The sequence below is a fragment of the Mesorhizobium sp. M0119 genome, from assembly GCF_040322615.1.
Classification (GTDB): Bacteria; Pseudomonadota; Alphaproteobacteria; order Rhizobiales; family Rhizobiaceae; genus Mesorhizobium.
In genome coordinates, this window is sequence record NZ_JAMYTU010000016.1 from 56,299 (window position 1) to 113,969 (window position 57,671).

47 protein-coding genes and 3 tRNA genes (1 of these 50 running past the window's edge) are annotated in these 57,671 nt (G+C 61.5%); 13 read left to right on the forward strand and 37 right to left on the reverse strand.

The window, feature by feature from the left end:
* The first annotated feature begins 225 nt into the window (after positions 1-225).
* Positions 226-310 (forward strand) — tRNA-Leu (locus tag NKJ40_RS16995).
* Between the two features lie 91 nt (positions 311-401).
* On the opposite strand, the gene NKJ40_RS17000 is transcribed toward NKJ40_RS16995, so the two are convergent.
* Positions 402-986 (reverse strand): GDYXXLXY domain-containing protein, encoded by a 585-nt coding sequence (locus NKJ40_RS17000; RefSeq protein ID WP_352466998.1) that lies wholly within the window; start codon positions 984-986, stop codon positions 402-404.
* Positions 983-2,101, reverse strand: coding sequence for a DUF2157 domain-containing protein (locus NKJ40_RS17005; RefSeq protein ID WP_352466999.1), 1,119 nt, complete (start codon positions 2,099-2,101; stop codon positions 983-985). The genes NKJ40_RS17000 and NKJ40_RS17005 overlap by 4 nt, the downstream gene beginning before the upstream one ends.
* A gap of 223 nt (positions 2,102-2,324) precedes the next feature.
* On the opposite strand from NKJ40_RS17005, the gene NKJ40_RS17010 reads away from it, so the two are divergent.
* Positions 2,325-2,465: a DUF1127 domain-containing protein gene (locus NKJ40_RS17010; protein WP_292659883.1), complete on the forward strand. Its 141-nt coding sequence runs from the start codon at positions 2,325-2,327 to the stop codon at positions 2,463-2,465.
* A 48-nt stretch (positions 2,466-2,513) separates the two neighbouring features.
* Positions 2,514-2,654 carry a DUF1127 domain-containing protein gene (locus tag NKJ40_RS17015; RefSeq protein ID WP_023678914.1) on the forward strand — a complete coding sequence of 47 codons (141 nt, stop codon included), beginning with the start codon at positions 2,514-2,516 and terminating at the stop codon, positions 2,652-2,654.
* Positions 2,655-3,013: 359 nt separating this feature from the next.
* On the opposite strand, the gene NKJ40_RS17020 is transcribed toward NKJ40_RS17015, so the two are convergent.
* Complete coding sequence (locus NKJ40_RS17020) at positions 3,014-3,670, reverse strand: hypothetical protein (protein WP_352467000.1); 657 nt, start codon at positions 3,668-3,670, stop codon at positions 3,014-3,016.
* Positions 3,671-3,714: 44 nt separating this feature from the next.
* Here NKJ40_RS17020 and trmFO point away from each other — a divergent pair, with 44 nt between their 5' ends.
* Positions 3,715-5,124 carry a methylenetetrahydrofolate--tRNA-(uracil(54)-C(5))-methyltransferase (FADH(2)-oxidizing) TrmFO gene (gene trmFO, locus NKJ40_RS17025; protein WP_352467001.1) on the forward strand — a complete coding sequence of 470 codons (1,410 nt, stop codon included), beginning with the start codon at positions 3,715-3,717 and terminating at the stop codon, positions 5,122-5,124.
* Positions 5,125-5,150: 26 nt separating this feature from the next.
* Here the strand turns inward: trmFO and NKJ40_RS17030 are convergent, their stop codons facing one another.
* The 5 genes from NKJ40_RS17030 to yajC form a co-directional block, all read right to left on the reverse strand.
* Positions 5,151-5,978: a phytoene/squalene synthase family protein gene (locus tag NKJ40_RS17030; protein ID WP_502903726.1), complete on the reverse strand. Its 828-nt coding sequence runs from the start codon at positions 5,976-5,978 to the stop codon at positions 5,151-5,153.
* Between the two features lie 25 nt (positions 5,979-6,003).
* The gene (locus NKJ40_RS17035) at positions 6,004-6,393 is read right to left on the reverse strand and encodes an Mth938-like domain-containing protein (protein ID WP_352467003.1); all 390 of its coding nucleotides are present in this window, start codon (positions 6,391-6,393) and stop codon (positions 6,004-6,006) included.
* A gap of 15 nt (positions 6,394-6,408) precedes the next feature.
* Complete coding sequence (secDF, locus tag NKJ40_RS17040) at positions 6,409-8,961, reverse strand: protein translocase subunit SecDF (protein ID WP_352467004.1); 2,553 nt, start codon at positions 8,959-8,961, stop codon at positions 6,409-6,411.
* An 88-nt stretch (positions 8,962-9,049) separates the two neighbouring features.
* Positions 9,050-10,093 (reverse strand): SecDF P1 head subdomain-containing protein, encoded by a 1,044-nt coding sequence (locus tag NKJ40_RS17045; RefSeq protein WP_352467005.1) that lies wholly within the window; start codon positions 10,091-10,093, stop codon positions 9,050-9,052.
* A gap of 76 nt (positions 10,094-10,169) precedes the next feature.
* Complete coding sequence (yajC, locus tag NKJ40_RS17050; protein WP_352467006.1) at positions 10,170-10,508, reverse strand: preprotein translocase subunit YajC; 339 nt, start codon at positions 10,506-10,508, stop codon at positions 10,170-10,172.
* A gap of 293 nt (positions 10,509-10,801) precedes the next feature.
* Between yajC and NKJ40_RS17055 the strand changes: the two genes are divergently transcribed.
* Positions 10,802-11,677 (forward strand): ATP-binding protein, encoded by an 876-nt coding sequence (locus NKJ40_RS17055; protein WP_352467007.1) that lies wholly within the window; start codon positions 10,802-10,804, stop codon positions 11,675-11,677.
* Positions 11,678-11,773: 96 nt separating this feature from the next.
* Here NKJ40_RS17055 and NKJ40_RS17060 read toward each other — a convergent pair whose 3' ends face one another.
* The 13 genes from NKJ40_RS17060 to NKJ40_RS17120 all read right to left on the reverse strand — a co-directional run bounded on the left by NKJ40_RS17060 (position 11,774) and on the right by NKJ40_RS17120 (position 28,376).
* A complete protein-coding gene (locus NKJ40_RS17060) occupies positions 11,774-13,306 on the reverse strand; it encodes a peptidoglycan DD-metalloendopeptidase family protein (protein ID WP_023678923.1) in 1,533 nt (510 codons plus the stop codon).
* A gap of 326 nt (positions 13,307-13,632) precedes the next feature.
* On the reverse strand, positions 13,633-14,298 hold the full coding sequence (locus tag NKJ40_RS17065; protein ID WP_023678924.1) for a protein-L-isoaspartate(D-aspartate) O-methyltransferase: 666 nt from the start codon (positions 14,296-14,298) through the stop codon (positions 13,633-13,635).
* Entirely contained in the window at positions 14,295-15,053 is a 759-nt protein-coding gene (surE, locus tag NKJ40_RS17070; RefSeq protein WP_352467008.1) for a 5'/3'-nucleotidase SurE, read from the reverse strand. The genes NKJ40_RS17065 and surE overlap by 4 nt, the downstream gene beginning before the upstream one ends.
* A gap of 244 nt (positions 15,054-15,297) precedes the next feature.
* A complete protein-coding gene (serS, locus tag NKJ40_RS17075; RefSeq protein WP_352467009.1) occupies positions 15,298-16,605 on the reverse strand; it encodes a serine--tRNA ligase in 1,308 nt (435 codons plus the stop codon).
* Between the two features lie 294 nt (positions 16,606-16,899).
* Positions 16,900-17,763 carry a twin-arginine translocase subunit TatC gene (gene tatC, locus NKJ40_RS17080; protein WP_023678927.1) on the reverse strand — a complete coding sequence of 288 codons (864 nt, stop codon included), beginning with the start codon at positions 17,761-17,763 and terminating at the stop codon, positions 16,900-16,902.
* A complete protein-coding gene (gene tatB / locus NKJ40_RS17085; protein ID WP_352467010.1) occupies positions 17,760-18,446 on the reverse strand; it encodes a Sec-independent protein translocase protein TatB in 687 nt (228 codons plus the stop codon). Before tatB ends, tatC begins: the two co-directional genes overlap by 4 nt.
* Positions 18,447-18,474: 28 nt before the next feature.
* Positions 18,475-18,696 carry a twin-arginine translocase TatA/TatE family subunit gene (locus tag NKJ40_RS17090; protein WP_352467011.1) on the reverse strand — a complete coding sequence of 74 codons (222 nt, stop codon included), beginning with the start codon at positions 18,694-18,696 and terminating at the stop codon, positions 18,475-18,477.
* Positions 18,697-18,874: 178 nt separating this feature from the next.
* Positions 18,875-19,654 carry an SMC-Scp complex subunit ScpB gene (gene scpB / locus NKJ40_RS17095; RefSeq protein WP_352467012.1) on the reverse strand — a complete coding sequence of 260 codons (780 nt, stop codon included), beginning with the start codon at positions 19,652-19,654 and terminating at the stop codon, positions 18,875-18,877.
* Positions 19,651-20,451: a segregation and condensation protein A gene (locus NKJ40_RS17100; protein WP_023678931.1), complete on the reverse strand. Its 801-nt coding sequence runs from the start codon at positions 20,449-20,451 to the stop codon at positions 19,651-19,653. Before NKJ40_RS17100 ends, scpB begins: the two co-directional genes overlap by 4 nt.
* A gap of 58 nt (positions 20,452-20,509) precedes the next feature.
* Positions 20,510-21,529 carry a beta-N-acetylhexosaminidase gene (gene nagZ / locus NKJ40_RS17105; RefSeq protein WP_254818318.1) on the reverse strand — a complete coding sequence of 340 codons (1,020 nt, stop codon included), beginning with the start codon at positions 21,527-21,529 and terminating at the stop codon, positions 20,510-20,512.
* A 116-nt stretch (positions 21,530-21,645) separates the two neighbouring features.
* Positions 21,646-25,239 carry an SPOR domain-containing protein gene (locus tag NKJ40_RS17110; RefSeq protein WP_352467013.1) on the reverse strand — a complete coding sequence of 1,198 codons (3,594 nt, stop codon included), beginning with the start codon at positions 25,237-25,239 and terminating at the stop codon, positions 21,646-21,648.
* A gap of 103 nt (positions 25,240-25,342) precedes the next feature.
* On the reverse strand, positions 25,343-27,100 hold the full coding sequence (argS, locus tag NKJ40_RS17115; protein WP_352467014.1) for an arginine--tRNA ligase: 1,758 nt from the start codon (positions 27,098-27,100) through the stop codon (positions 25,343-25,345).
* A 61-nt stretch (positions 27,101-27,161) separates the two neighbouring features.
* Positions 27,162-28,376 carry a deoxyguanosinetriphosphate triphosphohydrolase gene (locus NKJ40_RS17120; RefSeq protein ID WP_352467015.1) on the reverse strand — a complete coding sequence of 405 codons (1,215 nt, stop codon included), beginning with the start codon at positions 28,374-28,376 and terminating at the stop codon, positions 27,162-27,164.
* A 73-nt stretch (positions 28,377-28,449) separates the two neighbouring features.
* Between NKJ40_RS17120 and erpA the strand changes: the two genes are divergently transcribed.
* The 4 genes from erpA (at position 28,450) to NKJ40_RS17140 (ending at position 30,409) form a co-directional block, all read left to right on the forward strand.
* The gene (erpA, locus tag NKJ40_RS17125) at positions 28,450-28,797 is read left to right on the forward strand and encodes an iron-sulfur cluster insertion protein ErpA (RefSeq protein ID WP_352467016.1); all 348 of its coding nucleotides are present in this window, start codon (positions 28,450-28,452) and stop codon (positions 28,795-28,797) included.
* Positions 28,798-28,799: 2 nt separating this feature from the next.
* A complete protein-coding gene (locus NKJ40_RS17130; RefSeq protein ID WP_292663810.1) occupies positions 28,800-29,189 on the forward strand; it encodes a VOC family protein in 390 nt (129 codons plus the stop codon).
* A 30-nt stretch (positions 29,190-29,219) separates the two neighbouring features.
* Entirely contained in the window at positions 29,220-30,014 is a 795-nt protein-coding gene (gene xth, locus NKJ40_RS17135; protein WP_352467017.1) for an exodeoxyribonuclease III, read from the forward strand.
* A gap of 77 nt (positions 30,015-30,091) precedes the next feature.
* Positions 30,092-30,409, forward strand: coding sequence for a hypothetical protein (locus tag NKJ40_RS17140; RefSeq protein WP_352467018.1), 318 nt, complete (start codon positions 30,092-30,094; stop codon positions 30,407-30,409).
* Positions 30,410-30,432: 23 nt separating this feature from the next.
* On the opposite strand, the gene NKJ40_RS17145 is transcribed toward NKJ40_RS17140, so the two are convergent.
* From NKJ40_RS17145 to NKJ40_RS17155, 3 genes are all read right to left on the reverse strand, one after another.
* A complete protein-coding gene (locus tag NKJ40_RS17145) occupies positions 30,433-31,269 on the reverse strand; it encodes a tetratricopeptide repeat protein (RefSeq protein WP_352467019.1) in 837 nt (278 codons plus the stop codon).
* Positions 31,256-32,980, reverse strand: a complete 1,725-nt coding sequence (gene ilvD, locus NKJ40_RS17150; protein WP_352467020.1) for a dihydroxy-acid dehydratase — start codon at positions 32,978-32,980, stop codon at positions 31,256-31,258. The genes NKJ40_RS17145 and ilvD overlap by 14 nt, the downstream gene beginning before the upstream one ends.
* A gap of 279 nt (positions 32,981-33,259) precedes the next feature.
* A complete protein-coding gene (locus tag NKJ40_RS17155) occupies positions 33,260-34,480 on the reverse strand; it encodes an OmpP1/FadL family transporter (RefSeq protein WP_352467021.1) in 1,221 nt (406 codons plus the stop codon).
* A 75-nt stretch (positions 34,481-34,555) separates the two neighbouring features.
* Between NKJ40_RS17155 and NKJ40_RS17160 the strand changes: the two genes are divergently transcribed.
* Positions 34,556-34,861, forward strand: coding sequence for a hypothetical protein (locus NKJ40_RS17160; RefSeq protein ID WP_352467022.1), 306 nt, complete (start codon positions 34,556-34,558; stop codon positions 34,859-34,861).
* On the opposite strand, the gene NKJ40_RS17165 is transcribed toward NKJ40_RS17160, so the two are convergent.
* The 5 genes from NKJ40_RS17165 to NKJ40_RS17185 form a co-directional block, all read right to left on the reverse strand.
* Positions 34,862-37,645, reverse strand: a complete 2,784-nt coding sequence (locus NKJ40_RS17165) for a valine--tRNA ligase (RefSeq protein WP_352467023.1) — start codon at positions 37,643-37,645, stop codon at positions 34,862-34,864.
* 386 nt (positions 37,646-38,031) lie between these two features.
* Positions 38,032-38,901, reverse strand: a complete 870-nt coding sequence (locus NKJ40_RS17170) for a DUF2497 domain-containing protein (RefSeq protein ID WP_352467024.1) — start codon at positions 38,899-38,901, stop codon at positions 38,032-38,034.
* Between the two features lie 198 nt (positions 38,902-39,099).
* Positions 39,100-40,491, reverse strand: a complete 1,392-nt coding sequence (locus NKJ40_RS17175; RefSeq protein WP_352467025.1) for a TolC family outer membrane protein — start codon at positions 40,489-40,491, stop codon at positions 39,100-39,102.
* Positions 40,492-40,677: 186 nt separating this feature from the next.
* Positions 40,678-41,346, reverse strand: coding sequence for a protein-L-isoaspartate O-methyltransferase family protein (locus NKJ40_RS17180; RefSeq protein WP_352467026.1), 669 nt, complete (start codon positions 41,344-41,346; stop codon positions 40,678-40,680).
* Positions 41,347-41,435: 89 nt separating this feature from the next.
* Positions 41,436-41,509 (reverse strand) — tRNA-Cys (locus tag NKJ40_RS17185).
* A gap of 215 nt (positions 41,510-41,724) precedes the next feature.
* On the opposite strand from NKJ40_RS17185, the gene NKJ40_RS17190 reads away from it, so the two are divergent.
* On the forward strand, positions 41,725-41,925 hold the full coding sequence (locus NKJ40_RS17190; RefSeq protein WP_352467027.1) for a hypothetical protein: 201 nt from the start codon (positions 41,725-41,727) through the stop codon (positions 41,923-41,925).
* A 63-nt stretch (positions 41,926-41,988) separates the two neighbouring features.
* On the opposite strand, the gene NKJ40_RS17195 is transcribed toward NKJ40_RS17190, so the two are convergent.
* On the reverse strand, positions 41,989-42,249 hold the full coding sequence (locus NKJ40_RS17195) for a hypothetical protein (RefSeq protein ID WP_023676401.1): 261 nt from the start codon (positions 42,247-42,249) through the stop codon (positions 41,989-41,991).
* Positions 42,250-42,469: 220 nt separating this feature from the next.
* Here NKJ40_RS17195 and NKJ40_RS17200 point away from each other — a divergent pair.
* Both NKJ40_RS17200 and NKJ40_RS17205 read left to right on the forward strand, forming a co-directional pair.
* Positions 42,470-42,544 (forward strand) — tRNA-Asn (locus NKJ40_RS17200).
* 1,048 nt (positions 42,545-43,592) lie between these two features.
* Positions 43,593-43,856, forward strand: coding sequence for an ImmA/IrrE family metallo-endopeptidase (locus tag NKJ40_RS17205; protein WP_352467048.1), 264 nt, complete (start codon positions 43,593-43,595; stop codon positions 43,854-43,856).
* A 33-nt stretch (positions 43,857-43,889) separates the two neighbouring features.
* Here NKJ40_RS17205 and NKJ40_RS17210 read toward each other — a convergent pair whose 3' ends face one another.
* From NKJ40_RS17210 to hsdR, 7 genes are all read right to left on the reverse strand, one after another.
* A complete protein-coding gene (locus NKJ40_RS17210) occupies positions 43,890-47,084 on the reverse strand; it encodes a sacsin N-terminal ATP-binding-like domain-containing protein (protein ID WP_352467028.1) in 3,195 nt (1,064 codons plus the stop codon).
* Positions 47,081-49,840, reverse strand: coding sequence for an ATP-dependent helicase (locus NKJ40_RS17215; protein ID WP_352467029.1), 2,760 nt, complete (start codon positions 49,838-49,840; stop codon positions 47,081-47,083). The genes NKJ40_RS17210 and NKJ40_RS17215 overlap by 4 nt, the downstream gene beginning before the upstream one ends.
* A gap of 367 nt (positions 49,841-50,207) precedes the next feature.
* A complete protein-coding gene (locus tag NKJ40_RS17220) occupies positions 50,208-51,257 on the reverse strand; it encodes a hypothetical protein (protein ID WP_352467030.1) in 1,050 nt (349 codons plus the stop codon).
* 41 nt (positions 51,258-51,298) lie between these two features.
* The gene (locus tag NKJ40_RS17225) at positions 51,299-52,897 is read right to left on the reverse strand and encodes a restriction system-associated AAA family ATPase (protein WP_352467031.1); all 1,599 of its coding nucleotides are present in this window, start codon (positions 52,895-52,897) and stop codon (positions 51,299-51,301) included.
* Positions 52,894-54,462 (reverse strand): restriction endonuclease subunit S, encoded by a 1,569-nt coding sequence (locus NKJ40_RS17230; protein WP_352467032.1) that lies wholly within the window; start codon positions 54,460-54,462, stop codon positions 52,894-52,896. Before NKJ40_RS17230 ends, NKJ40_RS17225 begins: the two co-directional genes overlap by 4 nt.
* Positions 54,459-55,952 carry a class I SAM-dependent DNA methyltransferase gene (locus NKJ40_RS17235; protein ID WP_352467033.1) on the reverse strand — a complete coding sequence of 498 codons (1,494 nt, stop codon included), beginning with the start codon at positions 55,950-55,952 and terminating at the stop codon, positions 54,459-54,461. The genes NKJ40_RS17230 and NKJ40_RS17235 overlap by 4 nt, the downstream gene beginning before the upstream one ends.
* A gap of 13 nt (positions 55,953-55,965) precedes the next feature.
* Positions 55,966-57,671, reverse strand: partial view of a type I restriction-modification system endonuclease gene (hsdR, locus tag NKJ40_RS17240; protein WP_352467034.1) — the 3' portion only. 1,684 nt of this gene lie beyond the right edge of the window; only the last 1,706 of its 3,390 coding nucleotides appear in the window; the start codon falls outside the window, past its right edge; it ends in the stop codon at positions 55,966-55,968.

The following is a 57,671-nucleotide window of genomic DNA, read 5'->3' on the forward strand; positions in this document are numbered from 1 at the left end:
CGCGGCACAAATCCTCCAGAAATACGCTCCAAAATGTGAATAAGTCTTTGTTTTTCCTACTTCTTATCACATTCTGCAGAAGCGGATCGTCGCGTCCCGTCACATTCGACACGCCTTTTGTCACAGGCGACGCTGATTTTCAACCATCTTTGCATTCCGGCCAATGATGCCGATATCGGCCCTGACATTGACAGAATGATGGCTACATGGGATTGGCCGGGCAATGCGGATGTGGCGGAATTGGTAGACGCCCTGGATTTAGGTTCCAGTGCCGAAAGGCGTGGGGGTTCGAGTCCCTTCATCCGCACCACCCTTCGTTCTTCGAGCTTCGGGTGGCAGGCCACTCGAAGCTCCTCCGAAGCCTTGGCGAAGGAGGATCATTGCCAAGGCCGTAGCGCGATCTAGTAAAGCGGCTCCTCGAACAGTGTCTTGTCGCCGTCCACCAAGGCCTTGATTTGCGCCGTGCCGTTGGCCGCGATCGCCACGCGGATGCCGAACGGCCGCACCCGCATGTCGTTCTGGATCGCTATCCCCTCGCCTTCCGGCAGATAGAAGCGCTCGATGCCGTACTCCGGCGCGATCGTCGTTTCTCCCTGGCTGATATCCCAGCCCTCGGAGACGTGTCCGACGATATCGGCTTCACCGGATGCTGCCGGCGCCGGCGCTTGCCCGAACCAAGCCGCGGTCGGCCCCCAATAGCCATCGGCGCCCTGCTTCAGCCTGACCACGATCGACGTTTCAACGCTGGAAAGCTTGCCGGCCGGAATGTTGCCGATCAGCTTCACCGGTATGCGCGAAATGTCGTAGCCGAGCCGAATGTAGTCACCGCGCAAGAGATCGCGCGGATCGATCGGCTCGACCTTGAGCAGAACCTGCTTGCCGTCGCGCAGGATCGCCGCACGTCCGGCGATGATCCAGCTCAGGAAGCCGATCTGGACAAGCGCCAGCACTATCGCCGAGATGATCAGTCTCTTGCCGGTCATCATGCCGCCGCTCCTGTCATGTTCGGGGCGTTCATGCGCTTTTCTATGCGGATGATAATAAAAGCCAGAACGGCGAGAAGCACCGCCGCCGCAAGGAAGAAGCCTGCCGTGTCGAGCATTGATTGCAGCATCACCACATAGATGATGGCGAGTTCGAAGGCGAAGCCCGCATAGGCAACCCAGCGCAACCCCCGGCTCTCGCGGCCGCCCAGCACGATCGCCGCGACAATGCCGGCCAGCGCAACAGCCGAGGCAATGGCGAAGCCGCTATTGTAGCTGCTTTCATCCGCCAGTTCGAATTGGATCATCGCCAGGCCGGTGAGAAAGCCGATCAGCGCGTGCAAGGGCAGCCTGCCACCCAGTTGCAAGATCCTGTCGACCGGCCCGGCAGCAAAGATCGCAGCGGTAAAAAGCAGCACCGACGCGGCAACGAGCGGGATGGCAACTTGCAGCGTGTCGTATTGCATGACCAACAGCACGAGGTAGAAGAGGACCGACAGGATGATCAGGTGGCGCGCAGCCTGGCTGCGCGTCCAGAACGAAACGGCGAAGAGAACCAGCGCCATGACCACGAAGAGATGCGGAAATTCCGTGCGCCGGAAGTAGTCGAACCCTCTCAGGAACAGCCAGGCATCGGCGATGCCGACGGCAGCGACGGTCAGCGGGTTTGAGCGCAGCGCCACCGCCGCCAGCGCCGTGCCGACGCCCCAGGCGATCAAGGCCGAGGCCTCGTCGCCCGACAAATGATACATCTGGCCGATCAGCGCGATCGATCCGCCGAATGCCGCCGCCGCGACGATCCACAGCGCCTCGCCGATCGCCGCATGGTCGCGCATCTTCAGCACCGCGCCGCCGACATAGCCGGCAAGGATAACGGCAAAGAGTGTTGCGACCCGCACCAGCCTCGGAATGACTTCCCAGTTGGCGGCGATGAAGATCAGGATAGCCGCGCCGAACAACAGCGCCGCCATCATCGCCAGGATCGAGCCGAAGCTCAGCGATTTGCGTTCGCTGGCTTCTACGTCGCGCGTCAGCGCATTGGCTGTCGGCGCGTCGATCAGGCCAGCCTGCTGCCATCGCGCGATATCCGACCTGACCCGTGACGAATAGCTCGCCATTGCCCCTCCCCTTTCGCTTCGTCCTTTTAGCTCGTACGCCCAAGCGTTTGACCTAACGGCATTTTCCGATTTGGGCGGAAAGCCGGACGCGCGTTAATGTTGCATTGCACAATTTGCATTGCTGCCATGCACCAATAGCGCTTTTAAATCGATATGACCCCACCTATTTTCACGGTGCACGCAAAGACGGAATGATCCGAAAGAAAGACGAAACGAGAATACCATGAACCTGATCCGCAACTATCGCAACTGGCGCCGCTATAGGGACACCGTGTCCGAGCTGAGCCGCCTGAGCACCCGTGAACTGACCGACCTCGGCATCAGCCGCAGCGACATTCACCACGTCGCCCGCAAGGCGGTCTAACCCTTCGGGCCGCAAATGGTCCGAACTAGTTTTGAAAAGAGAACGACAATGAACCTGATCCGCAACTATCGTAACTGGCGCGTCTACCGCGAGACGGTTACCGAGCTGGGTCGCCTGTCCAACCGCCAGCTCAACGATCTCGGCATCGTCCGCGACGAGATCAAGATGGTCGCTCGCAGGGCGATCTAACCACAAGAATTTCGCCAGGGTCGACCTCCTCCCCGATCCTGACGGATACGGTCAGCCTTCACCTCCTCCCGAGGGTTGACCACAAAAACGGCGCCCGCCGGACCTCCTCCCTCGGCGGGCGCCGTTTCTAAGTTGTTTCTAAAAAGGGTTTCGCGCCCTTTCAAATGGCGAAAAGAATTTCGTCAAAGCCGACCTCCTCCCCGGCGATGACGAATACGGTCGATCTTCACCTCCTCCCGAGGATCGGCCAACAAAACGACACCCGCCGGACCTCCTCCCCCGGCGGGTGTTGTTGTTTTCAGGTCTAGGCACTCCGAAGCTGCTTTGGGGCGAGCCGTCTTTGCGGGACGGCCCTGTCGTCAGTCCAGCGCCCCGCTTTTCAGCACGCCCCGTTCCTTCCACTGGCTCAGCGGAAAAATATCCGGCGCGCCGCCCATCGGCGCATACCAGGAATCCACCACCCATTCCGTATCGCCGCGGTCGCTGATCACCGCCGTCCAATGCGGATAGCGCCCGTCGACAAACAGGCCTCGCGAGGCCCTGTCCTCGACCTTGTGAAACCTGAGCAGTTTTCGCTCGGCAAGATAGACCAGCAACGCATGCGTATTGGTCGATTCGTCGACACAATCCATTTGGCCCCTGATGCGCGATGCACCGAATTCTGACTTCGGCTGGTCACGAATGCCGATTGCCTGGAAAATGCGCTGCTCGAAATAGCGGACCGCCTTCGAAATAGCGGAACGCTCGGCCTGAGGTGAACCGGCGCCCGCACGCAGGATAGAGCGGAAACGCGCACCGTCACTGGGGCCGAGCGCCAGCATCGTGCGATAGTTGCAACCGTAGCCGTGGCATATGGGGATCCGCTTGGAAGCCGTCGCGGCCAGTTCGCCGGCGGCCGCTGATCCGCCTACCGCAATCACGACTGTCAGAAATGTCGCTCTGGCAAAGACCCCGAGACTTCCACCCATTCGCGATAGTAGACGATTGCAGCGCTTGGCGGCAACAGCGCGGCTCATTCGTGTAATTGCAATCCTCGCGCCAAGCGACTATTTCGGCGCTCATGAACAAAACTCCCATTCACGTCATCGGCGGCGGTCTCGCCGGCTCCGAAGCCGCCTGGCAGGTGGCCGAAGCGGGCGTTCCCGTTGTCCTGCATGAAATGCGTCCCGTCCGCGGTACCGACGCGCACAAGACCGACGGGCTGGCCGAGCTCGTCTGTTCCAATTCCTTCCGCTCCGACGATGCGCAAACCAATGCCGTCGGCCTTCTGCACGCCGAAATGCGGCTGGCCGGTTCGCTGATCATGAGCGCCGGCGATGCGCACCAGGTGCCGGCCGGCGGTGCGCTCGCCGTCGACCGCGACGGATTTTCCGAAGCGGTAACCCGGAAGCTCGAAGCCCACCCGCTCATCACCATTCGACGCGAGGAAGTGCCCGGCCTGCCGCCGGCGGACTGGGACCAGGCGATTATCGCCACCGGCCCGCTGACCGCGCCTTCGCTCGCCCAATCGATAGCCGAAGTGACCGGCGCCGACGCACTCGCCTTCTTCGATGCCATCGCGCCGATCGTCCATTTCGACACGATCGACATGGATATCTGCTGGTTCCAGTCGCGCTACGACAAGATCGGCCCCGGCGGCACCGGCAAGGACTACATCAATTGCCCGATGGACAAGGAGCAGTACCTTGCCTTCGTGCAGGCGCTGGTCGACGGCCAGAAAACCGAATTCAAGCAGTGGGAAGGCACGCCCTATTTCGACGGCTGCCTGCCGATCGAGGTGATGGCCGAGCGCGGCGTCGAGACATTGCGCTACGGGCCGATGAAGCCGATGGGGCTGACCAATGCGCACAATCCGTCCGTAAAGGCCTATGCCGTCGTCCAGCTTCGCCAGGACAATGCGCTGGGCACGCTCTACAACATGGTCGGCTTCCAGACCAAGCTGAAGCACGCCGAGCAGGTGCGCATTTTCCGCACCATCCCCGGGCTGGAGAATGCCGAGTTCGCCCGCCTCGGCGGCCTGCACCGCAACACCTACATCAATTCGCCGACGCTGCTCGACGCTTCGCTGCAGTTGAAGTCGCGGCCCGGCCTGCGTTTTGCCGGCCAGATCACCGGCTGCGAGGGCTATGTCGAGAGTGCCGCCATCGGCCTGCTTGCCGGGCGTTTCGCGGCCGCCGAAAGGCTTGGCCGTGCACCATCGCTGCCGCCCTTGACCACCGCCTTCGGCGCGCTGCTCAACCACATCACCGGTGGCCATATTGTCTCCGACGACGAGACGGGAAAGCGCTCCTTCCAGCCGATGAACGTCAATTTCGGCCTGTTCCCGCCCGTGGACGCGCCAAAGATCGAAGGCAAGCGGCTGCGCGGCAAGGACAAGACGGTCGCCAAGCGGCACGCGGTGACATCGCGCGCTCTGGCCGACTGCCGCGAATGGCTGGGGCTGCCTTCCCGGGCGGAGGCTGCGGAATAACGGTCGGGTTGGCTACGCGGCAGCCTCTATGCGACCGGCCAGCCTTGCGTCGCACGCCGGAACAAGAGCCAATGCCGGCGCAGGGCCGAGAGCCGCGCCGCGCCATCAAGCGGTGAATGGCGGGAGCCGTCCATCTTGCCGAGATAGACGCCCGTCAGAGCCAGCGGCAGAAAGGCCGGTCGCAGCGAAACCGGCAGAGCGGACGCCCCCTGCTCGAAAGCGGACAGATGCTCGCGTGCCAGAGCGATCATCGCGGCGACGGCGCGTTCCGCGCCCGGCCCGCCGTCGCCTGTAACGAATTCTTGCGGCGACGATCCCGCCGCCGCCAAAATGTCGGCCGGGACAAAGCACTGTCCCCGCTTGCGATGCAGCGGCAGCAGAAGCAGGAGACCGGTCATCGCCTGCGCACAACCTGCCCTGCCGGCAAGTTCGGCAAAGCGTGGCGCTTCGATCGGATCGAGCACCATCGCCGCAAGCTGGATGAGTGCTGCGGCAGTCTCGCCGCAATAGCCTTCGAGGTCGGTGCGCGACGGCATCGGGTCGTCATAGAGATCGAAGATGCGCGCTTCGAGCATATTGTCGAAAGCGGCCTTAGGCAGGCGGTGAGCGGAAATCGTCGCCCTCAGCGCGTCCGCCACGGGATGGCCGACCTTAGCCCGATCGTCTTCGGCTGCGATGACATCGCGCCACCATTGCAGCCGCACCTCGCCCGGCAGCGCCTCGTGGATGCGATCGCGTATGCCGGCGATTTCGGCGTTGAAGGCATAGAGCGAAAACAGCGGGTCGCGCTTGTTCTCGGGCGCATAGAGCACGCTGAGATAGCGGTCATGGTCGGCGGCACGCACCATCTCCATGACGACTTTGGTGTTTTCGGCCACGTCAGTCGACGGCGATGAGCGCTGCGGCCACGGCGCGGTCTTCCGCCAGCAGCACATTATAGGTCCGCACCGCCGCCCCGGTCGACATCGGATCGGCGGAAATGCCCGCTTCTTTCAGCGCCGTACGCAGCGCTCCAGGCAATGGCCTCAGATCCTTGCCGCTGCCGACCAGCAGGATTTCGACCCTGTCGGCCTCGTTGAGCAGCTTGGCGAAATCCGCTGCCGTCAGCGCCAGCGGATCGGCCGGCTCCCAGCCATAGATGCCAGAAGGCAGGCACAGCAGCGAGCCGCGATGCGACATGTCGGCAAAGCGGAAACCGCCATTGCCGTAAGCCTCGATCGGTGCGCGGCCGGGGAAATGCGCCTCGCGGATGACGATGCCCTTGGCCACTTTTGAGGCAGGCCGTCAGGTGGCTATGGCTTTGCCGCCGCCCACCGGCTTTTCCTCATCGGACGCTGTGGCCTGCGGCCGCAGCTTGAACAGGATAAGCAGTGGCGCAGCGATAAAGATCGACGAATAGGTGCCGAACACGACGCCGAACAGCATGGCCATGGTGAACGAGCGGATCACCTCGCCGCCGAACAGCACCAGCGCCAGCAGCGCCAGGATCGTCGTCACCGAGGTCAGCGTCGTTCTCGACAGCGTCTCGTTGATAGCGTTGTTCAGCAATTGCGGCAGCGGCATTCGTTTATATTTTCGCAGATCCTCGCGAACACGGTCATAGACGACGATCGTGTCGTTGAGCGAATAACCGATGATGGTGAGGATCGCCGCCAGCGACGACTGGTTGAATTCCAGCCCTGTGAGGACGAAGAAGCCGATCGTCATGACCACGTCGTGCACCGTCGCAACGATGGCGCCGACCGCGAATTGCCATTCGAAGCGGAACCAGACATAGATCAGGATGCCGAGCAGCGCGACAAGCATGGCGATGGTGCCTTGCTTGGCGAGCTCGCCCGAGACCGTCGGCCCGACCACTTCGACGCGGCGAAAATCATACTGGTCCTGCAGCTCGCCGCGCACCTTGTCGATGACGGTCTGCTCGGCATTCTCGCCGCCCTCCTGCGTACCGACGCGGATCAGCACGTCGTTCGGCTCGCCGAACTGCTGAACCTGCACCTCGCCGATATTGAGCTCCGTCAGCCTGCCGCGGATGTCAGCCAGATCGGCGTTGCCGGCCTTGGACTTCACCTCGATCAGTGAGCCGCCCTTGAAATCGATGCCATAATTGATGTCGATGGTCATGAAGCCGACGACCGACAGGATCGAAAGCACGCTCGACAACGCAAAGGTCCAACGGCGGATGCCCATGAACGGAATTCTGGTTCCGGGCGGAATGAAGGTCACCGGCGCCCGCGGCAACTCCTTCGGACGGGCACGGCGAAGCCAGATCGACACCAGCAGGCGGGTGAAGGTGAAGGCGGTGAAGACCGTGGTCAGGATACCGATGGCATAGGTGACGGCAAAGCCCTTCACCGGCCCTGTTCCGAGCCAGAACAGCACCACGGTCGCGATCAGCGAGGTGACGTTGGAATCGACGATGGTCGCCAGCGCCTTGCTGAAACCGGTATCGATCGCCTGGATGACCGAGCGCCCAGCACGCCGCTCTTCGCGGATGCGTTCGTAGATGAGAACGTTCGAGTCGACCGCCATGCCGATGGTCAGCACGATACCGGCGATACCGGGCAGGGTCAGCGTTGCTCCAAGCAGCGACAGCAGCCCGACGATCATCGCCACATGCACCGCCAGCGCGATGTTGGCGAGGAAGCCGAGGAAACCGTAGGCGACGAACATGAACGCCACGACGAGGATCGAGCCGATGATGCCGGCGACCTTTCCGGCGTGGATGGAATCCTGGCCAAGTCCAGGACCCACGGTGCGCTCTTCGATCACCGTCAGCGTCGCCGGCAAGGCGCCGGCACGCAGCAGCACGGCGAGGTCGTTGGCGCTCTCGGCGGTGAAATTCCCCGATATCTGGCCGCTGCCGCCGGGGATCGGTTCGTTGATCCGCGGTGCAGAAATCACCTGATTGTCGAGGATGATGGCAAACAGTTTGCCGACATTCTGTGACGTCGCCTGGCCGAACCGCTGCGCTCCTTTTGAATCGAAGCGGAACGAAACGACCGGCTCGTTGGTCTGGGAGTTGAACGTCGCCTGGGCATCGACGAGGTTTTCGCCCGAAACGATGACGCGGTTCTCGATCAGGTACGGAACCGGCGGGTCGTCCTGCGAATACAGCACCGAGGATCCCGGCGGCGGACGGCCGTTCAGCGCATCCTGCACCGGCATCGATTGGTCGACCATCTGGAAGGTCAGCTTTGCGGTCTGGCCAAGAATTTCCTTCAGCCGTTGCGGATCCTGCAGACCAGGCACCTGCACCAGGATTCGGTCGTCGCCTTGCCGCTGCACGATCGGCTCGGTGGTGCCGAGTTCGTTGACGCGACGCTCGACAACCTGGATCGCCTGCGTCAGCGCCGTCGAGGTGCGATATTTGATCCCCGCATCGGTGACGGCAAATTTGAGCAGGCCGGGCTCGGAATCATCCAGCGTCATCTCCTGGACGGAGCCGCCGCTGAACAGGCCGGCGGCCACCGGATTGGTCAATGGTTTCAAGGCTGTCTTGGCAGCGTCGATCCGTGCGGGATCGGTGATGCGGACCTGCACCGTGCGGCCCGTTCCGGAAAGGCCCGTATAGCCGATCTTGGCATCGCGCAGCAGCGTCCTGATTTCGTCGCGTGTCGTCTCCAGTCGATCCTTGATCAGATCGTTCGGATCCATCCTGAGCAGGATGTGCGAGCCGCCCTGCAGGTCGAGGCCGAGCGTCATCTGCCGCTTCGGCACCCAGTCGGGCAACTTGGCCAGCGTGCTGGCGGAAAAAAGATTGGGCGCAGCGAGGACCACCGTGGCGGCCACGGCCAGCCAGATCAGGATCATCTTGAAGCGCGAAAAATAAAGCATCAGTTCTTATCCGTTCAGGCGTACAAGCGGCAGCATTCCGCCATCGGTCGGTTTACGGGCATATTTCTAATTCTGACCACGGCCGGCCCTATCGTGCTTCCTCGGCGATTGTCAATCTTGCTGGCAAGGGGCCGGTGCGCAGCAGCAGGGCGAGGTCATTGGCGCTTTCAGCGGTGAAATTTCCCGATATCTGACCGGTGCCGCCTTCAATGGGCTCTCGGATAACAGGCGCCGAAATAACCTTATCGTCTAAAATAACTGCAAACGGCTTGCCAATATACTGCGTCGTAGCCCATTTGAAACGCGCCGTACCCCGGGAATCAAGCCGGAATGAGACGACAGGCTCATCGGTCGCCAAATTGCGGTTTGCTTGCGCATCCAGTACATTTTTACCTGAAAGGATAACCCGATTTTCGATCAAGTAGGGAACCGGAGGATCGTCCACCGAATAAAAAACCGCCGAGCCAACGGGCGGGCGGGCGCTGATTGCCTCGTCGACTGGCATCGATTGATCAACGAGTTGGAAGCTCAGGTGACCGGGCCGGGTGAGAATTTGTCCTAGCCTTTGCGGATCGGCAACGCCCGACGTGCGGACCAATATGCCGTCTTCATTCGTTGACCGAACCACCGGGTGGGCGCCCAGGTCGCGGATACGATCTTTGATGACCTCAACCGACTGTGCAAGCGCGGCCGAAGTTCGATACTTCAAACCTGCATCCGTTACGATGAATTTGAGCAGGCCGGGCCCACTGTCGTCCAGGGTCATTTCCTGGACACCGCTGTCCGCGACAGGATCGGTCACCGTTTTGAGTGTCGCCTTGGCGACATCGAGCTGAGCCGGATCTGTTATGTGCACCTGAACGGTTCGACCCGAACTGGCAAGGCCGGTATAGCCGATTCTGGCTTCGCGTAGCAGCAACCGGACCTCGTCGCGTGTTGCTTTCAGCCGGCCCTCGATCACGTCGGACACATCCAACCTGAGCAGGATGTGTGGACCATCTTGCTGGCTTGCTTCAACGGTTGACTGGCTTTCGGCAAGCCATTCTGGTCGCATGGTATGCAAACCGGCCGCGAAGATATTGGTCGTGTGGAAGATAACCGTGCTGGCTACGGCAAACCACGTCAGGATCATCTTCAGGCGCCAAAGGTGGAACATATGCCGTCGTTCGTCAGAGCCCTGCCCGCGGATCGTTCCGCCGACAATTCGGTTATTTCTTGGCGTTCTGGTTCGCCACCGGCTCGCCCTTGACGCGCACGTCGGCGATCGTCGAGCGCAGTGCCGTCACCTTGATGCCGCCAAGGTCGACTTCGAGCTCATTGTCATCGATCACCTTGGTCACCTTGCCGACGAAGCCGCCGCCGGTGACCACCGTATCGCCGCGGCGGATCGCCGAAAGCATCTCGCCGCGCTTCTTCAGCTGCGTGCGCTGCGGCCGGATGATCAGAAAATACATGATCACGAAAATCAGCGCAAACGGCACGATCTGGATAAACATTGCGGACGAGTCCCCGCCGATGCCTTGGGCGTATGCCGGTGTCACGAACATCGAGGTACTCCTGAATTTTGAAAAACAGCCGCCAAACCGTATCCTGTGAAGACGGCCCCGCCAAATTTGGCCGGAATATAGTCGGTAACGTTGCCAATGCAACTGCGCCGCCGGGCAAATCGGCTGCTTTTCCGGCCTGGTGAGCCGTGTTAGAGGGTGATCCCGAAAAGCGACGCTCGGTTTCAGCAAAAGATCATGCCCGAACAAATGCTTGGGACGAGTTTCGAAACCGCTGAAATCAGGCAGGTTGGCCTGCCGCACCGTCCTGAATGCGAAAACAAAAAAGACAAGAGATGACCGACAGCAGCATCGATATCCTGAGCCAGAAGCTCGACCGCCTGATCGAGGCGGTCGCCCGCCTCGCCCCGCCGCCGGTGCCGCAAACCAACCTCGGCGAGGCCGATTGCTTCGTCTGGCAGGCCGATCCCGGCTATCTGGAACCGGTGCGCAAGGTCAACCGCGTCGACATCGGCCTGATCCGCGGCGTCGACCGCGTCCGCGACATATTGGTCGACAACACCGAGCGCTTCGCCTCCGGCTACGCCGCCAACAACGTGCTGTTGTGGGGCGCGCGCGGCATGGGCAAATCGTCGCTGGTCAAGGCGGTGCACGCCGCGGTCAACGCTTCGGCCAAGCTCGACCTGCCGCTCAAGCTTATCGAGATCCATCGCGAAGACATCGACACGCTGCCGAAGCTGATGGGACTGCTGAAGGCGGCACCCTTCCGCTTCATCCTGTTTTGCGACGACCTGTCATTCGACCATGACGACACGTCCTATAAATCGCTGAAGGCAGCGCTTGAAGGCGGCGTCGAGGGCCGCCCGGCCAACGTCATCTTCTACGCCACCTCGAACCGGCGGCATCTGTTGCCGCGCGACATGATCGACAATGAGCGCTCGACGGCGATCAATCCGTCCGAAGCGGTCGAGGAAAAGGTTTCGCTGTCGGACCGTTTCGGCCTGTGGCTTGGCTTCCACAAATGTTCGCAGGACGAATATCTCGACATGATCGAAGGCTATGTCCGCCATCACGATCTCGCCATCGATCCCGAGACGCTGCGCGCCGAGGCGCTGGAATGGGCGACGACGCGCGGCAGCCGTTCGGGCCGCGTCGCCTGGCAGTTCACCCAGGATCTGGCAGGCCGGCTCGGCAAATCGCTGAAGGATTAGCCGCTCAAGGACTAACAGCAGAAGAAGCCCGCACCTTGCGGAGCGGACTTCCTCGGCGGGCTGAAGGTCAAGTGGCCCGCAAATCGCTTTCGTCTTCTATTCGAGATAGGTCGAAGGATCGACCGGCGCCGAGTTCTTGCGCACTTCGAAATGCAGTTTCGGCGAGTCGGTGGTGCCGCTCATGCCGGACAGGGCGATTTCCTGGCCGCGCTTGACCTTTTGGCCGCGCTGCACCTCGATCGAGCTGGCGTGGCCGTAGACAGTGACCAGACCGTTTTCGTGCCGCACCAGCACCGTGTTGCCGAATTCCTTGAGGCCGTCACCGGCATAGATGACGACGCCGTTTTCAGCTGCCTTGACCGGCGTCCCCTCGGGCACGGCAATGTCGACGCCGTCCTTGCCGCCGCCGAAGCTTGAGATCACGCGGCCGCGCACCGGCCAGCGCATCTTGCCGATGCCCGTTGCGTCCGGCGCCACCGCATCGTCGTCCTCGGCCTGCTGGATGACTTTCGCGTCCTTCTTTGGCGGCGTGTAGGAGGCGAGCGTCTGCGTCGGCGTGGCCTTGGCAGGCGGCTGGGTGGTGGCCGTCGTCACCGGATCGACCTTTGCCGGCTTCGCACTGGCGACGACAGCGGTTCCGCCTGCCGGCACTTTCAGGGTCTGGCCGATCTTGAGCAGTCCATCCTGCATGCCGTTCGCCTGCTTCAACGCGACGACGCCGACGCCGGTCTTTCTGGCGATGGCCGACAGCGTATCGCCTTGCTGAACCGTGTAGGTGCCGCCAGCACCGGCTGGCTTGGCCGTCGCCGAAGCCACTTTGGGCGCGGTCTTTCCATCCTTCGGCTGGCTTGCGGCAGCCGAGGCGTCCACCTGCGCGGCAGACTTGCCTTCCCTGAGCTTCGGCTGCTGCGGCAGCACGGCCACCTTCTCCGGCGCGTCGGCCGGCTGGTCGTGCCTGGTGCCGTTCGCGGGCTTGGCGTCGGCGACTTTCGGCGTGGCGCCGTTGCTCGAATACGCATAGGCCGGGATGACGAGCTTCTGGCCGGTCTTCAGCCCCTTGGTCGCGCTCAGCCCGTTTACTTTCATGATGGCATCGGCCGGCACGCCGTAGCGCCGTGACAGGCCGGAAATGGTCTCGCCGTCCTTGACGACGATCTCGGTTGCATGCGGTGCGCCGGCGGCCGTCGCCATGCGCGGCGCGTCGGGCTCGGCGTTCTTGAACGGCCTTGCCGCCGGAGCGACGGTGCCGGTTGCCGTCCTGTCGACACGAGGAGCGGCAGGCGCCAGGGTCGGCGCGGCAGCGGTACGCACCGGACGGGCTGCGGGTGCCAGGGCGGGAGCCGGCGGTGGCAACTGCTGTCCCGTAACCGGTTCGAGGCTTGAGCGGCTGACCGACTGGGTGTGGCTGCCGTCGATCGGCGCGGCCGCAACATCGCCCGGATAGGGCTGGGCAGCATCCTGCTTGTCGATGATGGCGCGCTGGTTGTTGGTCGAGGCGGTGAACACGTCATCGACGCTGTTGAACCGCGCCACCTGGGAACTACACCCCGTCGCAGCGCCTGCGATCATGAGGACGGCGCAGCCACGCGCCAGATTGCGTCCGTTTGCCTTCAAAACACTGAATTGCATCGCACTAACCCGCACAGACCCGGTACAACTGAGTGTGATTAAAGCGCGTTAATGTTACCGGTCGGTTAAACTTGTAGAATCAGACGCAAATTTTCTTAAAATATTCGAGGATCGAGCGCCGGGTGTGTCGAGATTCAGGTCAGGCCGAGCCGAAAATGGTGGGTTCCGAGAACCGGAGCGGAGCGTACTTTTGGGTACGTGAGCACCGGCCTACGCCGGCCATAGCCTTAACTGCCGCGACCTCTTATGAATGCTTCGGCCGGCGAAGGCCGGAAGTGGAGGAAGCCGCCATTTGCAGGCCGGCCTAACCTGAATATCGACACAGCCTAGATCACCGCGGCGACACCGTGCAGGATCGGCTGCAGGCGCACCAGGCCGATATCCTCGCGTTCGAAGCGGCTGCCGACCTTGGTCAGCTTGGCCAGCACCTGCTCGCCTTCGTCGGGTCCGATCGGCGCGATGACGATGCCGCCGCTCGACAATTGGTCGAGGAGAAAGCGCGGCAGGCTGTCGAAGGCCGCCCAGGCGACGATGCGGTCGAACGGCGCTTCGTTGGCCAGCCCGTTGGAACCGTCCGCCTGGCGCACGATGACATTGCCGATGGCGAGCGCCTCGAGCCGCTGCCGGGCCTGTTCGGCCAGCGTCTTGTAACGGTCGATGGTGACGATCCGCGCGGCAAGCCGCGACATCACCGCCGCCGTGTAGCCGGACCCGGTGCCGATCTCGAGCACCCGGTTGCCCGGCTCGATGGCAAGTGCCGCGATCACCGCCGCCTGCAGGTCGGCGCCTTCGATGGCCTCGCCGCATTCGATCGGCAGCATACGGTCCGACCAGGCTATCGGGTGGAAATGCGGAGACAGAAAGCCGCGCCGCGGCGTCGCCTCGAAGGCGGCGATCAGCGCCTTCGGCACCGTCCCCCTGCCGCGCAGACGAAGCAGGAAGGCAGCGAAACCTTCGCGCTCGTCGACCGTTGCAGCGTGGTTCAAGTTCATGCGAGCGCCTTGGCCAGTTGATCGCGGATTTCATGCGCGGTGAGATCGAGCTGCAGCGGCGTCACCGACACCAGCCGATTGCGCAAGGCATGGAGGTCGGTGCCTTGCTTGCCCTCGACCGGCTCGCGGCCGAAGCGCAGCCAGTAGTAAGGCAGGCCGCGCCCGTCGCGCCGCTCGTCGACCCACAGGCTGTGGACCAGCTTGCCCTGCGAAGTGACTACAGTTCCGGCGATCTCTTCCGGCGCACAGTTCGGAAAATTGACGTTGAGCAGCACGCCGTCCGGCAACGGCATGGCGACGAGCTTTTCGAGCAGGGCCGGCGCCAGCGCTTCGGTCGTCTCGTAGGGAACGACGCGGTCCTCGCCGACATAGGAATAGGCCTGGCTGATGGCGATCGATCGCACGCCGAGCAGCGCGCCTTCCATGGCGCCGGCGACCGTGCCCGAATAGGTGACGTCGTCGGCGATGTTGGCGCCGGAATTGACGCCGGACAGGATCAGGTCAGGCGCTTCGGGCAGGATCTTCTTCACGCCCATGATGACACAGTCGGTCGGCGTTCCGCGCACCGCAAAGTGCTTTTCGCCGATTTTCCTGAGCCGCAGCGGCTCCGAGATCGACAGCGAATGCGCATAGCCGGACTGATCCTGTTCCGGTGCCACCACCCAGACGTCGTCCGACAGCGTGCGCGCGATGCGTTCGAGTGATGCAAGGCCCTCGGCATGGATGCCGTCGTCGTTGGTCAGAAGGATGCGCATGAGACCGCCTTTGCAGAATTGGATTGACGGCAGCGCTCTACGATACCCCCCTCTGTCCTGCCCTCTTTTCCACCGCTTGACATCTCCCCCTCAAGGGGGGAGATCGGCAATTCCGTAGCCGCCGCCTTCCTTGCTACGCCAACAGTTGGCGAAAGCTGTGATGACGGCGCAATCTCCCCCCTTGAGGGGGAGATGTCCGGCAGGACAGAGGGGGGCGCGAAGGAACGCGGGGCCGACAAGCTTGTCACTTCGATGATTCGATCTTTGCGAGACCGCCCATGTAAGGCCGAAGCGCTTCAGGAATGGTTACGCTGCCGTCCTCGTTCTGGTAATTTTCGATGACGGCAATGAGAGCGCGGCCGACGGCGGTGCCGGAACCGTTCAGCGTGTGGACGAAGCGGTTGCCCTTGCCGTCTTTGTCCTTGTAGCGGGCGTCCATGCGCCGCGCCTGGAAATCGCCGCATACCGAGCACGACGATATCTCGCGATAGGCATTCTGGCCGGACAGCCAGACCTCGATGTCGTAGGTCTTGCGCGCGCCAAAGCCCATGTCGCCGGTGCACAGCGTCACGGTGCGGAACGGCAGGCCGAGCCGCTTCAGCACCTCCTCGGCGCATTCGATCATGCGCTCATGCTCGGCAACCGAAGTCTCCTGGTCGGTGATCGACACCAGCTCGACCTTGTAGAACTGGTGCTGGCGCAGCATGCCGCGCGTGTCGCGCCCGGCCGAGCCCGCCTCGGAGCGGAAGCACGGCGTCAGCGCCGTATAGCGCAGCGGCAGTTTTTCGTGCGGCGTGATCTCGTCGCGAACGAGATTGGTGAGCGGCACTTCGGCGGTTGGGATTAGGCCAAGCCTGCCGTCCCCGTGCCGAACGAAGAATAAATCCTCCTCGAATTTCGGCAGTTGCCCGGTCCCGAAAAGCACCTCGTCGCGCACCATCAACGGCGGCTGGATCTCTACATAGCCGTGCTCGGTGGTGTGCAGGTCCAGCATGAACTGGCCGAGCGCGCGTTCCATCCGCGCCAGGCCGCTTTTGAGCACGGTGAAGCGCGAGCCGGAAAGCCGTGCTGCCCGCTCGAAATCCATCATGCCGAGCGCTTCGCCGATCTCGAAATGCTCCTTCACCCAGTTCGGCCGCGTCGGCACCTCGCCGACGACGCGCTTGACGACGTTGTCGTGCTCGTCCTTGCCGACCGGCACGTCGTCGAACGGCACGTTTGGCAGCACTGCCAACGCATCGTTCAGCGCCTTGTCGAGCTCGCGCTCGCGCGCCTCGCCATTCTGGATGAAGGCCTTGATCTCGCCGACCTCGGCCTTCAGCCTTTCGGCAAGAGCTGCATCGCCCGAGCGCATGGCATTGCCGATCTCCTTCGATGCGGCGTTGCGGCGTTCCTGCCTGGTCTGCAGCTCGGTCAGATGCTCGCGCCGCGCCTCATCCGCGGCGATCAGGTCGTCGACCGTGGACTGCGCATCCTCAGCCGACCACGAGCGCTTCTTCAGCGCTTCGACAAGGGCCTTTGGGTTGTCGCGAATCCATTTGATGTCAAGCATGGTCTGTTCGTCCTCGGCACGGCGGTTTCGGGGCAAGGAAATGCCCAAAACAAAGACCAGAGGGCGTAAACCGCATCGATACAAGACGTCAAGGCAGAGTTCCTTCGCGCCGACCTCAGGTAGGCAGCACACGCAACGTTCGATCGAAAGAACCCCGGAAACAAAAACCCGCCTCGAGAGGCGGGTTTTTGGAGCCAATTGGCACCATACTTAAATTAGTAGCATAGCTGCCGGCACAAAGCAAGAACAAAGTTGCCATGGCCGGCAAAAAAATGCTGCCCGCTTCAACCGAACCTACGTCGAAGACGCGTCCGCCGGCTTTTCGGCCACCTCTTCGGTGGCGTCCTGCTTTTCGCGGGCCACACGGTCGCGCTCCTTGCTGCGTTCGATCAGCCGGGCCGACCAGATCGAGACCTCGTAGAGCAGGATCGTCGGAATGGCGAGGCCGATCTGGCTCATCGGGTCGGGCGGCGTCAGCACCGCCGCCACCACGAAGGCGATGACGATCGCCCATTTGCGCTTCTCGGCCAGGGCCGTGGACGACAGCATGCCGACCCGCGTCATCAGGCTTGTCACCACCGGCAGCTGGAACACCAGGCCGAAGGAGAAGATCAGCGTCATGATCAGGCTGAGATATTCGGACACTTTCGGCAGCAGCGAAATCTGCACCTGGTCGTTGGTGCCGGTCTGCTGCATGGCGAGGAAGAACCACATCACCATCGGCGTGAAGAAGAAATAGACCAGCGATGCGCCCATCAGGAACAGGATTGGCGAGGCGATCAGGAACGGCAGGAAGGCGTTGCGCTCGTTTTTGTAGAGGCCGGGCGCGATGAATTTGTAGATCTGCGTGGCGATCAGCGGAAAGGCGATGACCATGCCGCCGAACATGGCGAGCTTGACCTGGGTAAAGAAGAACTCCTGTGGCGCCGTATAGATCAGCTCGACCTTGTGCGGGTCGAGCCCGGCCCATTGGGTCGCCCATCTGAACGGAATGACCAGAAGGTTGAACAGCCGCTTGGCGAAAAAGAAGCAGACCAGGAAGGCAACAAAAAAACCGCCAATCGACCAGATCAGCCGCCGGCGCAACTCGATCAGGTGCTCCATCAGCGGAGCCGACGATTTTTCTATCTCGTCCTTTTCCTTGTCCGAAACGCTCACTTGGCGGCTCCCGCCGTTTTCCTGGCGGCCGGCTTCTTCGTTGCTGACGCCGGCTTCTTCGCCGCTGACGACTGCGCTTTTTGCTCAGCTTTTGCGGCAGCCTTCGGCGCAGCGGTCTTTGCCGGCTTGGCCGGCGCGGCGGCCGCGGCTTTCGCGGGCGCTGGCTTCTTCTTTGCCGCAGGTGCTTTTTTCGGCACGGCCGCTGCAGCCGTTTGCACCTGCACTGCCGGCGCTACGACGGACTCGTCCGTCATCGCCGGAAAGATCGACGTGGCCGGCGTCGGCTCCGGCGGGCTGACGCCCGGCATCGTCGTTGCGCCGTTCTTCAGCGGCTCGGCTGTCTGCTCTGTCGAAGCGGCGGCATCGACGGCCGGCTTGGGTTTCATCACTGCGTCGACGCCGGAACGGACGTCGGCGGCGGCCTGCTCGAAGGGATTGAGCTGCTTCCTGATCTCGGCTGCCGGATTGAGGCTTCTCAGCGAATCGACCGACTTCTTGACGTCGTCGAGCTCGGCTTCCTTCAACGCATCGTTGAACTGCCGCTGGAAATCGGAAGCCATGGCGCGCAGCTTCGCCGTTGTGCGGCCGAAGGTGCGCAGCATGTTGGGCAAATCCTTGGGCCCGACGACCACGATCATGACGATCGCGATCACCAGCATCTCGGTCCAGCCGACTTCGAACATGGCTATACGTTCCGACTAAAGTTTGGGCTCAGCTTTTGCTGGCCTTTTCCTTCGGTACCGAAACGGTTTCGTCGGCACGGTGTTCGACGGTACGCTTGTCCTCGGCAGCGTCGTCGTCCGCCATGCCCTTCTTGAAGCTCTTGATGCCCTTGGCCATGTCGCCCATCAGCTCGGGGATCTTGCCGCGGCCGAAGACCAGCAGCACGATCACCAGAACGATCATCCAGTGCCAAATCGAAAATGAACCCATAGCAAATCTCTCTCGAACGGTTTCCCAGACGCTGATCTATGCGCTTTCGGGTTCGGATTCAAACAGAACTGCGACAGAGTTCATGAATGAGTGGCCGAAGTCACGCACTTTCGGCACGGCGGCCCGCTACCAATCGGCGCAGTTCCATCCTGCCTGTGGCTTTAAGATGGCGCTCGGCTCAATCTTCCGTGACGCGCGGCGTCAAAAGGCCGAGTTCTTCGAGGTCGATGTCGGTCAGCGGATCCTCGTCGTCGGTGAGCGCATCGGGGTCGGCCGGCGGCAGCGGCACCGAGAAATTCGACGGCATGCGGCCGGACAGCAGCCCGGCACCTTTCAATTCCTCCATGCCGGGGAGATCGCGGATCTCCTCCAGCGCGAAATGGTCGAGGAAAATGTCGGTCGTGCCGTAGGTGACGGGACGGCCGGGCGTGCGGCGCCGGCCGCGCATCCTCACCCATTCGGTCTCCATCAGCGTGTCGAGCGTCCCCTTTGAGGTCTCGACGCCGCGGATGTCCTCGATCTCGGCGCGCGTTACCGGCTGGTGGTAGGCGATGATCGCCAGCACTTCGAGGGCAGCGCGGGACAGTTTGCGCTGCTGCACCGTGTCACGGCTCATCAGGAACGCAAGGTCGCCGGCGGTGCGAAACGCCCAGGCATCGCCGACGCGCACCAAATTGACGCCGCGCCGCGCATAGATCTGCTGCAGGTCGGCCATCGCCGCGGCAATGTTGATGCCGTCGGGCAGTCGCGAAGTGAGCTGTTTTTCGCTGACCGGCTCGGCGCTGGCGAATACGATCGCCTCGGCCATCCGTACGGCCTCCGCCATATGCAGCCGCTCGCCAGGATTCCGCGACAAATTCTGCCCCTGATTTTGTGCCGGGTTTTCGGCGACCGCGCCTTGCTCGGCGTCGTCGTCGACCTTGAACGGAATGACCGAAGCGTTGGCGCGTTCGCTCATGGTGTTACCTCGACTATCTTGATGGCCTGGGCGCGGCCGCGCAGATAAAGCGGCGCGAACACCTGGTCCTGCCGCATTTCCATCTTGCCTTCGCGCACCAGTTCCAGCGTCGCCGCAAACGAACTGGCAACCGCGGTGCGCCGCTCTTCCGGGCCGGCCAGATATTCGACCAGGAAACTGTCGAGCGCCGTCCAGTCGCGCAGCGACCCGATCAGCCTGGTCAGCACGTCGCGCGCATCCTTGAGCGACCACACGCCGCGCCTGGCGATCGTCACATTGGTTATTGCCTGCTTCTGGCGCTGCTGGGCATAGGCGGTCAACAGGTCGTAGAGCGAGGCCGAATAGGCATTGCGCTTCTCGACGATGACCATTTCCGGCATGCCGCGTGCAAACACGTCGCGTCCGAGCCGGTTGCGGTTGACCAGCCGTGCCGCCGCGTCGCGCATCGCCTCCAGCCGCTTCAGCCGGAACTGCAGCACTGCCGCCAGTTCCTCGCCGCTTTCGCCTTCGTCGCCGGGCTGCTTGGGGATCAGGAGCTTCGACTTGAGAAACGCCAGCCACGCCGCCATCACCAGATAGTCGGCGGCAAGCTCCAGCCTCAGCGCCCTCACCTTCTCGACGAAGGCCAGATACTGTTCGGCCAGCGCCAGGATCGAGATGCGCGACAGGTCGACCTTCTGATTGCGGGCAAGATGCAGCAGAAGATCGAGCGGACCTTCGAAGCCGGCCACATCGACGACCAACGCCGGATCGCCGGTCAGCCGAGAATCGTCGTTCTCGGCCCACAAGCGGTCCATCGGTGCGGCCTTGCCGGCCTTCAGGTCCAATGTTTCCGCCACTTCGCTTCCTTTGATGCTAGGCCACCGCGTCGAAATAACTGGCAAATTCGGCCCGAATCTCGGTCTCGTCCGCCACGTCACGGTTCCTGATATAGGTCAGCGCCCGCTCCGCGCGCTCAAACGACTTGCCTTCCAGCCCGGTCGTGCGCGATGCAATGCCGGCCATCTCCTCGAACACGCCGTTGCAGTGAAGGACCAGATCGCAGCCCGCCGCAAGGATAGCGGCCGCCTTTGACGGGAAATCCCCAGAAAGTGCCTTCATCGAGGTGTCGTCGCTCATCAACAGCCCGTCGAAGCCGATTTCGCCGCGGATGATCTTTTCGATGACCTTGCCGGATGTGGTGGCCGGGTTCTTCGGGTCGATCGCGCTATAGACGACATGCGCCGTCATCGCCATCGGCAAATGGTTGAGCTCCCTGAACGGGGCAAAATCATGCCGCTGCAAGTCGCCGATCGAGGCGTCGACGGTCGGCAGTTCGAAATGCGTATCGGCGAAGGCCCTTCCATGACCGGGAATATGCTTCATCACCGGCAGCACGCCGCCCGCCATCAGGCCTTCCGCCGCGGCGCGACCCAATTCGATGACGGCGCGCGGCTCCTTGCCATAGGCGCGCGCGCCGATGACGTCGCTGGCGCCCTCGATGGGCACGTCGAGCACCGGCAGGCAATCCGCCGTGATGCCGTAGCGCAGCAGGTCGAAGGCATGCAGCCGCGCCATCAGCCATGCGGCACGGGTGCCGGCGTCATGGTCGTCGCGCCACAAGGCGCCGAGTGCACCGGCAGCCGGATAGTTCGGCGCCAGCGGCGGCCGTAGGCGCTGCACCCGGCCGCCCTCCTGGTCGATGAACACCGGCGCATCCGCACGCCCGACGCAGTCGCGCATCGCGGCGACCAGATCGCGGATCTGCTCGGTCTCGCCGATATTGCGCGCAAACAGGATGAAGCCCCACGGGCATTCGTTGCGATAGAAACGGATCTCGTCGCGGGTCAGTGATTTCCCGGCGCAGCCGAGGATCATGGATTTTGATTCGGTCATGCGGAACAGTTTAGAGCTTCGCGCCGACAAAGGGAATCGCCCGCAATTGCCTTCAGAGGTTTCCGTTCACGCAAAAAAGCCGGCGCGGACGCCGGCTTTTCGAGAGGTTTTGGTGCCTAGTGGGACACGAAGCAATTGCCGCCGGCAGCCTTGTAGCTGGTGCACAGTTTGATCGCCTCGTTGCGAGACTGCGCCGGAACGCGGACGCGGTAGAAGGTGCCCTTGCCGGCAATCTCGGCCTTGACGATGTTGGCGGTGCGGCCGGAAAGCACGCTGCCGTAGCGGCGCTGCAGATCCTGATAAGTCGCCTGGGCGCTTTCGACTGTCGGCTGCGAAGCGATCTGTATCGACCACGAACCAGCGCCGGCCGCGGCCGGATCGATGGAAGCGACCTGATCGGGCTTGACCTCGCCGACCACGTCGACCGGCTGGTCGGACGGGCGCTGCGGCGCCACCGGAACCGTGGCCGGGGTGCTGGCGGACTGCTTGCTGGCCGACGGCTTGGCTTCAGCCTTTGTGTCGGGCTTGGGCGCCGGCTGCAGCTTGGAGGTTTCGGCCTGATCGCCGCTCGCCTGGTCGCCAATCTTCGGATCACTTGTCAATTGGTCGATCAGGGGCACGGTGCCGGTCTGCGCCGCGGCGTCGGCCTGGGCGGCCGGAGCCACGTGCTGCGGCGCCGGATCGGCCGGCTCGGCAGCAGCCATCTGCGGGGCGGCGGGCGCCGGATCCTCGCGCGCCACGAGCGAGCCGTCAGGTTTCACGACCATGGTCCGTACCTTGCGCGGCGCAACAGCGACGATCTCGGGGGTTGCACCCTTCTCGGCCTCCTGCAGAACCTGCGCGATGCGATCCTCGGACTTGGGCGCCGGTGCGGCGGCGGTTTCGGTAGCGCCAGCCGCATTGGCGCCAAGCGCATTGGTGTCAGGCGCGCTGGTGTCACGCGCGTTGGTGCCAGACGCATTGCTATCAGACGCCTCGGTGCCGGGCGCGTCGATATCGTCCGCGGCATCGGGGTCATTGGGCGAAAGATCGACGACGCGGCTCTCCGGTTCGTTGGCTTTCAGGTCCACGGGCTCTTCGGTGTTGGTAACCAGCTTCTGCTGAACCGGCTCGGCGGGCTTGGCGCCCTTGACCACAGCGTCATAAACCTTGTTGTCCTGGTTCGGCACGACGGTGCCGCCTGGATTTTCCGGCTTGATCTTGATCGGCCTGTTGTCGGCCTTGACGATGACCGGCGCATCGCCGCCGCTCTTGCCTCCGAGGGTCAACGCAAAGGCGCCAAGGCCTCCGGCGATCGCCACGGCGCCGACCACCGCACCTATCAGCAGCCCGCGCCTGCGCGGCTGCCTTTCGGCCTCGCGTTCGGCGAGGCCCGGAACCGACATCTCCTCGTCCAGTTCGGGATCGTAGTCGAGCTCATCGAAGGTGAAATCGTCGGCTTGCGAAACCGGCTGGCCGCCAGGCAATGGGCCCAGATCGAAACCGTCCGCTGCATCGGCATAGGAAGCGGCCGCCGCGCTGACGGGGGCTTCCGCAGGCTTGGCGCCATAGGCGCGCGTCTCGCTACGATCTTGCTTATAGCCAGACACGAAGCCGGCATCGTATTCATCGTCATAGCCAGCACTGCGCACCGGGGCAGGCGCTATATCCGTGGCATTCATTTCGGTGAGAAGGCTGGCAAAATCGGCATCGAGATCGTCGTAGGCGGGCGCCACCGGCTCGTCATCGTCGAAGTTGAGCTCCGGAATGTCGAGATCGTCCGCCAGCGCCACGACGCGCTCGGGCACGTCGACCGTCTCGACATCGGGCATCTCGTCATAGGCGGAAGGCTGCTGATGCGAGCTTGGTGCAGCTTCCGTGTAGGCGGGCCGATCTTCATAGGATGGCCTCTCTTCGACCGGTGCGGCCCGATAGGACGGCGTTGCAGCCGGCTGCGGCGGTGGTGCCGGACGCGCCGAAGCTACCGGCTGGCTTGCAAAAGCGGGCTGAGGCTGTGCGACCGGTGTCACGCGGCTCCACGAGCGGGCCGGCTCGGGCGGCGTGGCGCGTGTCGTCAGCCAGTTCAGCGCATCGAGCGGGTCTTCTTCGGCAGCAGCTGCCGCACTCTTGTCGGCCGAGTCATGATCCAGGCCGATGTTCCTGGCGAAGTCGGCATCGAGCGCATCGCTGTCGAGATCATCCGCGGGTCCGGCAGCGGCTTCAACACCGAAATCCTCGCCTTCAAGCTCATCGAGGAGGACACTGCCAAGATCGGCGTCATCGGCGGCACTGGACTGCGGCGGCTCAGCGGGCTCGTGCTCGTCGAGTTCCCAATCCAGCTCGTCGACAGCATGCACCGGTTCGTTGGCGACGTCTTTGACCGCCGCCATTGGCTGTTCAGCGGCCACTGCTGGCTTCTGAATTACCGGCGCGATAGGCTGCTGAACAGCCATCACGGGCTGCTGGGCAGACTGCTGGCTTGTCTGAGGTTCGTTGACCGCTTGTGCCGGCCGTGTGCTCATCGCACCGAGCAGCGCGTTCAGTTCGTCTTCCAGGCTGCGTTCCTCAGCCACTGGGGCCGTCGGGACGACAGCGGCTGGCGCCACTGGTTCGGCCGCAACTTGCGCCACGGGCTCTTCGGCTTCCTCGGCAGGCGCATCGTCGAAGCTCAGATCGAAATCGTCGTCGAACGCCGCTTCAGCGGCCGTGCCGGAAAGCCGGGCGGCCTCTGGGTCTTCGATAAACTCTGGTTCTTCGATTTCGGCAGGCCCGTTCGAGCGAACGTCGAAGTCCATGTCGACATCGGCCATGGCATCATCGAGATGGCCGGCAAGATCCTCATCGGCCGAGACCGCCTCAACCGGCGATGCCGGGGCGGCGACGTTTTCCGCCGGCTCATGCTCGTCGAACATCAGCTCGTCTTCGAGCGAGCTTGCAACGGCATCGTCGAACTCGTCATCGAACGCAGGCGTGGCCGCTTGCGCGGCGGTTTCAACGGCGACGGTCTGCTCCATCGGCTCATGCTCTTCGAGCATCAGCTCGTCTTCGAGCGAACTTGCCACGGCATTGTCGAACTCATCGTCGAAGGCGGGCTCGTCGACCGGCTCGATCGCCCCGGCTGCGGCCCTGGGTTCATTCTCGCCGGTCACCGCGATCTTGGCCGTCACATCGTCGTCGTGCCGAAAATCCTGGTCGACAGAGGCGGCAAGTTCGTCGTCACTCGAAAGGTCGTCCTCGAACGGCGACACGTCTTCGAGCGAGCCGGCGACGGCGTTATCGAACTCGTCGTCGAGCTCCGGCTCGACGGCGGAAGCGAATGCCGTTTCGGGGGCGGAGGCAATTTCGTCGGCGGCAACAGAAGTGGCCGCAACAGGAGCAGCATCATCCGCCGCACTGTCGTCGAACGCGAAATCCTGTTCGAACGAGGCAGCAAGCGCGTCCTCCATTTCGTCGGCGGCGGCCGGTTCGGGTGTCGGCTCGCGAAGCTTGGCAGAGGAAGCATTGTCATTGGCGTCGGCGCCGAATTCGCCCATCAACTCCTTCTCGAGATCGATCTCGAAATCGCCCTCGTCCACCGACGGTTCGGCGGCAGCGGTTTTCGGCTGGGCCGGCGTTTGCGGTTTGACCGGCTGGCGCGGGTCGAACCCCATGATCCTGGTCAGTTCCGCGAACGGATCATCGTTGGCGATGTCGTTGTGGTCGGCTGCTCTCAGCTGGGTTCTGTCTGCCATTATTGTTCCCGAACTCGCACTCATTCGGACGCCATGGACGTCGCGTAGGGTTGGCCCTTACCAGCGCAATGTGGGCAAAAGGTGACAGGTTTTTTACTCAAACCTAACGCATTTCGGTGGGCGCATTGGCTCCGATCAGCGTCAGGCCGGACGTCAAAACGTCCGAAACAGCCTGCACCAGCCCTAGTCTGGCATGCGTCAATTGTCGGTCGTTAACCTTAACAAAACGTAAGTCGGGATTGTCGGTGCCCCGGTTCCAGTGTCCGTGGAAGCTGGAAGCGAGTTCGTAGAGGTAAAATGCCAGCCGGTGGGGCTCGAGCGCGAGCGCCGCGGCTTCGATCAGCCGAGGATATTCGGCGAGCTTCCTGATCAGGCCGATCTCCCCCTCATCGGTCAGCAAAGCCACTTCGGCGGCCAGCTGGTTGCGGTCGAACATGGCCTCGCCCAATTGCTCGCTCGCCTGCCGGAACACCGAATGGCAGCGCGCCGAGGCATACTGCACGTAGAACACCGGATTGTCCTTCGACTGCTCGGTCACCTTGGCGAAGTCGAAGTCGAGCGGCGCGTCGTTCTTGCGGTAGAGCATCATGAAGCGAACTGCATCTCGTCCAACTTCTTCGATGACCTCCCGAAGAGTGACGAAATTGCCAGTTCGCTTTCCCATCCGCACCGGCTCGCCGGCGCGAAAAAGCCTCACCAGCTGGCAAAGCAGCACGGTAAGCTTGACCTCGTCGCCGGCAATCGCCCGGGCAAGCGCTTCCAGCCGTTTCACGTAGCCGCCATGATCGGCGCCAAGCACATAGATCAGGTCGACGAAGCCGCGATCGACCTTGTCCTTGAGGTAGGCGACATCGGCGGCGAAATAGGTGAAGGTGCCGTCCGACTTGACCAGCGCCCGGTCCATGTCGTCGCCGACCGCGGTCGAGCGGAACAGCGTCTGCTCGCGGTCCTCCCAGTCGTCCGGCTTCTCGCCCTTGGGCGGCGGCAGCTTGCCCTTGTAGATGTGGCCCTTCAGCGTCAGGTCGCTGATCGCCGAGCGTATCTTGCGGGCGTTGTTCGCATGCAGCGTCCGCTCGGAGAAGAAGACGTCGTGATGCACGTTGAGCAGCGCCAGATCCTCGCGGATCATCGCCATCATCGCGTCGATCGTCCTGTCCTTGACGATGGCAAGCGCCTCCTCGTCCGGCATCTGCAGCAGGGAGCGGCCGAATTCGCTGGCCAGCGCCTGGCCGACCGGGACGAGATAGTCGCCTGGATAAAGCCCGGCCGGAATGTCGCCGATTTCCTCGCCGAGCGCCTCGCGGTAGCGCAGCATGACTGAGCGGCCGAGCACGTCGATCTGCGAACCGGCATCGTTGATGACGTATTCCTTGGTCACGTCGTAACCGGCGAAGGCCATCAGATTGGCGAGCGCGTCGCCGACCACGGCACCCCGGCAATGGCCGACATGCATCGGGCCGGTCGGGTTGGCCGAGACATATTCGACATTGGTTTTCTTGCCGCCGCCGATAGTCGAGCGGCCGTAATTGCGGCCTTCGCCGAGCAGCGCCGTCAGATGCGCCTGCCAGAAGCCGTCCTTGAGCCTGAGATTGACGAAGCCCGGGCCGGCGATCTCGGCGGCCGCGATATCCTCGTCGGCGCGCAGCGCCTCGGCCAGCCTTTCGGCCAGCGCGCGCGGGTTCTGGCCGGTCGGCTTGGCCAACACCATGGCTGCGTTGGTCGCGAGATCGCCATGGCTGGCATCGCGCGGCGGCTCGACGGCGATGCGCGACAGGTCCGGCGACACGCCATCCTTGTCTTTCAAATCAAGCGCTTCGACGGCCTTTATGATTCGCGCGTTGAAATCGGCGAAGATGTTCATTGCTGTGGCTCTGACGGTTTTGCAGGGATCCGGCTCGTTGGCCGGCAAAATCGCGCCCGCCCTAGCTCAAATCCGGCGTATGGTCAAACAAACGCCTGTGTTCCTTGAGCGCATAAGTGTCCGTCATGCCGGCCAGGAAATCGGCAACACTGCGCGCCTTGACGCGGTCCTCTGCCCGATCGAGCCCTTCGCGCCAGCCATCCGGCATAGCGCGCGGATCGGCGAAATAGACGTCGAACAGGTCCCTGACGATCTGGTCGGCATCGGCGCGCACCCGCATGACCTCCGCATGCCGGTAGAGGTGTTTGTAGAGAAAGGCCTTCAGCTCCTTTTCCAATACGGCCGTCTCGGCGGAGAAGCTCACCATCGGCTCGCCGGCCGCCCTTACCGCTTCGGCGGTGCCGGGCTTGATGCGCGCCAGATTGGCTGTCGTCGAGACGATCACGTCCTCGACCATGATGGTGATCTGCCGGCGCATCAGCTCGTGGCCGGTGCGTACGTCATCGAGCGCCGGATAGCGCTGACGCACGCCCTTGAGGATCGACCCCGGCAGCGAGACGCCCTCCAGCATGTCCAGCGTCAGCAGCCCTGCCCTCAAGCCGTCATCGATGTCGTGGGTGTTGTAGGCGATGTCGTCGGCAATCGCCGCGCACTGCGCCTCGATACCGGCGAAGCGGTCGAGCTCGAGGTCGTGCAGTTCGGAATAGTCGCGGATCGCCTGCGGCACCGGCCCCTTCAGCCCTTTGCCCTTGGCATCGGTCAGCGGACCATTATGCTTGACCAGCCCCTCCAGCGTTTCCCATGTGAGGTTCAGCCCATCGAACTCGGCATAGCGCCGCTCCAGCCGCGTCACCACACGCAGCGATTGCGCATTGTGATCGAAGCCGCCCCAGGCGGCCATCTTCTCGTTCAGCGCGTCCTCGCCGGTATGGCCGAAGGGCGTGTGGCCGAAGTCGTGCACCAGAGCCACCGCCTCGGCCAGGTCCTCGTCGCCGCGCAGCGCCCGCGCCAGAGCGCGTGCAATTTGCGCCACCTCGATCGAATGCGTCAGCCTTGTGCGGTAATGGTCGCCTTCGTGTGCGACGAACACTTGCGTCTTGTGCTTCAGCCGGCGGAACGCCGTCGAATGGATGATGCGGTCGCGGTCGCGCTGGAACGGCGTGCGCGTCGGGCTTTCCACCTCGTCGAACAGCCGCCCGCGCGACTTCGCCGGGTCGCTGGCATAGGCCGCGCGCGGCCGATAGCCGAATCCGATGTCGCCCAACTCGTTGGTCATAGCGTATGCCGCAGTTGACTTGCCCCGTCGCGCTTCATACCTATCATACGAAACCGAAAGCAAGGTGACGCCCATGGGCGCTGATGCCAAGACCGCCATGAAAGTCGAGATGACCGACGCCGCCGCCAAGCGGATCGCCAAGATCGTGGCGAGCGAAGCCGGTAAGACGGCCCTGCGCGTTTCGGTCGAGGGCGGCGGCTGTTCCGGCTTTTCCTACAAGTTCGACCTGGTCGACAGGCGCAATGACGACGACGTCGCCATCGAAAAGGACGGCGCCACCGTGCTGATCGACGACCTGTCGCTGGTCTATATGGGCGGCTCGGTGATCGATTTCGTCGACGATCTGATGGGCCAGTCGTTCCAGATCAGAAACCCCAATGCGGTCGCCTCCTGCGGCTGCGGCACCAGCTTCTCGATCTAGAAATGCCCGACATCGGCGCGGTCCGTCAGGTCGCGCTTTCCGCCGGACGCGACCTCGATGCAACGCTGGCGTTCTGGCGCGAGGTGCTCGGCATGAGCCTGCACGCGCGTTTCGATCCGCCGGGCATCGCCTTCATCTTGGCCGGTGACGTGCGCCTGCTTTTCACCGACGGCCTGCCGGCCGGCACCGTCTATCTCGACATATCGGGCCTCGAAGAGTTCCACGCTTCGGCCAAGGCCGCCGGCGTTCCCTTCACCGCGCCGCCGGCGCTCGTCCATCGCGACACCGAAGGCCTGTTCGGCCAGGCGGGGGAAAGCGAATGGATGGCCTTCCTAAAGGACCCGGCAGGCAATACGATCGGCCTTGTCGAACGTCATCCACCGGATCGCTAGTCTCCGGACCACCAGCCTATCGAGGCCGTCATGAAAATCGTCACCTGGAACATCAACGGCGTCCGCGCCCGCATCGGCAATTTGACCCATTGGCTGACGGAAAGCGCGCCAGACATCGCCTGCCTGCAGGAGATCAAGACCGTCGACGAGCAGTTTCCCCGCGCCGAGATCGAGGCGCTCGGCTACAATGTCGAGACTTACGGCCAAAAAGGCTTCAACGGCGTCGCCATCCTGTCGAAGCTGCGTTTCGACGAGGTCAATCGCGGCTTGCCGGGCGACGATGCCGACGAACAGGCGCGTTTTATCGAAGGCGTGTTCTCGACCGACAAGGGCGCCTTGCGCGTTGCCTCGATCTATCTGCCGAACGGCAACCCGATCGACGACGAGAAGAAGTTCTCCTACAAGCTTTCCTGGATGGCGCGGCTGGAGCGCTGGGCCGAGGAGCGGCTTGCACTGGAAGAGCCGCTGGTTCTGGCCGGCGACTACAATGTCATCCCCGAGCCGGCCGATGCGAAATATCCGGAAAACTGGCTAAGCGATGCGCTGTTCCAACCCGCAACGCGGCAGGCGTTTCGCCGCCTGAAGAATCTCGGCTTCACCGAAGCCGTGCGTGCCGTCACCGACGCCCCGGACGTCTTTACGTTCTGGGACTATCAGGCCGGCGCCTGGCAGAAGAACAACGGCATCCGCATCGACCACCTGCTTCTGTCGCCCGAAGCCGCCAATTGGTTTTCCTCGGCTTCGATCGAAAAACAGGTGCGCGCCTGGGAAAAGCCCTCCGACCATGTGCCGGTGGCGATCGATCTGGCGTTGCGGCCGGCCTGACCAGAGCTGCTGTCCGGCGGCACATTGATAAGTGGACCTCTTATCGCCACAAATCGCGCGTTTGATGAGAAATCATCATGGTGGCTGGGGTTCCCATGACTACTCGATTTGCACTCTGCCTGATCGGCTGCGCGCTTGCGATGGCGGTGGCCACGCCGGCTTTTGCCGATGCAGAGTGCCTGGCTAACGGAAAATCATTCCAGATCGGCCGGGTCGCCTGCCTGACGCTTGCAGGCCAAAGCTACCTCGCCCGTTGCGAGATGGTGCTCAACAACACGTCCTGGACAAAGCAGCGGGATGGCTGCCCGGAGAACACGCTGGCCCCACATCTGCAGGGCACGCCGATCTCAACACCGGCGCCCGGCGGCGTGCCGGCGGAACCGACCGCGAACTGATTTAAATCGACAATCCCGCCGACCTATTGGTCGCCGCCACCCTTGGTGAGGATGTCGTCGGCCAGCGAGATCGCGGTGCGACGGTCGGCTTCGCCGGCGGCCGCAAACGCTTCTTCCTGCATGCCGCGGATCCATGGCTGGTCGGCGGGTGGGGCCCGTTCGAGCGCCGCGGTCATCATCGCCAGCCCCCGCACGATCTTGCCGCTTTGGAAGAGCAGGTTGCCGAGCGTCGCCTGCGCGCCCGCATGGCCCTTTTCGGCCGCCAGCTGGAACCAGCGTCCGGCCTGCTTGACGCTGGCCTTGACGCCGCCCTCGCCCTTGAGGAACATCTGGCCCATCTCGAACTGGGCGTTCGGGTTGCGGTAGTTGGCGGCGGCACGCATGTAATATTCCTGGGCCGCCACCTCGTTCTCCTCGATGGGGCTGCCGGGAATGCCTTTCCTCAGATAGTCGCCAAGCGCCACCAGCGCGTCCGAAACATAGCTTTCCTCCGGCGAACCGGGCTCGACATCCTGGTCGACGATCTCGCTGAAGAACTTGAATGCCGCGTAGTCGTCTCGCGCCACGCCATCGCCTTCGGCATACATGCGTGCAAGCTTCCAGGTGGCACCGATCTGGCCGTTCTCGGCGGCATATTTGTACGCTTCCGCGGCCTGCTCCTTATGGCCGTTCTTGTAGGCGGAAAAGCCGAACTGGAACACCGCCCACGGGCTCGACTGCGGCTTCACGCCGGTCTTGTCGTCGAACACCTTGTCGTCGAAGGCCATGGCCTGGCCGACGGCGCCCAAGGTCGCGCCAAACGTGGCGAGCGCAACCAGTGCCGAAAGGACAGACGACCTCAACAACTCAGATGTCCGCATAGCAGTGTGTTTCTTTGGCACCGCCGGGATGGGTGACCGCGCCGTCGCGGGCAGATCCGACCGTCTGTGCGTATTTCCAGATCGCACCCGACTGATAGTCGGTCGTGCGCGCCTTCCATGCCTTTGCCCTCGCCGCCAGTTCGGCTTTGGACAATGCAACCTCGATCGTGCCGTTCACCGCATCGATCGAGATCAAGTCGCCATCCCTAAGCAGCCCGATCGGGCCGCCCACTGCCGCTTCCGGCCCGACATGGCCGATGCAGAAACCGCGCGTTGCGCCCGAAAAACGCCCGTCGGTGATGAGCGCCACCTTGCCGCCCATGCCCTGGCCGTAGAGAGCCGCCGTCGTCGACAGCATTTCGCGCATGCCCGGGCCGCCGCGCGGACCCTCGTAACGGATGACGAGAACCTCGCCTTCCCTATAGTTGCGATGCGTAACCGCTTCGAAACATTCCTCTTCCGAATCGAAGCAGCGCGCCGGACCCGAGAATTTCAGCTCCGCCATACCAGCGACCTTCACGATCGCGCCTTCCGGGGCAAGGTTACCCTTCAAACCCACGACCCCGCCGGTCTGGGTAATCGGCCTGTTGGCGGGACGGACCACATCCTGGCTGTCATTCCAGGAAACATGTTCCATATTTTCGGCCAAAGTGCGGCCGGTCACCGTCAGGCAATCGCCATGAAGATAGCCATGGTCGAGCAGCGTCTTCATCAAGAGCGGAATGCCGCCGGCCTCGAACATGTCCTTGGCGACGTATTTGCCGCCCGGCTTGAGGTCGGCGATATAGGGTGTTTTCTCGAATATCCTGGCCACGTCGAAAAGGTCGAACTTTATCCCGGCCTCATGCGCGATCGCCGGCAGATGGAGCGCCGCGTTGGTCGAGCCGCCGGTGGCCGAGACCACGGTCGCGGCATTTTCCAACGCTTCTATAGTAACGATGTCGCGCGGGCGGATGTTCCTTGCGATCAGCTCCATGATCTTTTCGCCGGAAGCGAAATTGAAGCGGTCGCGCATCTCGTAGGGTGCCGGCGCGCCGCAGGAATAGGGCAGCGCCAGGCCGATCGCCTCAGCGACGGTGGCCATGGTGTTGGCGGTGAACTGGGCGCCGCAGGAGCCGGCCGACGGACAGGCGGCTTGCTCGATCTCGAGCAGCTCGGCGTCGCTGATGGTGCCGACCGAATGCTGGCCCACCGCCTCGAACACGTCCTGTACAGTGATCTGCCGGCCACGGTAGCTGCCGGGCAGGATCGAGCCGCCATAGATGAAGATCGACGGTACGTTGAGGCGCACCATGGCCATCATCATGCCGGGCAGCGACTTGTCGCAACCGGCCAATCCGACCAGCGCATCGTAGCAATGGCCGCGCATGGTGAGCTCGACCGAGTCGGCGATGACCTCGCGCGACACCAGCGACGACTTCATGCCCTGATGGCCCATGGCGATGCCGTCGGTGACGGTGATGGTGCAGAATTCGCGTGGCGTGCCATTGGCGGATGCCACGCCCTTCTTGACCACTTGCGCCTGGCGCATCAGCGAGATGTTGCAGGGTGCTGCTTCGTTCCAGCAGCTGGCGACACCGACCAGCGGCTGCGCGATCTCAGCCGACGACAGCCCCATCGCATAGAGGTAGGAGCGATGCGGCGCCCGCTCGGGACCAACGGTCACGTGGCGGCTCGGCAGCTTGGCCTTGGAGATCCCTCTGGCGTCCATACTCGTCCTTGCCGCGGGCGGTGCGGCCTGCCTCTTCGCCTAGCCTTTTGGCGCGTGTCCCGAGACAAGTTCGAGGTGCGCCGGGTTTATGGCGGGAAATGGGCAATGTTCCCGGGCGGCCGGGTGGCGCGAGGGTTGTTCAGAAACTGTTGCCAAAACGTCACAATTACAGGAGCGAACATCATGGGGACAATTGTTGCGCCGGCCGAATGCCGGACGCCACGCACCCAACGAAGGGCCGGGCAGTGCCCGGCCGTTTTGTCGTTTAAAAATTAATAGTTAGAACTTGATCTTGACGGAAGCCGAACCGGCGAGAAGCAGGTCGTTGCCGTAGGTATAGGTGACGGCATTTGCCACGTCGCCGACACCGCTGAAAGTCGATGACCCGCTCGTCAGCACACCGATCGAGCCGCCGAGCCTGACCTCGACCTGATCGTTCGGCGAATAGGAGACGCCGCTGGCCACGGCCCAGGTATCCGACTGATAGCCGGAGGTCGTCGAGGTGCCGCGATCCCAGGTCAGCGAAACCACGCCCGACAATTGATCGGTGAACTTGTGACCGATACCGCCCGTGACCGTCCAGCCGTCGCGATAAAGCAGGTCGAATGAAACGGGCGAGGGAGCACCGGTTACCGGACTGCGCACGCCATTGATGGCAATGACGCCAAGCTTGCTCCACTCCTGCCAGCGGATGGAACCAAAGGCCAGCCAGCCAGGAGCTATACCGCTCTGCAGCTTGAATTCCAGAGCCTGAGGTATCTCAGCCGACGCCGAGACTGGGTACACGCCGGTAGAGCCAGGAACCAGATCCGCCGGAAAGGCGCCCCTGAAGCCGGTCGTGTCGACGGTTCCCGACAGCCCGTCATATTTGTAGCTGGAAGAGTACATCAGGCTGGCGCGCAGGGCGATCTCGGGGATCTCATAGGCTGCGCCCGCACGCCAACCCCATGCCTCGTCGGATAGCTTGAAGACGCCGAGACCGGTATTGCCGAAGGCGAGCAGTGTCTGACGGGAAAGAAACGCGTCTACCTGCTGGTAGGAGACACCGCCGATGAATCGCATGGCGCCCTTGCCGACGTTCACCTTATAGGAGCAGGTGAGACCGAAATCGTCTGTATCGACGGCGTATTTGACCGCTGTCGGTGAATAGGCGTTGTTCATGCCGAAATTTGCGTCCGCACCATACGGTCTCGTATAGGTGGCAAGACAGTCTACGGGCTCAAAGATGTTGGCCTTGATGCCGACATGCGGCACCGCATAGTCGCCACCAACATCCACCGCCGACGTCGACAATCCCGAGCCATCCAGACGCTGCACATTCTTGAGTTTGCGCTGTGGCGAAACATAGGTCACGCCCGCATCGAACGAATATGGCGCCGCGTCGAACAGCTGGTCGATGTTGACGCCGCCCCGGTCAAAGCCCCCGGCTTGCACCGTCCCAGCCAAAGCCAGCGAAAAAGCCCCCGCGCCCAGCAGCACTTTTAGACGCGAATAACACATGAATCTCCTCCCCGAAATATCCTTGCATCAAGCTAGAACCAATTCAGGTTAACGGCGCAACAACGAATTCGCCGTGTGTACATGTACACCTTGGCTGAACGCATTTCCGACAAGGTGTCGGCCTTCACGACAAGGCGGGAAAATGGCCGGCTCAATACAAATCGACGAGAAAACTCGGGAAAACCGCCTAAATCACTACAAAACGGGGCATTTTGCATGCCCAGCCAGCCATTGTTACATTACGGCAACAATGGGGCAAAAACATTCAGTTTGCCTCAAGATTTACGCTGCGGAATGCCTGTTTTCGTGCCAGGCGGCCTATCTGGAAAGCAGATTCGTGACCGGCGAATCTATCGCGGCCAGCCGGCCCAATTTGTTTGATCAGCCGGCCTCGCGTACCCGCGTCAATGCCACCGAAAGCTTCTCTTGCGCCTCGCGATATTCGGCGAGTTTTTCGCGCTCGGCCTCCACCACCTCTTCCGGCGCGTTGGCGACGAATTTCTCGTTGGACAGCTTCTTATAGAGCCGCGCTATTTCCTCGGTCACCTTGGCAAGTTCCTTCTGCAGGCGCGCTGCCTCCGCGGCAAGGTCGATCAGGCTGCCGAGCGGCAGGCAGATGGTCGCTTCGTTAAGCACGATCTGCGCGGAGCCCTTGGGTGCCGCATCGACCAGCGAGATGTCGCCGACCCGCGCCAGCCGCTTGATTGCCGATGCCTGGCGCTCCAGCCTTTCGTGTGTCGTGTCATTGGCACCGATCACCATCAGGGGAGCTATCGCCGCCGGCGGCACGTTCATTTCCGAACGCACCGAGCGGATGCCGGAGACGAGATCGACCAGCCAGTTGATATCGGCGGCGGCCTCCTCGTCCTCGAAGTCGGGCGACGGCCAAGCCGCATGACAAAGCAGCGACGGCCGTTGCCTGCCCTCGCCGGCGGTTTCGGCCCACAGTTCCTCGGTCATGAACGGCATCATCGGATGCAGCAGCTTATAGATCTCGTCCAGCACGAAGGCGACGCATGCCCTGCTCTCGGCCTTGGCGGCCTCGTCGGTGCCCATGAACACCGGCTTCAGCAGTTCCAGGTACCAGTCGCAGAACTGGTTCCAGACGAACCGGTAGGCGGCGCCCGCCGCCTCGTTGAAGCGGTATGAGGTGATGCCGTCCGTTATGTCCCGCGCGGCTCGCGTCAGCTCCGTCAGGATCCAGCGGTTGACCGCCAGCTTGGCGTCCTGCAGCCAGAAATCGTCGTCGCGCGCCACTTCGTTCATCTCGGCGAAGCGCGTCGCGTTCCACAGCTTGGTGCCGAAATTGCGATAACCGGCAATGCGGGCCGGATCGAGCTTAACATCGCGCCCTTGCGCTGCCATCACCGTCAAGGTGAAGCGCAGCGCATCGGCGCCGTATTCGTCGATGAGCTCGAGCGGATCGATGACGTTGCCTTTCGACTTCGACATCTTCTGCCCGTTCTTGTCGCGAACCAGCGCATGGACATAGACCGTGTGGAACGGCTCCTGGTCCATGAAATGCAGGCCCATCATCATCATGCGGGCGACCCAGAAGAAGATGATGTCGAAACCGGTAACCAGCACGTCGGTCGGATAATAGGTCTTCAGCTCCGGCGTCTGGTCCGGCCAGCCGAGCGTCGAGAACGGCCACAGCGCCGACGAGAACCATGTGTCGAGCACGTCCTCGTCGCGGGTCAGGATCTCGCCAGGCTGGAAATTCTCGAGCTTGTCCTCGACCCAGGCCTTCCACGGCCCTTCCAGCGCCAGATAATATTCGACTGCGGCACCGAGCGCTTCTTCCTCGGTTTTTTCGACAAAGACATGCCCGTCCGGCCCGTACCAGGCAGGGATCTGGTGGCCCCACCAGAGCTGGCGCGAAATGCACCAGGGCTGGATGTTCTCCATCCAGTCGAAATAGGTCTTTTCCCAGTTTTTGGGCACGAAATTGGTACGGCTCTCGCGCACCGAGGCGATCGCCGGCTTGGCCAGTTCCGCCGCATTGACATACCATTGGTCGGTCAGAAACGGCTCGATCGGCACGCCGCCGCGGTCGCCGTGCGGGACAGTGTGGCGATGCGGCTCGACTTTCTCGAGAAAGCCGCCCGCCTCCATCAGCTCGACGATCTTCTTGCGCGCATCGAAACGGTCGAGGCCGTCGAGGCTGTCCCAGACGGCCTGGCGCTCCGGCGTCACTTCCAGTCCGGCCAGAAAGTCCTCATTGTCCTTGAGGCTCACCGCCGCATTGACGGTGAGGATGTTGACCGCCGGCAGCCGGTGGCGCTTGCCGACCTCGAAATCGTTGAAGTCATGCGCCGGCGTGATCTTGACCGCGCCGCTGCCTTTTTCGGGATCGGAATACTCGTCCGCCACCACCGGGATCCTGCGGCCAACGATCGGCAGGATGAGGTTCTTGCCGACAAGATGCCGGAAACGTTCATCGTCGGGGTGGACTGCGACGGCCGTATCGCCCAGCATCGTCTCCGGGCGGGTCGTCGCAACGGTGATGAAGGTCTTCGGATTTTCCGGATCGAATGTCATGCCTTCGACCGGATAGCGGAAGTGCCAGAGATTGCCGTTGACCTCCTGCTGCTCGACCTCGAGATCCGAGATGGCGGTCAACAGCTTCGGGTCCCAGTTCACAAGGCGCTTGTCCTTGTAGATCAGCCCTTCCTTGTAGAGCGTCACGAACACTTCGAGCACGGCCTTGGACAGGCCTTCGTCCATGGTGAAGCGCTCCCGGCTCCAGTCGGCCGACGCCCCGAGCCGCTTCAGCTGGTTGAGGATCGCGCCGCCGGACTCGGCCTTCCACTCCCAGACCTTGTCGATGAACTCATCGCGCGTCAGGTCGCGGCGGTGGATCTGCTTTTCCATGAGCTGGCGCTCGACCACCATCTGCGTGGCGATGCCGGCATGATCCATACCCGGCTGCCACAAGACGTTCTTGCCGCGCATGCGCTCGAAGCGCACCAGAATGTCCTGCAGCGTGTTGTTGAGCGCATGGCCCATATGCAGCGAACCGGTGACGTTCGGCGGCGGGATGACGATGGTGAAGGCTTCAGCCCCCTCCTCGGCGCCGGCCCCGGCCCGAAACGCGTCGGCCTCTTCCCAGATCCTGGCAATCTTCGGCTCGACGGCTTTGGCGTCGTAGGTCTTTTCGAGCATGGGAAAACGGTCCGCGCTGTCCGGAATTTGTGGTCCGGTGTAAATCGGAAGGTTGTTGCCAAGTCAACCGCAAGGGCATGGCCGATAGATAGCGCCAGGATGGTTCGGTGCAACTCGCAGAACTGAATGTTGCACGGCAATCGCTTCAGGTTTGCGCTGCCCCTCATTGCCCTGCCGGGCATTTCTCCCCGTATAGTGACGGAGAGAAAGACGCCTGTACTGAAGCTTTCGCCAATCACGAACGTTGCGGAAAAGGCGCCGAGGTTGCGGTCAGCCCCTTCTCCCCGTCACTATACGGGGAGAAGGTGCCGGCAGGCGGATGAGGGGCAGCGCCGACTTCGACAATTCGTCGGTCGAGCGCCGCCCATTGGCGGCTCTCCGAATTGCTACTGCGCGCCGCGCGCGACGCGCTCGATTTCCTCGCGCACCAGCCGCTCGACCAGCGTCGGCAAGTTGTTGTCCAGCCAGTCCTGCAGCATGGGCCGCAGCATCTCCTCGGCCATCTCGTCGAAGGTCTTCTTGCTGCGGCTGGCAAACGCGTCGGAAAGCTCGCCGAAGGCGGCGGCAACCTGCCGGCCCGTATGCTCCGAAAGGATCGCCGGACGTGCGGGCGGCGGCTCGCTGACCGCCGGACGCGCCAATCCGATTTTCGAAGATTCCGGGCCGATTTTCGAAGGTTCCGGGTCGCTTTCCGAAAGCTCCGGCCCAATTTCCGAAGGCTCCGGCGCAGGTCCAGCAGTCGCCTCGTCCTCGAAAACCTCGGCCTCCGGCTCGGCGTCCGGCGTCCGGAGTGGCTCGGCGCGCTCCGGCTTGACCATCGCGTCGCCTACCGCGGCGATCTCGCGCCGCCAATCGGCAATGATGGTGTCGGTCGTCTCGGCGGCCATGGCTGTCGCAGGCCGATCCGGCTTTGCGGGCGGTGCGGGAGCGGCGTTCACCTCAGCCAGCGTCACCGCTGCTTTTACCGGGCCGGGGCGGAGCGGCGTTTCCAGGCGCTCAATGACCGGCGCGGCCGCTGGCTGCACCTCGGCCGACGTGGCCGGCTTGGCGATCTCCAGTCCGCCGCGCAGTTCGGAGCGGAACGCATCCCCCTCCGCTGCCCGTCCGGCTGCCGGCGCCGGTTGCAGATCCTGACGCAGCTCGTCCGCATCGCCCGGCTGCTTGCGGCCGGCATCGCTGTCCTCGATGATCCTTCTGATGGAAGCCAGTATCTCTTCCATGGAAGGTTCGCGCTGTACGCTGCTCGCCGTCGCCATCGTCACATCCGCCGCCCTTGTGACTCGTTCTCAGATTTCCTGTCCGGCAATGCCGGATTCGAATCATGGCAACAGCGTAACCGACGGAACGGCTTGCGAGAATCCCCAATCTGGCGACATCGCGGATTTCAACAGATTAGGGTCGGGAGTTGAAGCCCGCGCGTCGTTCGAGCGCGGGCTGAAAACACGGCTTGGTGATCAGCGGCCGTCGGGCGTGCGCAGGCCGATCCACTTGTCCTTGACGGCGTCGTAATGCTCTTCGGGCCTGTACTTCGTCACGTTGAGCGCAAGGCGCTCTGCCGACAAATGGCCAACCGCCGAGAGGATGGCATAGCTTGCCACCACCACGTCGCGTTCGGCGCTGACAAGATTGATCTTGGCGGTGATGAGGGTCGCCTGCGCGTTGAGCACGTCGAGCGTGGTGCGCTGGCCGACATTGCGCTCTTCGATGACGCCGTTCAGGGCAAGCTGCGCGGCGGCGACCACCTGCCGGTTGGCCGTGACGCTTTGCTGCGCGGCGGTGTATTGCGACCATGCCGAGGTCACCGCTTGGCGCACGGTGTCGCGGCTGACATCGACCTCGATACGGGCCTGGCTAAGTGATTCCTTTGATTGGCGAACCAATGCCGAGGTCCGGCCGCCGGAATAGATCGGTATCGTCAATGTCGCGCCGATGTTCGCCGAATTGGTTACGCCATCCTGTGTCGAGGAGAGCGAGCCGGGCGCGGTGCCGCGAATGGCGCTCGAAACACCTGCCGACGCCGATAGTTGCGGCAGCAACGCGCCTTCGGCAGACTTCACCGAAAACGCCGCCGCGTCGACCAGATGCGCGGTGGCGAGGATGGCCGGATGCTCGGCCGATGCGATCGCAATCGCCGCATCGAGGCTCGACGGCAACAGCTTCGACACCGGCGAAGCCGGCCTGAGCCTGCCCGGCTCGTCGCCGACGATCTGGCGATAGGTCGCAGCGCTTGCCAGCGCCGTCGCGCGGGCGGCGCTCAACTGCGCCACCGCGGAGGCACGCTGGGCGTCGGCCTGCGCGACGTCGGTGCGCGTACCTTCGCCGACCTCGAAGCGCGAACGCGCCGCACGCGCCTGCTCGGTCAGGAATTGCAGGTTCTGTTCGGTCAGCACGGCGACCTGACGGTCGCGGATAACGTCCATATAGGCACTTGCCGCGTTGAAAAGAGTGTTTTCTTCGGCGTTGCGCAGGCTTTCGAACGAAGCGCGGACCCGCGATTCGGCGGCCGCCACATTGTTCCTGGTCTGAAAACCGTCAAACAGCGTCTGGTCGATCTCGACGCCGAAGTTGCCGGTGGTTATCGAGATGTTTCGGTGCAACCGATTGCTGTGGCTGGCGGTATAATCAATACTTCCGGAACCAGTGATGGTCGGGCGCCAGCCGGACTTGGCGATGGCGACGCCCTCGTCGGTGACGCGGGCGCCGGCGCGTGAAGAATTAAGCGAGGAATTGTTCTGATAGGCCTTTGAAAGTGCCCCGAGGATGGTTTCGGCCGAGGCGGCCAGTGGAGAAAGCGCTGTCGCCGAAACGAGGACAGCGGTAAAAAGCAACTTGCGTACAGACGGCACGTTATATTCCCTCATTCGTTTTGCACGGGAACTGCGCCACGCTGGCTTCTCCTCTGATCAGCCGGCGCCGCGTTTTTTATCGTTCCCCCGCTGAAAGCCCCCAAGAAACACCCGGTTATGCAGATCAGCAACGATTGTTCAAACGCAAGCGATCATGACAACGCCTTCGCTGCAAGGCAAAATCACTCAGAATTCGAAGGCGGGAATGCGTTCGAATCCCGGTAGTGGCTTAATTGCCGCATTAAACGCGCGTCTTCCCGTTACAACCCCTCCAGTCTTAAAAAAAAGCCGGGCTACGCCCGAATTGCCCTGCCCTTCAACGGCGACGAGTCGGCCGCCTTCGGCAAGCTGATCGAACAGCGCCGTCGGCACCTCGCCGACGCTGCCGCCGATCAGGATGACGTCGTAAGGCGCCCTGGCAGCATGGCCTTGCGGCAGCGGTCCCTGGACCACCGTGACATTGCCGCAACCAAGTGCCGCGAGCGTCGACGTGGCGCTCTCGGCCAGCTCCGCATCGCTTTCCAGCGCGACCACGGACGTTGCCAGCCGCGACAGGATCGCCGCCGCATAGCCGGTGCCGCAGCCGACATCGAGTGCCGAATCGCTTGGGCCGACATCGGCCAGCTGCATCAGCTTGGCCAATGGTGACGGCTCCATCAGATAGCGCGGACCATCGGCCGTATCGGCAATGCGGATGTCCTCATCGATATAGGCAAGATCGCGCTGGCCGGCGCCGACGAAGGCCTCGCGCGGCACAACAAGCATCGCCTCGAGCAGCGGCGCGCTGGTCACGTCGGTGGTGCGGATCTGGCCGTCGACCATCTTCACCCGGCGTTCGGCAAAATCAGCGCTCATGTTCCAACCATCCGCTTGCCGCGCAAAGGCCGCGGCTGTTTCGACCGGAACTGAAGCCCCCTGGCGCTGACGCGCGGGAGCTCGGGCATTGGAGGCCTCGCCCGGAATCGAACCGGGGTGCAAGGATTTGCAGTCCTCTGCGTAACCACTCCGCCACGAGGCCTCATTGCTCCCGGCGTTCCACCCGGCTCCAATAGGTTGCGGCGAAAATGCCGTCAAGCGGCCACCATGCATTCCCAACGGTTCTTCCAACATCGAGGCACTGCTTATCAACGCCATGCCATGCTAGCAATAACATATTAGCTTATCGTTATGCATGATTCTCGGCGAGAGGAACCCGATACCGGCGATCACGTTGGGCAGAAAGGAGGCTCCGCCATGGCTCGAGCAGCTACGAAAGACGGCACACCGCGCGGATTGTCGCAGTCTGCAGAGCTTGTGCGCTATGCCATCGACCGCCTCAGCATAGAAGGCGCAAACAGCCTGCCGCCGCGCGACCGGGCGCGGCTGGCGTCGGCTACCGCCGTTCTCAAGGAGCTTTGCGAACGCTTGGAAAGCTGCTTCGACCAACCTCGGTAGTGCATAGGCGGAGCACGCCGCTCTCAAACAATTGCCGGTTTCCGGCCTGTCAGCAGGGCAACCTCAATCCGGCCGGCGCCGTCGCTCCCACCAGACGACGAAGCGGCGCCGGTGACGGCGCACCAACGCGAATTCGTAGGAGAGCACCAGCAATCCGATCGGTACCATCCAGAAACCCAGGATCGGCAGGAAGCCGAGAATGCCGCCGATGATCAGCACGACGCCGATCGCAATCCTGAGGCCGCGTGAGCGCGGCATGGTGAACTGGCGGCCGAAGACCGAGATTTTCCGGGCCGGTGGCTGTTCGTCGCTCATTGCCGTCATTTGAAATGTCGATCCATTTGCATCAGTAGCACCGTCAGCCGGAGAAAGCCGCAACGGCCTTTTCTGTTCCGTAACAGGCGAGAGACAGCTCATATGAGGGCGCTCGCCGGCCATTGCCAGAACGCCCTGCGCCAAAAAGCACCGAAAAAATGCGAAATGCTTCTTTGCAAAGCCGAAACGGGTTTGCTATAGGCTGCCCCACGCACATAAGAGCCTCTGTTCCCCGGTAGCTCAGTGGTAGAGCAACCGGCTGTTAACCGGTTGGTCGCTGGTTCGAATCCGGCCCGGGGAGCCAACATTTTCAAGTCCTTAGGCAGAATGCTGGACGCTAACAAATCAGCCGATCTACAGCATATCTACACAATGGCCTTCCGCTAGGATGCCGTGACTTAGCGACAGAGAAGCCTTGGGATGGTATAGGTTCACCTATCGACATGGGCCAACCGCTCCCGATTTTCGCTGGACTGCTATGCAGCCAGAGAGATCTTTTAATCTGTAAGCGGTTGTCAGCCCTAACCTCCCTCCGGGGTCAGGGGTGGGTCGTCGGCTCGAATCCGGGAAAAACGGACTTGCCCCCAAAGTCCATCTTGTAATTTTGCTTGTTGGCGTGCGGCAGCGCTACGGGTACCGCGGAAGCGGCTAATATTCTGAGCCTAAACCCATTCGCGAATTTCGATCGGTGGCGGATTTCGCACATCATACACGACAATCAAGCGCTCCGACCTTCTCCGAATCTCGGTGGCAGCCTATGTTCACCTCAATGGGGCAACTGATCTCGTAGAAAACCAAGCTTCAAAGATGCGAGTTGATCGAGCATTTAGAGACAGCGTTAGATCCGCAGGATTGAAGTCGTCTGCGGTTGAAAAGGTATTGCCCGATTGGGCAGCGCGAGCCTTCGAACGGCATCCGGCGTCCTAGAACTTAAGGGATTTTTGGTACGCCACTTGGGGTTACGCCTAGAAGCTGATGGTTCCCTAAGCCCGGCCGTTCTGCCGGCTGCTTTGTTCAAAACAACGGTCGGAACAAATATTAAAGCGGTATCGGCGGCGCGGCGCATCGCGACGTCGTGCGCGAAGATCGTAGCTCAGGCCTCGAAAGGCGAGGGGCACGGATTCGACGCCGATCCTTCGAGCTTAAGGACTTCGATAATTGAAAAGTCGAAGCACGGCTGGGTTAATTTCGAGTCTCTGCTTGGCGAATGCTGGGAAATCGGAATTCCGAACATCTATCTGCCGGACTCCGCCGGTCGAAGGCCGAAAGATGCAAGGCATGGTGACAAACGTTGCGGGTCGACCGGTCATAGTTCTTTCGAAAAACGACCAGGCTGATTGGCTACTTTTATTTTGGCACATGAATTGGGCCACATTGCCAGGGGCCATCTGCCTCAAACTGAAGGCGGCGCCATTATCGACGCGGAGGTGACTTCTGACAGTTCGGCCGGCTCTCAAGAAGATGAGGCAAATAGTTTTGCACTTTCCGTCCTAACCCCGTTCAAGGGGATTCGCATTGCGTCGTCGGTGCCAAAGTCTCCCGAACTTGCAGAGGCAGCGATAAAGTTCGGGAAAGCGAATAAGCCCTGGCCACGTCATTCTCAACCCAGTGCGTAACACGACGATAAACAGACAGTCGCTTTTCGCGCTTCACTCGGCAGCCGCGAGATCCTCGGGCGCAATTAACGCTATCGCCTCCCAGCCCCGGTCGAACGTGAAAGTGCCCGTTGCGCCGTGCGGGTTGCGGATCTTGAGCACCCGCGCCTGCGCGGTACCGGTGCGTTCAACCACGTACAACCAGAACTGATCGCCGCAGCGGCGGGCCTGCTCCATCTGGGGGTTCGAAATGCCGACTGGCCGGTCTGCGAGAGTCCCCTTCATTGCCTTTACCTCGACCCATCGCTCGGGCTCGCCCGCGATGTCCTTCTCGATCAGATCAAAGCCCTCGTTGCCTGGCGGCGTCCGTTCGAGAACTGGTTCGAGACGAAGAATGAGTCCGATCGCCGCCTCTTCGAGATCCATTCGCTGCTGATGGGTCAACCTGTCGGGATCGACCTCCTCGCCCTCGGGACGCGTCCCGACATAGGATATGAACTCACGCGTACCGCCACCGGAGCCGCCGCCCTCGCCACGAGAGGCGCCGCCACCGGAGCCACCACCCCCTGATCCACTGCCCGAATTGCCGCCCCCTTGCCCGCCAGAATCGCTGCCGTGGCCCTGTTCGGAGGTGTCGCCGCCGGCGCCGGATCTGTCTTCCCGGCCCGAGTGTTCATCGGCTCGCTCGTGTTGGTCTTCGACGTCGTGCTCGTCCTTGACGTCGTCAACTTCGGAGTCGTTGGCGGCGGCTTCATCGTCCGCAGGCTCCTCCCGGAGCCGCTCGCGAAGTTGCTGGAGGTCGGTAACCCCAAGCCGTTTGAGTTCATCGAGCACATCGGCGTCGATCCCCACTTCACGGGCAAGGGCGGCGATCGCCGGGGGCTTGAAAGCGATACGGGACTCGAGAACGGGATGCGAAGGCCAACCAAGTTCTGCGAACAGTATCTCCGAAGGGCGTCGCAACTCCCCGGTTTGGCCCAATATCCACGCCGTGTCATTCAGGCGGCGCAGGAACTTCGCATCGATAGATGTCGAGCGTGTCTGCATGTACGTCCAGCTGTAGGTCACGGAAGTTACCGACGGACCACGACGATCCACGAGTTCGGACACGGCTTCCCAAAGTAGCCGCGCGCGGTCCGGGCGTTTTTCTGCCGGGAGCGTGGGCATTAGTTTGAGCAGTTCCTCAAGGCCAGCCACGTCCACGTCATGGATCCGTTGTTCCGTGCTGGCACCTTCCCATCCTGCCGCGCGACGTGCAGCCAACCGCTCGCTCTCAGTCAGGTCGCTTACGTAGATCTCGGTCCGCAAGATGCGGGTGGCGCCGGCTGCATCCAGCATGTCGCGCGCTTTTTCACCGCGTAGGCACTCGAAAGCCGTGTCGAGGAGGTAGACCCCCTTTACGCCTTCGAAGAGGTTCGTCATGCGAGCGGCGGCGAGATAGACCTCGCCAGGCTTGCAGATGAACCGCTTCCCGGTGGCGGCCTCCTTCGCCATGACGATATTGGCCGATTTCAGTGCTCCGATCAGCTTGTCCCGCTGTGCCTGGGAGTCCGTGTCGAACGCCCGCAGCATGCGAGCGATGTCTTCGGCATAGTTCTTGGTGTCAACCTCTTCTTTCTTGTAGCCGGGCAAGAGGTTGAGGATTACGTCGTCCACCGGGTCAGGCTTGGTGAGGCCAGCACTTTCAAGGAACTTGCGTGTCTGCGAGGTATGAAGCGAAGCGCGCAACGTCGGGAAGCCCGTCTTTTCCCCGGTCGGCAGGAAGACCTGCCTGACTCCGTTCTTCGTCAGCGGTACGTGACTTCCGTTCTCGAGCCGGAACAGGGCAATGTCCCGAGCACGCCCGCGCATCAGGGATGGCTGGGACGCGAGCAGTTGATAGAACCGCACCATCCAAGTGTCGGACTGTTTCTCAAGGAAGCTGTCCTGAAGACGCGCGAGCATCTGATCGAGGGTGAGCTCGGTGACCTTGAGCTCCTGCATGAGGAAATTTCGCAGCTGCGGTGCCCGATCGGTGGTGATCTCGGCGGAAGCCCAATAAACCAGGCCTTCACTTCCGAGCAGTGTCTCCAGTTGCCGTGGACCAAACAGATCCCTGACGTCCTGGGCTCGCGCAAGCCGAAGTTCCGCCGCGCTAGCGAACTTGCCTGTCACTGTGGGCAGTAGTCGTTTGGTCTTGAGCGCTTCTACCATGCGTTCGTACAATGGTGAGAAGAGCCCGTTCTCGAGCTTGGAACGATCGAGGGGAAGCGTACGCAGCGTCGCAACCGTCAGCAGGTCCACGGATTGCAGGTGCATGAGTGCGTCAACCAGCAGGTCGGCGGTGATATCAGCGAGCTTGATGTTCCAGGGCTTATCGGTGGGAACATTGTCGCGGCTCGGCGTGGTCTGGTAGGGCCCCTGGACTAGAAACCCTGTGTAGGTCGGCAGCACGGTCGGAAAGAACACAACGAGGCGCGCATCGGAAACGGGCTGCACGACTCCCTGTTCATCCTGAAGCACGACGTGGAAGGCTAGTTCCGCCTGCCCCACGACCTTTCCCTCGTTTTCCACGTCCCGGGAAAAGAGCAGGTATTCCTCGCGGCTTGTGTCGCCATTATTTGCAGTGAAGAGCGTCACTTCCCGCATGAGACCAGCACCGGTCGCCTCGCGCCTGTAACTTCCGGCACCTACGCCCTCGACGGACCAGACGATTTCGTCGACATACTTGAGGAACAGCAAGGCCTCGCCGCCGAGCGAGCGCAAGCCCTCTGCGATCTCACCGAACGCGGATAGGTCGTCAGCATCGAGTGGCAGCAGGATAAGAGTCTCGTCCGTGTGGCGCTCACGAGCAGGGATCGCCTGTGGCAAGACGTATTCGGCGATCGAGAACGCTTCCGAACCGGAATGTACTTCGGGTTGTCTGGTAAATGCGTAGACGGACTTGAACCCGATCCCGAACCTGCCGATCGACGTGACATCCTTGGTACTTGCGTTGATGCCGCACACTCCCCCGACGTCGGCCTCGTTGAACGGCGCGCCGAAATGGGAAATACGAAGTTCGTTTGCGCTGAGGCTGAAGCTGACTGCCCTCGACCCAGCCCAGCCAGGACGTCGTCGCAGCGCATCCTCTGCGTTCTGCAGAAGTTCGTAGATAAAATGTGTCCGCTTGTCGTAGCGGTCCTCCAGCAACATCTTCCCAATGCGTCCGATCGCCCTACCGTACTCCTCCTGGTTTTCCTTGCGGAGAGCGGCATAGTCGACGGTCATTGCGGAATCCTCACGCCATCGGCAGCGGAACAGATACGACCGAAGTCGCATGTGGCGCAGCGTGTCGCCTCCGGAGCCGGGGCGAAATCATTGTCACGCAGTGCCTGCGCGGTGCGGTGAATCCGCTCCGTGACATCCCGAATGAGGTCGTTGTCAACAGACCTAGCCTTGCGCCGTTGATGATCGAGCTCATAGGTTTCCACGAAATCTGCGTCTTTCCCGGTCAGCTCGCGATAGCCAAGCGCGTAAATGTGAAGCTGGGCCTCGGTCAGTGCTTCCGCCTGCGCGCGTTCGTTCGATTTGAGATCGACAATTGCCACATCACCACTATCCCTGCGGCGCACGAGGTCTATCCGCCCTGCCACGGACACCCCGTTCCCGAGGTTGAGCTCGATAGCCTTCTCGCTGAACTCGAGGTGTGGGAACTCGCTCTGCCGGGCTTCGATATAGGCGGCCACGGTTCGGATCGCGGCCTCCCGCATCGTTTCCCTGAGGCTAGGGTAGGCATACGGGACACGCAGATGCCGATCCACAAGTCCGTCGACCCATGATGCATCAACTGTCTCGCCCGCGATTGCCCGCATATGGAGCTCAGCCAAGGCGTCGTGCAGCGACTTTCCATACCCGAGCGCCTCGGCGAGTGGGGCGTTGAAGCCGTACAGGGTTCGCATCTTGAACTGGTAGGGGCACTCGAAGAAATAGCGCATGTCGGAAAAGGAAAGCCGAACGTCGGCGATCGCCGAGCGGGCCTGCGGCAATCCTCGCGGCCGACCGCTCAGATCTTGCGGCGCGCGTCGGACGTAGCGGGACTCGAGTACGTCGTACCAGAAAATCGAAGGCTTGACGTTGCGATTGCTGCCGGGGGTCGGGGCGGTGGTCATGTGCAGGTGCTTTTGGCTTCGGGTGACCGCCACGTAGAACAGGCGCCGCTCGTCCTCATCCGAGCCCAGGTAGCGGCTCTGTCCTTCGACGCTCTGCGCCGGGACAAGATGCCAGACCGACATGCCGCCCCGGCCAGCCGGCGGAAATCTGTTCTTCACGAGCTGCGGAACGAACACAGCCGGCCACTGCAGCCCCTTTGCGCGATGAATTGTGAGAATCTGCACAGCATCAACGGCAACGAGGCGCTCCTCAGTGCCGGTCGACTGGTCATAGACTTGCTCCGCCTGATGGCGGAGGAAGCCAGCGAATGACTCATATTTCTGTACTGGCCGGGAATGGAAGTAGATCGCTTCGAAGTCGGAGATTGCCTGACTGAACTTGGCAAGATTGTAGAAAACAACCTCGCCCCGGCCTCCGGGTACCAACTCTTCTCGGAGCCCCAGGCGCTCCAGAAAGCCAATGTACTGACGCTGGATATTATAGACGGAGAACCGGACATCCTGATCTTCGGTCGCCATACGGGTCCGCGTGACCTCGGCTTCCTGCACCGCCTGTTCGATCAGTGACGGTATAGTGCCGAGATTTGCCGCAGTCCAAGCCGCGACAACATCCACAACCTCCGCCTGTCCTGCCATCAGGTAGAATAGCTGGCGCGCGGCTTCGGCCTCTGGCGTGTCGAATAAGCTTCCCAAGCCCACAGACACTACGGGGATGCCTTCGCGTTCGAGAGCGGCCCGAATCGGTTCAGCCATTTTTGTAATGCGGATAAGAACGGCCATATCGGACCAGGATATTGCGCGATCGTTGTCACCGTCTCGAATCATCGTTCCATGGAGGGCGCGGCAGGTTCGGGCGACATAATCCGCTTCGTCTTCGGGAGAGGAAAACTGCAGAGCAACAATGTCGCCGACTTCATAAGTCTGCCGGTCGGCTGAACGCATCGACTTTGCAAGGCGCACAGGGTTCTTCTCGATCACCAGCCGGGCGACATCAGTGATCCCGGGGCTCGAGCGGAAATTGTCCTCCAAGCGAATCGATCGGGCACTGTACCGCGCCTCAAACGTAAGGATGTTGCGGGCGTCGCTGCCGCGCCACTGATAGATCGTCTGATCATCATCACCGACCACCCGAACTGCGGCACCGAGCGCATGAAGCTGGCTGACAAGCTGCTCCTGAATCGGGTTCACGTCCTGATATTCGTCGACGATGACCACGCGCAGCCTCTCGGCAAGCCGCACTCGAACCGCCGAGTCGGAAGTGATCGCCCGCACAGCCTCCTGCAGGATCGAAGAGTAGTCGAGGTAACCCTTCTCGTGGAGCAAGGCGCTATAGCTATCGAGACCATCGGCGATGCTTATCTGCTGGAGTGCCGCACGATCCACCTGCGCTTCGCGCAACAACCCGAGCGCGTCGATATAGACCCGCGTATCAATGTAGCGCCGTAATTGCCGGCCCTGCAGCGTCGACGTAGCAGTCAGGCCGCATCGGGCGGAACTACGATCGACGAACAGGGTCTGCTGCGTTTCGTTCAGCACATCGTACTTGAGGAACTGCGGAACCTCGGAACGGAGCAGCTCTAGGCAGAACCCGTGAATGGTTCCGATATACATCTCAGCCGCGCCGACCAATTCAGACATCGCTTCTGCGCACCGCTCGATGGTACGCTGGCGCAGTTCAGCAGCTGCTTTCTCCGTGAAGGTGAACGCAATAATGTTGCGGGGGAGGAGGCCAGCTCCACCCACGTCGATGGGGGTGAGCAATCCCGCGATGTGACGGGCAACCACCTCAGTTTTGCCGGATCCTGCACATGCAATGAGCTGTAGGTTGCCTTCACGATGACGTATTGCTTCTAGTTGAGCTTGGGTAAGCGACATTTGATTCCCCCCTTATCTACTGCCGAAGCATGAACAAGTTCGAACAGAAGGCAATTGAAATCCGTTCGTTGAATCAAGGCTGATGTAATTTGTATTTTCTGGCGATATTGCTGCATTGCGCGCAAACCATCAGCGAGCTGTGATCGCAACGTACTCTCGGCTTGCGGGGAATGTCGCTTGCGAAAGCTTATCGTAGGTCCGTTCAGATCTCGAGGTGAGCCACCGCTTTAATAGCAACTAAGATATCGGAATTGGGCATGAAACACCGCGCTCTTTCGCAGCCGCGCCTTGAGTTTGAGTAGGCATCTCGCTCGACTCAATGAGGCGGAGCGCTGAGACTGGCAGAAGCGGGCAAGTCCCGACTTGGTCAGGCAGCAGCGTTCATAGTTTCCTTGAAACTCCCAATCAGGTCCCGAAGCCAGTCGACCACCCTGCTCCCTTGCTCAGTGTCGTCGCATCGATCAGCTAACATCAACATTGTCGCCCGCTTAAGGAAGGCAGAGTCCGACCAGCCCTCAGGTACAGCCGTCTCAGCGAATTCGCGCAACGTATTGCGGAGATCAGCCGGCGTGTCCGCAGCCCGATCCGTTTGCGCTGCCCATAGACTCAAGTGATCCATCCAGCTGCGAAAGCTGGGGTTGAGTGAGGATGCTCGGTAACGCGCCGAAATGTTGAAGGCGGCCTCCCACGTTTGGAGTTTTGCCGGGTCACCTCCTTCCCACTGAATATCCCAGTCAGGACAACGGACCAGATCAACTTGGTCCCCTTCGAATGGCGTGCTGCCGGCCAGGGAGAGTGTCAGCTCAGGACTGTTGTAGGGATCACAACACAGGCGACGGTTACCTTGGGCATCGACGATAATATCCTGCTGATGTTTGTAACGCGAGTTGCACTTGTTCCCCATTGGCGTGAGGTTACGAAAGTTCGTGCCGGCAAACGGATAGAAGGCGATCGGCAGGTAGTGGTCGAGGGCTTCTCGCTTCTGTCCAGGGGCATCAAGAATCTCGACACCACAGAAAGCACAAACCTTGTGTTGCAGAGCGTTGTAGACACGTTTGTAGTTTTGATCGCGCAATCCAAGATCAGAAAGAAGACCGAACGCAAATTCGAATATTTCTTTGATCGGCGTCCTGACCGAAGTGGGAAGCTCATCCAGGCGAAGGCAAGGGAGACCATCGTTGAGGAGCACGGGCAATTCATTCTGCCTGATCATGGCGTCGCGAACAGCTGCGTGGTCTGCTGCCTCTAGCGCTTGGTAGGCATCGAGCAGCCTCTGTCGCCTTGCTTTGAGGCCATGCTTGGTCCTGAGTCGGTTCCTGTACGCTGCAGGAATACATTCGGGCCAGTCCACGGGTGATTGCCCATTATCAATGTCGCCAGTGTCAGCCGTAAGCATTTCTAAGAGTGCATCATGCAACCAGTTGTCGTGGAAGCCCAACGGCGAGTATGAGAAGAGCATTATTGCGTCTGACCCTTCTTTAGCTGTCGCAAGTGATCGGCAACAAATGATTTCTCTACCGAGGCACCAAGACGGGGGAGCGCATCCTCAATTTTTTCAATGTCTTTCGTCTTGAGCAGTTCGCCGATTTCATCCCTCGCCATCTGCGAAATAGGCGGTTGTACAGCAAAGCAAAACTCCAGGATCCGGTCGAAATTGGCACCAAAGGTTTCGATGCCAGGACCAGACACGGCTACCTTGTCTCCAGTCCGGGAAAAGATCAAAATCTGCTCGCGCGGAAGGTCTGCCGGAACGAATGGGGCGTGCGAAGTCAGGAGGACTTCTTGCTCCCCGCGCACGCCGGGCAAATCGAGCAGTCGCTTGGCGAACTTGATGCGCCACTCCGGATTGAAATGAGATTCCGGTTCATCGAGAACGAATAAGGCATTGTGGTTTCGGATCATTGAGAAAAGGCCCAGCACCAACGTCTGTTGATGCTCGCCATCTGAGAGCGAGACATAATCGACTATGCCTGTCCTCGCCTTGGCTTTCGAATAGAAGCGCACTTCCTGGAAGCCAAATACCAGATCTTCCTGCTGAGGTTCGGGCAGACGGGCAGCGAAGCGCCGCTCCTTGACCGCCTTTTCCATACGCTGCCTCGCGACGCGCGGAATCGCGAGGTCATTGAGCAGCGAGAGTTTGTGCAGCGCTCGATAGAGGTCCAATGCGCTATCAAAAAAATGACCGAACGCGTCCCGCGTGGCTGCATTGACGAAGAAATCAAGCGTGTAACTCTCTGTCTTTGCGTCCTCCGTCCAACATGTGGCAGATCGTTTCAGCCGGTCGAGAACGGACTCCAGCTCCTTGGTCAGCTGGATTCCCTTTCGTCCTGTGCGCTGCCTAATACGCGCCTGTGCCTTCGGCGCCGCTGGGTGGGCTAAACGGACCACGCACCTGCATGAAGCGATATCCGCAAGCCTCGCATGATCCAGAATGCTCTGCCGTGCCTTGTCGCTGTTAAGGATAAGATTGGCAAACAATACCTCAAGGTTCGTTCCATAGTCGATCAGCAGCATGCGATTATCGGGCGGAGACGGGGTATCGGAAAGGGCTGCCTCTGCGACTGCAGATGCATAGTTGGATCGGCTGAAAAGAAATGGCAGGCTAAGCGTCTCGTTGTCGCCTGAAGTATAGCCAACTATCAGCAAAGGCAAGTATTGGGCAAAGGTCGACTCAGATGGTGCTACTATCTTCCAGCCATCCGGCACCTCGATTTCCAGATTTATCGACCCTATGCGCCGGCCCTTCGACCTACGCGAAAGCCTGACGTTGACCGGTCGGTCCGATGTCTGCTGCTTAATGGTGTATTCCAATTCAAACTCCGCCTCCGTGTTAGCTGAGCTTCGCTCTTCCTGGGGGCTATGCGCATGCCATGCAGCTTGGAATATTTCCGCGAGGAGTTGCAGAAATTGCGACTTCCCAGAACCATTCGGGCCAAGCAGACACAGCGGCTCTAGATGTTCGTTGGCGCTTGCAGGACGGATTATCCGAACCTCCAAACCGTCCAGTAAGCCCCCATTGCCACCTGAACGGAATATCTTGAGCCCCGTCAACCTCATGCGGCTACCCGCTGAAGGATCATCTGCTCGCCAGCCTTATCAAATACTTGGCGAAGCACGGGTTCGACCCCAGAGAGCAATTCAAACAACGCATCACGAATTTCATCATGCGGAAGGGTTAGCCGTTTGGCCAAATCTTCGTACCGAAGTCCAGCGATAGGCCAAGTTCGGCTGTCTTCTAGCAGACGATCGCGAGCGGATATTGTCTTTGCTATCATTGGTTGTTCTTTCCACGGATTGTTCTTTCTCTGGCGAGATATAGGTTCATCGCCTTGTTGCCGCCTAAGGTGCGCCAGTAAAACGCTCGCTGATTCGTCATCAGGATCCTGTGGCACCAATTCGCCGCGAAAGCCTTTCGCGAGGATGGCGGCTTGTAGCCGGTCGAGCAGCGCCTGGGCGTGTGCTGCTTCGGCTTCGAGGCGATTTGCGCGGGCGAAAACGACGTCGAGTTGGTCGGCAATTCGAGCCTGCTCTTTGCGGTCCGGTAAAGGCAATTCATAGTCGCGCAAATGGCTAAGGCCGATGCGGGGCCGCGTTGCACCGTGGACTTTGGCCTTCATCGCCTCGTAGGTCTCGGGCGAGGCCAGCATGTAGGTGACGAAGCGGGCGTCGCAGACCTCCGTGTTTGGTCGAATGGTGAAACAGTCCGCCTTATTGATCGCAATCCCATTGAAGTCAGCTGGAACCTGGCAGACCCGTACATTCCGATCGACGAATGAAGAAAACAGTATGTCGCCGGGCTTAAGAGTGTGTCTCGTCAGGGCTTCGTACTTCTGAGCGGAGATGAAGCTCTCCTTGTCTGCGATGAACCTGAGGTGGCCAATGTTCTCCAGCCGGATCACGCGCACGCCCGATGGCACATAATCGGCAGACTTCAGGTTCGAGCCAAAGGGCCCGTCGAACGTTGAATTGGCCAGATCGGCTATCGACACGGCGGCGGCCACCAATTCTGCGCGCGCAGTACTCAGTGCGGTCGAGCGAAGTTGATTTGTGAGCAATGTCACTTGATCCAGCTCCGCCCGCGCGCGAACGAGACGAGTCGTCAGCGCCACCAGCCTCTCGACGATGCGGCGCTGCTCGGCCTTCGGCGGCACTGGCAACTCAAGTTCCTTGATTCGGCCGCCAGCAATACGCTGACGTGTCGTTCCACCCGCGCGGTCAAACATGGCTTTTCGAATGGCGGGGCTATTGATCCATCGGACGAACCACTCCGCTTCCGCAAGCACACCATCGGTTCTCCAGATCATGACATCGACGGCTGTGACAGCGGGCTGATCCAAGCCCGGAAAAACACAAGCGCGCCCAATCGGATCGGGCATCCGAGCAATCAACACGTCACGAGGCTCGAGATAGGTGCAGCGCAGCCGCTTGGCAGCGTCGCGTGTCATAAACCGCGCTGATCGATCGCGAAAGTCGCCGTCACCAATGTCGGCGAGCTGAGTTAGGCGAACCTCTCCGGCTGGATCTTGGTCCTTGGACTCGACCCAATCACCATCACTGACCAAGCCGTCAATGCCAGCTAGTTCCTCGACCGTGGCCGTAGCCCACCCCTTCGGCAAGGTCATTCCGGCGCCTCCGTCAATTCAGCTTCTGTCGCAACCGCCGCCGCGCTTTCGATTAATTCCTCCATTAACGCGCGCACTTCCTCAAGCGACGCAGCTAGGTGCCCCTCGATTGCCGAGGCGATGTCCTCCGGTGTATCGAGCCCGTCTTCGGGGTTAGTACTGGCGTCCTTCAACCAGCTGATGTCGAGATTGTCGCCGCGCGATGCGATTTCCTTGCGGGTAAATTTGCGAAACCGACCTACCTCCCCCTGATCAATACGCGCGGAGCCGCCGTTTGGGTCGTCGCCAAAAGCCTGGACAAAGTAGCCAAGGTCGGCTGCCGTAAACGGGTTAGTCTTGCCGTAGGCAGGCGCGCCTGAACGGGCGTCATAAATCCACACTTCCCGCGTCGCGTCTTTCACCGGAGCTTCTTCATCCGCGCGGGTGAAGAACAGCACGTTGGTCTTCACCCCTTGCGCATAAAAGATACCGGTCGGCAGACGAAGAATGGTGTGTAGGTTGCACCAGTTCAGCAGCCGCTGGCGCAGAAGCTTGCCGCGCCCGTCGTCGAATAGCACATTGTCCGGCACGACAACAGCGGCGCGCCCACCGAGCTTCAGCGCGCGTAAGCAGTGCTCAACGAAAGGAAGCTGGTAGGACGAGACGCGGTCCGTGACGGTAAGGTCATCACGCGTCGGCGGTCCGCCCGCCGGGCCAAAGGGAGGATTGGTTAGGATTAGGTCGGCATTCTTAAATTGCGGCAGTTGCCCTGCGGACGATAAGGTGTCGGCAAGGTCGAGATTGTCAGCGTCAATGGCGTGCAGATGCAGGTTCATCAGCAGCAGACGGAACGTATCGGGTACATTCTCGATGCCCCTAAGCGCCAGCTTCAATTGGAAGGCCTGCTGTTTGGGGGACAGTACGAAATAGTCGTCCGTACTGGCCTTCATGAATGTGTTGGCAGCGATAAGGAACCCTCCTGTGCCAGCGGCCGGATCCTGGATCACTTCCCCAGGCTGCGGCTTCATCAACTGGACCATCACCTCGATAAGCGCGCGGGGGGTAAAATACTGCCCGGCACCCCGCTTGGTCTCCTCCGCCATTTTCTGCAGTAGGCCCTCATAGGCATCGCCGAAGGCATCGCGCTCCTTGCTGAACCAATGCAGACCGTCAATTGCGTCGATGAGCTTGCGCAGGTTCGCTGGCTCGCGCACTATCGTGGCTGCGTTTTGAAAAATGGCGACGATCGAGCGATCCTTCACCTTCTTCCCATCGCCGAGATCGATCAGAGCTTGCCTGTAGCGCTGAAGCACTTCTGTCTCACTGGCGGTCTTCAGCGCGCCCCAGCGAAACTGTTCGGGAATGCGGCTCTCATCCCTCTGCTCCGACGCCATCTTTAAGAAGAGAAGGTAGGTTAGCTCGGTGACATATTGCTGGTAGGTAACCCCATCCTTACGCAACAGAGCGCAGAGGCGCCACAGCTTGTTCACTAGATCTTGTGACGGGTTCATTGGCTGTCTTTCATTATGCCGCGGTGTCGCCGCCCCAGATGGCGGTGTTCAAGTCCTTGAGCACACCTTCCAGCCCGGATTCGAACTCGCGGTCAACCACTTCAAAGCCACCGGCCTGTGCGAAGAGCGGATCGGAGAGGATTTCGGGGTCGCCAACGGGCTGAGCTTTGAGCGCGCGACCAATGCGCACCAGCCACTGCCGCTGCCTCGCGGTCCACGACCGGCTGGCGAGAATTTGCTGTACGCCGTTTTCCACACGAGTTTCGTAGGAAACGAGCGGATCGCCGAGCGCTGCCTGTCGCACAAATCCAATGATATGAGCTGCGATGTCAGCATTGCGCACGCTGCCATAGGCGCGGCGCAGGTGGGCTTCCGAGAAGCCATTTGCGTCCAGCAGTGTTGCCAGCTCTTTTAATGCCTTGCGCCTCAGGTCGCGCGGCCGCTGTGTGGCGGCGATCATCGCTGGCACGGCGTTCATATTAAAGCGCACAAATGTCTCGAAGCTTTCGATGTAGTCGCGCGGATTGGCTTTGTCGCCAAAATGGTCATCAACCGAGATGAGCTCGTCGTCATGTTCCGAAATGTAGATGCCGTCGCCCAACCCTTTCCCTGCCCCGGCAAAGTCCAAAAGGGTCGCAAGCGACGGATGTCGACGAAACAGGTCAAGTGTCACGGCCGGCGCGGTCGATTTCAGCTTGTCTGGCAGGACGTCCAGCGGTCCCAGCGCAGTCTCCAGCCCTTCGCGCTGCGCCTCATCTAAGCGCTTCAGGCCTTGGCGCAGCTTCACCACGATTTGATCGCGTACGAAACCTCGGTCTTCTTCCGTCGTCGCCCGCCCAAGATCGCTGACCAATGTGGCGAAGGTCAGCGACGGATCGACCACGACGGGCCGCATATCGGTAACTTCCTGCAGGTTGGCGTAGATATCGACTGCGTCGAAGATTCGGAAATACTCCTTGCCGATCTCATCGCAGCGCCGTGTCGCGCGGCCGATCATCTGGTCGTAAAGGATACGGCTGTTTACGCGGCGCACGAATACGAGATTAACGATCGCTGGCACGTCGATACCGGTTGTCAGCAGATCAACCGTGACGATGTATTTCGGGCGCGGATCATTCTTGAAGGCCTTAATGCGGTCGAGTGGCCTGTCCACCGCGCCGGTGATTTTCTCGACCAGGTCATGTGTCTGTGGCCCGTATTCGGCGACAAGCGCAGCACGTAATTCGTCGACGAGAACGTCGGCATGGTCATCGCGGGCAGCGAACAAAAGAGTTTTGCCCGGCTGGTCCGGAGGACATTCAGCCGCAACGGCTTCCGCTACGGCCCGGTTGAAGGCGCGCGTATATACCTTCTTGTTGAACTCGGCGACCTCAAAGTCGACCTGGTCTTCCAAATTGAACAGGTCGATTTGGCCCGTTCGCAAGTCAACAATGTTGACCTCTTCACCCTTGTCGAAGCTAATACCCGTCAGGCTGAGTGCCGTGGTAATTCGGCGCGGCGGACGGTGGTCGATCAGGTAGCCATCAATGACCGCCTGCCTGTAGCCGTAGCGGAATACAGGCACGCCAAAGATTTCCCGTGTATGCAGCGCCGGCGTCGCCGTGAGCGCGATCTTGGTAGCGTCAAAGTAATCGAGGACTCTGCGGTAAGCCGAGAGATAGTTGTCCAGATCGCGGAAGGAGAGATCTTCCTCGCGCAGCTCAGCGTCGAGGGTGTAAC

What these genes read in the sequence shown, in the direction of transcription:
- NKJ40_RS17000 (WP_352466998.1), bottom strand. Translation starts at nt 986, where the DNA reads ATGATGACCGGCAAGAGACTGATCATCTCGGCGATAGTGCTGGCGCTT.
- NKJ40_RS17005 (WP_352466999.1), bottom strand. Translation starts at nt 2,101, where the DNA reads ATGGCGAGCTATTCGTCACGGGTCAGGTCGGATATCGCGCGATGGCAG.
- NKJ40_RS17010 (WP_292659883.1), top strand. Translation starts at nt 2,325, where the DNA reads ATGAACCTGATCCGCAACTATCGCAACTGGCGCCGCTATAGGGACACC.
- NKJ40_RS17015 (WP_023678914.1), top strand. Translation starts at nt 2,514, where the DNA reads ATGAACCTGATCCGCAACTATCGTAACTGGCGCGTCTACCGCGAGACG.
- NKJ40_RS17020 (WP_352467000.1), bottom strand. Translation starts at nt 3,670, where the DNA reads ATGAGCCGCGCTGTTGCCGCCAAGCGCTGCAATCGTCTACTATCGCGA.
- trmFO (WP_352467001.1), top strand. Translation starts at nt 3,715, where the DNA reads ATGAACAAAACTCCCATTCACGTCATCGGCGGCGGTCTCGCCGGCTCC.
- NKJ40_RS17030 (WP_502903726.1), bottom strand. Translation starts at nt 5,978, where the DNA reads ATGGAGATGGTGCGTGCCGCCGACCATGACCGCTATCTCAGCGTGCTC.
- secDF (WP_352467004.1), bottom strand. Translation starts at nt 8,961, where the DNA reads ATGCTTTATTTTTCGCGCTTCAAGATGATCCTGATCTGGCTGGCCGTG.
- NKJ40_RS17045 (WP_352467005.1), bottom strand. Translation starts at nt 10,093, where the DNA reads ATGATCCTGACGTGGTTTGCCGTAGCCAGCACGGTTATCTTCCACACG.
- yajC (WP_352467006.1), bottom strand. Translation starts at nt 10,508, where the DNA reads ATGTTCGTGACACCGGCATACGCCCAAGGCATCGGCGGGGACTCGTCC.
- NKJ40_RS17055 (WP_352467007.1), top strand. Translation starts at nt 10,802, where the DNA reads ATGACCGACAGCAGCATCGATATCCTGAGCCAGAAGCTCGACCGCCTG.
- NKJ40_RS17060 (WP_023678923.1), bottom strand. Translation starts at nt 13,306, where the DNA reads ATGCAATTCAGTGTTTTGAAGGCAAACGGACGCAATCTGGCGCGTGGC.
- NKJ40_RS17065 (WP_023678924.1), bottom strand. Translation starts at nt 14,298, where the DNA reads ATGAACTTGAACCACGCTGCAACGGTCGACGAGCGCGAAGGTTTCGCT.
- surE (WP_352467008.1), bottom strand. Translation starts at nt 15,053, where the DNA reads ATGCGCATCCTTCTGACCAACGACGACGGCATCCATGCCGAGGGCCTT.
- serS (WP_352467009.1), bottom strand. Translation starts at nt 16,605, where the DNA reads ATGCTTGACATCAAATGGATTCGCGACAACCCAAAGGCCCTTGTCGAA.
- tatB (WP_352467010.1), bottom strand. Translation starts at nt 18,446, where the DNA reads ATGTTCGAAGTCGGCTGGACCGAGATGCTGGTGATCGCGATCGTCATG.
- NKJ40_RS17090 (WP_352467011.1), bottom strand. Translation starts at nt 18,696, where the DNA reads ATGGGTTCATTTTCGATTTGGCACTGGATGATCGTTCTGGTGATCGTG.
- scpB (WP_352467012.1), bottom strand. Translation starts at nt 19,654, where the DNA reads ATGAGCGAACGCGCCAACGCTTCGGTCATTCCGTTCAAGGTCGACGAC.
- NKJ40_RS17100 (WP_023678931.1), bottom strand. Translation starts at nt 20,451, where the DNA reads ATGGACCGCTTGTGGGCCGAGAACGACGATTCTCGGCTGACCGGCGAT.
- nagZ (WP_254818318.1), bottom strand. Translation starts at nt 21,529, where the DNA reads ATGACCGAATCAAAATCCATGATCCTCGGCTGCGCCGGGAAATCACTG.
- NKJ40_RS17110 (WP_352467013.1), bottom strand. Translation starts at nt 25,239, where the DNA reads ATGGCAGACAGAACCCAGCTGAGAGCAGCCGACCACAACGACATCGCC.
- argS (WP_352467014.1), bottom strand. Translation starts at nt 27,100, where the DNA reads ATGAACATCTTCGCCGATTTCAACGCGCGAATCATAAAGGCCGTCGAA.
- NKJ40_RS17120 (WP_352467015.1), bottom strand. Translation starts at nt 28,376, where the DNA reads ATGACCAACGAGTTGGGCGACATCGGATTCGGCTATCGGCCGCGCGCG.
- erpA (WP_352467016.1), top strand. Translation starts at nt 28,450, where the DNA reads ATGGGCGCTGATGCCAAGACCGCCATGAAAGTCGAGATGACCGACGCC.
- NKJ40_RS17130 (WP_292663810.1), top strand. Translation starts at nt 28,800, where the DNA reads ATGCCCGACATCGGCGCGGTCCGTCAGGTCGCGCTTTCCGCCGGACGC.
- xth (WP_352467017.1), top strand. Translation starts at nt 29,220, where the DNA reads ATGAAAATCGTCACCTGGAACATCAACGGCGTCCGCGCCCGCATCGGC.
- NKJ40_RS17140 (WP_352467018.1), top strand. Translation starts at nt 30,092, where the DNA reads ATGGTGGCTGGGGTTCCCATGACTACTCGATTTGCACTCTGCCTGATC.
- NKJ40_RS17145 (WP_352467019.1), bottom strand. Translation starts at nt 31,269, where the DNA reads ATGCGGACATCTGAGTTGTTGAGGTCGTCTGTCCTTTCGGCACTGGTT.
- ilvD (WP_352467020.1), bottom strand. Translation starts at nt 32,980, where the DNA reads ATGGACGCCAGAGGGATCTCCAAGGCCAAGCTGCCGAGCCGCCACGTG.
- NKJ40_RS17155 (WP_352467021.1), bottom strand. Translation starts at nt 34,480, where the DNA reads ATGTGTTATTCGCGTCTAAAAGTGCTGCTGGGCGCGGGGGCTTTTTCG.
- NKJ40_RS17165 (WP_352467023.1), bottom strand. Translation starts at nt 37,645, where the DNA reads ATGCTCGAAAAGACCTACGACGCCAAAGCCGTCGAGCCGAAGATTGCC.
- NKJ40_RS17170 (WP_352467024.1), bottom strand. Translation starts at nt 38,901, where the DNA reads ATGGCGACGGCGAGCAGCGTACAGCGCGAACCTTCCATGGAAGAGATA.
- NKJ40_RS17180 (WP_352467026.1), bottom strand. Translation starts at nt 41,346, where the DNA reads ATGAGCGCTGATTTTGCCGAACGCCGGGTGAAGATGGTCGACGGCCAG.
- NKJ40_RS17190 (WP_352467027.1), top strand. Translation starts at nt 41,725, where the DNA reads ATGGCTCGAGCAGCTACGAAAGACGGCACACCGCGCGGATTGTCGCAG.
- NKJ40_RS17195 (WP_023676401.1), bottom strand. Translation starts at nt 42,249, where the DNA reads ATGACGGCAATGAGCGACGAACAGCCACCGGCCCGGAAAATCTCGGTC.
- NKJ40_RS17210 (WP_352467028.1), bottom strand. Translation starts at nt 47,084, where the DNA reads ATGACCGTCGACTATGCCGCTCTCCGCAAGGAAAACCAGGAGGAGTAC.
- NKJ40_RS17215 (WP_352467029.1), bottom strand. Translation starts at nt 49,840, where the DNA reads ATGTCGCTTACCCAAGCTCAACTAGAAGCAATACGTCATCGTGAAGGC.
- NKJ40_RS17225 (WP_352467031.1), bottom strand. Translation starts at nt 52,897, where the DNA reads ATGAGGTTGACGGGGCTCAAGATATTCCGTTCAGGTGGCAATGGGGGC.
- NKJ40_RS17230 (WP_352467032.1), bottom strand. Translation starts at nt 54,462, where the DNA reads ATGACCTTGCCGAAGGGGTGGGCTACGGCCACGGTCGAGGAACTAGCT.
- NKJ40_RS17235 (WP_352467033.1), bottom strand. Translation starts at nt 55,952, where the DNA reads ATGAACCCGTCACAAGATCTAGTGAACAAGCTGTGGCGCCTCTGCGCT.